Origin of the sequence: Corallococcus sicarius (genome assembly GCF_003611735.1) — a bacterium.
GTDB classification, from domain to species: domain Bacteria; phylum Myxococcota; class Myxococcia; order Myxococcales; family Myxococcaceae; genus Corallococcus; species Corallococcus sicarius.
The window spans coordinates 1-53,676 of the sequence record NZ_RAWG01000022.1 but is presented as its reverse complement, the minus strand read 5'-3'; the positions used below and the strand labels follow the sequence as shown (position 1 = coordinate 53,676).

45 protein-coding genes and 1 pseudogene are annotated in these 53,676 nt (G+C 70.6%); 16 read left to right on the top strand and 30 right to left on the bottom strand.

Going from position 1 to position 53,676, the window contains the following annotated elements:
• On the top strand, positions 1-1,607 hold a 1,607-nt coding region (locus D7X12_RS05360; protein WP_120624194.1), incomplete at its 5' end, for a dihydroxyacetone kinase family protein.
• Positions 1,608-1,722: 115 nt separating this feature from the next.
• On the opposite strand, the gene D7X12_RS05355 is transcribed toward D7X12_RS05360, so the two are convergent.
• From D7X12_RS05355 to D7X12_RS05260, 20 genes and pseudogenes are all read right to left on the bottom strand, one after another.
• Entirely contained in the window at positions 1,723-2,118 is a 396-nt protein-coding gene (locus D7X12_RS05355) for a hypothetical protein (RefSeq protein ID WP_120624189.1), read from the bottom strand.
• Between the two features lie 40 nt (positions 2,119-2,158).
• Positions 2,159-2,635: a hypothetical protein gene (locus D7X12_RS05350; protein WP_120624188.1), complete on the bottom strand. Its 477-nt coding sequence runs from the start codon at positions 2,633-2,635 to the stop codon at positions 2,159-2,161.
• Positions 2,636-2,996: 361 nt separating this feature from the next.
• Positions 2,997-4,523: a PH domain-containing protein gene (locus D7X12_RS05345; protein ID WP_120624187.1), complete on the bottom strand. Its 1,527-nt coding sequence runs from the start codon at positions 4,521-4,523 to the stop codon at positions 2,997-2,999.
• On the bottom strand, positions 4,513-4,998 hold the full coding sequence (locus D7X12_RS05340) for a PH domain-containing protein (RefSeq protein ID WP_120624186.1): 486 nt from the start codon (positions 4,996-4,998) through the stop codon (positions 4,513-4,515). The genes D7X12_RS05345 and D7X12_RS05340 overlap by 11 nt, the downstream gene beginning before the upstream one ends.
• Before the next feature lie 88 nt (positions 4,999-5,086).
• The gene (locus D7X12_RS05335) at positions 5,087-5,389 is read right to left on the bottom strand and encodes a PRC-barrel domain-containing protein (RefSeq protein WP_120624185.1); all 303 of its coding nucleotides are present in this window, start codon (positions 5,387-5,389) and stop codon (positions 5,087-5,089) included.
• A gap of 101 nt (positions 5,390-5,490) precedes the next feature.
• Positions 5,491-7,143, bottom strand: a complete 1,653-nt coding sequence (locus D7X12_RS44935) for a sensor histidine kinase (RefSeq protein ID WP_120624184.1) — start codon at positions 7,141-7,143, stop codon at positions 5,491-5,493.
• 157 nt (positions 7,144-7,300) lie between these two features.
• Positions 7,301-8,779 (bottom strand): multicopper oxidase family protein, encoded by a 1,479-nt coding sequence (locus tag D7X12_RS05325; RefSeq protein ID WP_120624183.1) that lies wholly within the window; start codon positions 8,777-8,779, stop codon positions 7,301-7,303.
• A complete protein-coding gene (locus D7X12_RS05320) occupies positions 8,760-10,190 on the bottom strand; it encodes a TolC family protein (RefSeq protein WP_244224361.1) in 1,431 nt (476 codons plus the stop codon). Before D7X12_RS05320 ends, D7X12_RS05325 begins: the two co-directional genes overlap by 20 nt.
• Before the next feature lie 22 nt (positions 10,191-10,212).
• On the bottom strand, positions 10,213-10,827 hold the full coding sequence (locus tag D7X12_RS05315) for a methyltransferase family protein (protein ID WP_120624182.1): 615 nt from the start codon (positions 10,825-10,827) through the stop codon (positions 10,213-10,215).
• A gap of 87 nt (positions 10,828-10,914) precedes the next feature.
• Positions 10,915-11,460, bottom strand: a complete 546-nt coding sequence (locus D7X12_RS05310; RefSeq protein WP_120624181.1) for an RNA polymerase sigma factor — start codon at positions 11,458-11,460, stop codon at positions 10,915-10,917.
• Positions 11,457-14,585 (bottom strand): efflux RND transporter permease subunit, encoded by a 3,129-nt coding sequence (locus D7X12_RS05305; RefSeq protein WP_120624180.1) that lies wholly within the window; start codon positions 14,583-14,585, stop codon positions 11,457-11,459. The genes D7X12_RS05310 and D7X12_RS05305 overlap by 4 nt, the downstream gene beginning before the upstream one ends.
• Positions 14,575-15,777: an efflux RND transporter periplasmic adaptor subunit gene (locus D7X12_RS05300; RefSeq protein ID WP_120624179.1), complete on the bottom strand. Its 1,203-nt coding sequence runs from the start codon at positions 15,775-15,777 to the stop codon at positions 14,575-14,577. The genes D7X12_RS05305 and D7X12_RS05300 overlap by 11 nt, the downstream gene beginning before the upstream one ends.
• Positions 15,774-17,042, bottom strand: coding sequence for a TolC family protein (locus tag D7X12_RS05295; protein WP_120624178.1), 1,269 nt, complete (start codon positions 17,040-17,042; stop codon positions 15,774-15,776). The genes D7X12_RS05300 and D7X12_RS05295 overlap by 4 nt, the downstream gene beginning before the upstream one ends.
• A gap of 102 nt (positions 17,043-17,144) precedes the next feature.
• A complete protein-coding gene (locus D7X12_RS05290; RefSeq protein WP_120624177.1) occupies positions 17,145-17,459 on the bottom strand; it encodes a hypothetical protein in 315 nt (104 codons plus the stop codon).
• A 60-nt stretch (positions 17,460-17,519) separates the two neighbouring features.
• Positions 17,520-18,353: a peptidoglycan recognition protein family protein gene (locus tag D7X12_RS05285; protein WP_120624176.1), complete on the bottom strand. Its 834-nt coding sequence runs from the start codon at positions 18,351-18,353 to the stop codon at positions 17,520-17,522.
• A 144-nt stretch (positions 18,354-18,497) separates the two neighbouring features.
• Positions 18,498-18,806 (bottom strand): hypothetical protein, encoded by a 309-nt coding sequence (locus D7X12_RS05280; protein WP_120624175.1) that lies wholly within the window; start codon positions 18,804-18,806, stop codon positions 18,498-18,500.
• Between the two features lie 4 nt (positions 18,807-18,810).
• Positions 18,811-20,327 (bottom strand): annotated as a pseudogene (locus D7X12_RS05275) (DUF4331 domain-containing protein).
• Positions 20,328-20,483: 156 nt separating this feature from the next.
• Positions 20,484-21,611 carry a HupE/UreJ family protein gene (locus D7X12_RS05270; RefSeq protein ID WP_120624174.1) on the bottom strand — a complete coding sequence of 376 codons (1,128 nt, stop codon included), beginning with the start codon at positions 21,609-21,611 and terminating at the stop codon, positions 20,484-20,486.
• Positions 21,608-22,834 (bottom strand): tetratricopeptide repeat protein, encoded by a 1,227-nt coding sequence (locus D7X12_RS05265; protein WP_120624173.1) that lies wholly within the window; start codon positions 22,832-22,834, stop codon positions 21,608-21,610. Before D7X12_RS05265 ends, D7X12_RS05270 begins: the two co-directional genes overlap by 4 nt.
• 83 nt (positions 22,835-22,917) lie before the next feature.
• Positions 22,918-24,021, bottom strand: coding sequence for an ornithine cyclodeaminase family protein (locus tag D7X12_RS05260; RefSeq protein WP_120624172.1), 1,104 nt, complete (start codon positions 24,019-24,021; stop codon positions 22,918-22,920).
• Between the two features lie 242 nt (positions 24,022-24,263).
• On the opposite strand from D7X12_RS05260, the gene D7X12_RS05255 reads away from it, so the two are divergent.
• The 3 genes from D7X12_RS05255 to D7X12_RS05245 all read left to right on the top strand — a co-directional run bounded on the left by D7X12_RS05255 (position 24,264) and on the right by D7X12_RS05245 (position 28,680).
• A complete protein-coding gene (locus D7X12_RS05255; protein WP_244224360.1) occupies positions 24,264-25,517 on the top strand; it encodes a hybrid sensor histidine kinase/response regulator in 1,254 nt (417 codons plus the stop codon).
• Positions 25,518-25,777: 260 nt separating this feature from the next.
• A complete protein-coding gene (locus D7X12_RS05250; RefSeq protein ID WP_244224359.1) occupies positions 25,778-26,917 on the top strand; it encodes an alpha/beta fold hydrolase in 1,140 nt (379 codons plus the stop codon).
• A 230-nt stretch (positions 26,918-27,147) separates the two neighbouring features.
• Complete coding sequence (locus D7X12_RS05245; RefSeq protein WP_120624169.1) at positions 27,148-28,680, top strand: methyl-accepting chemotaxis protein; 1,533 nt, start codon at positions 27,148-27,150, stop codon at positions 28,678-28,680.
• A 27-nt stretch (positions 28,681-28,707) separates the two neighbouring features.
• Here the strand turns inward: D7X12_RS05245 and D7X12_RS05240 are convergent, their stop codons facing one another.
• Positions 28,708-30,201: an MFS transporter gene (locus D7X12_RS05240; RefSeq protein WP_120624168.1), complete on the bottom strand. Its 1,494-nt coding sequence runs from the start codon at positions 30,199-30,201 to the stop codon at positions 28,708-28,710.
• A gap of 214 nt (positions 30,202-30,415) precedes the next feature.
• On the opposite strand from D7X12_RS05240, the gene D7X12_RS05235 reads away from it, so the two are divergent.
• The 3 genes from D7X12_RS05235 to D7X12_RS05225 are packed head-to-tail and all read left to right on the top strand — an operon-like array spanning position 30,416 to position 32,556.
• On the top strand, positions 30,416-31,414 hold the full coding sequence (locus D7X12_RS05235) for a polyprenyl synthetase family protein (RefSeq protein ID WP_120624167.1): 999 nt from the start codon (positions 30,416-30,418) through the stop codon (positions 31,412-31,414).
• Complete coding sequence (locus tag D7X12_RS05230; protein WP_120624166.1) at positions 31,411-32,007, top strand: GbsR/MarR family transcriptional regulator; 597 nt, start codon at positions 31,411-31,413, stop codon at positions 32,005-32,007. Before D7X12_RS05235 ends, D7X12_RS05230 begins: the two co-directional genes overlap by 4 nt.
• A gap of 21 nt (positions 32,008-32,028) precedes the next feature.
• Positions 32,029-32,556, top strand: a complete 528-nt coding sequence (locus tag D7X12_RS05225) for a gamma-glutamylcyclotransferase family protein (protein ID WP_120624165.1) — start codon at positions 32,029-32,031, stop codon at positions 32,554-32,556.
• 42 nt (positions 32,557-32,598) lie between these two features.
• Here the strand turns inward: D7X12_RS05225 and D7X12_RS05220 are convergent, their stop codons facing one another.
• Entirely contained in the window at positions 32,599-33,189 is a 591-nt protein-coding gene (locus D7X12_RS05220) for a PQQ-dependent sugar dehydrogenase family protein (protein WP_158619967.1), read from the bottom strand.
• Positions 33,190-33,954: 765 nt separating this feature from the next.
• Between D7X12_RS05220 and D7X12_RS05215 the strand changes: the two genes are divergently transcribed.
• From D7X12_RS05215 to D7X12_RS05205, 3 genes are all read left to right on the top strand, one after another.
• The gene (locus D7X12_RS05215) at positions 33,955-34,152 is read left to right on the top strand and encodes a hypothetical protein (protein WP_147443532.1); all 198 of its coding nucleotides are present in this window, start codon (positions 33,955-33,957) and stop codon (positions 34,150-34,152) included.
• Positions 34,149-34,922 (top strand): biliverdin-producing heme oxygenase, encoded by a 774-nt coding sequence (locus D7X12_RS05210; RefSeq protein WP_244224358.1) that lies wholly within the window; start codon positions 34,149-34,151, stop codon positions 34,920-34,922. Before D7X12_RS05215 ends, D7X12_RS05210 begins: the two co-directional genes overlap by 4 nt.
• 100 nt (positions 34,923-35,022) lie before the next feature.
• Positions 35,023-35,379, top strand: a complete 357-nt coding sequence (locus D7X12_RS05205) for a PilZ domain-containing protein (RefSeq protein ID WP_244224357.1) — start codon at positions 35,023-35,025, stop codon at positions 35,377-35,379.
• A gap of 53 nt (positions 35,380-35,432) precedes the next feature.
• Here the strand turns inward: D7X12_RS05205 and glgB are convergent, their stop codons facing one another.
• The 4 genes from glgB to D7X12_RS05185 are packed head-to-tail and all read right to left on the bottom strand — an operon-like array spanning position 35,433 to position 42,637.
• The gene (gene glgB, locus D7X12_RS05200) at positions 35,433-37,637 is read right to left on the bottom strand and encodes a 1,4-alpha-glucan branching protein GlgB (protein WP_120624162.1); all 2,205 of its coding nucleotides are present in this window, start codon (positions 37,635-37,637) and stop codon (positions 35,433-35,435) included.
• Positions 37,634-38,968 carry a phosphotransferase gene (locus D7X12_RS05195; RefSeq protein WP_120624161.1) on the bottom strand — a complete coding sequence of 445 codons (1,335 nt, stop codon included), beginning with the start codon at positions 38,966-38,968 and terminating at the stop codon, positions 37,634-37,636. Before D7X12_RS05195 ends, glgB begins: the two co-directional genes overlap by 4 nt.
• A 6-nt stretch (positions 38,969-38,974) precedes the next feature.
• Entirely contained in the window at positions 38,975-40,624 is a 1,650-nt protein-coding gene (treS, locus tag D7X12_RS05190; protein ID WP_120624160.1) for a maltose alpha-D-glucosyltransferase, read from the bottom strand.
• 18 nt (positions 40,625-40,642) lie between these two features.
• The gene (locus D7X12_RS05185) at positions 40,643-42,637 is read right to left on the bottom strand and encodes an alpha-1,4-glucan--maltose-1-phosphate maltosyltransferase (RefSeq protein WP_120624159.1); all 1,995 of its coding nucleotides are present in this window, start codon (positions 42,635-42,637) and stop codon (positions 40,643-40,645) included.
• 210 nt (positions 42,638-42,847) lie between these two features.
• Between D7X12_RS05185 and D7X12_RS05180 the strand changes: the two genes are divergently transcribed.
• The gene (locus D7X12_RS05180; protein ID WP_120624190.1) at positions 42,848-43,453 is read left to right on the top strand and encodes a sigma-70 family RNA polymerase sigma factor; all 606 of its coding nucleotides are present in this window, start codon (positions 42,848-42,850) and stop codon (positions 43,451-43,453) included.
• Between the two features lie 139 nt (positions 43,454-43,592).
• Positions 43,593-44,357: a hypothetical protein gene (locus D7X12_RS05175; protein ID WP_120624158.1), complete on the top strand. Its 765-nt coding sequence runs from the start codon at positions 43,593-43,595 to the stop codon at positions 44,355-44,357.
• Positions 44,358-44,603: 246 nt separating this feature from the next.
• On the opposite strand, the gene D7X12_RS05170 is transcribed toward D7X12_RS05175, so the two are convergent.
• The 4 genes from D7X12_RS05170 to D7X12_RS05155 form a co-directional block, all read right to left on the bottom strand.
• Positions 44,604-46,181, bottom strand: a complete 1,578-nt coding sequence (locus D7X12_RS05170; RefSeq protein WP_120624157.1) for a sensor histidine kinase — start codon at positions 46,179-46,181, stop codon at positions 44,604-44,606.
• A complete protein-coding gene (locus tag D7X12_RS05165; RefSeq protein ID WP_120624156.1) occupies positions 46,178-46,852 on the bottom strand; it encodes a response regulator transcription factor in 675 nt (224 codons plus the stop codon). Before D7X12_RS05165 ends, D7X12_RS05170 begins: the two co-directional genes overlap by 4 nt.
• A gap of 46 nt (positions 46,853-46,898) precedes the next feature.
• Positions 46,899-47,882 (bottom strand): dioxygenase family protein, encoded by a 984-nt coding sequence (locus tag D7X12_RS05160; RefSeq protein ID WP_120624155.1) that lies wholly within the window; start codon positions 47,880-47,882, stop codon positions 46,899-46,901.
• A 134-nt stretch (positions 47,883-48,016) separates the two neighbouring features.
• The gene (locus D7X12_RS05155) at positions 48,017-48,364 is read right to left on the bottom strand and encodes a hypothetical protein (RefSeq protein WP_120624154.1); all 348 of its coding nucleotides are present in this window, start codon (positions 48,362-48,364) and stop codon (positions 48,017-48,019) included.
• 236 nt (positions 48,365-48,600) lie between these two features.
• Between D7X12_RS05155 and D7X12_RS05150 the strand changes: the two genes are divergently transcribed.
• The 4 genes from D7X12_RS05150 to D7X12_RS05135 are packed head-to-tail and all read left to right on the top strand — an operon-like array spanning position 48,601 to position 53,520.
• Positions 48,601-49,236 carry a hypothetical protein gene (locus D7X12_RS05150; RefSeq protein ID WP_120624153.1) on the top strand — a complete coding sequence of 212 codons (636 nt, stop codon included), beginning with the start codon at positions 48,601-48,603 and terminating at the stop codon, positions 49,234-49,236.
• Positions 49,220-50,992: a GMC oxidoreductase gene (locus tag D7X12_RS05145; protein ID WP_120624152.1), complete on the top strand. Its 1,773-nt coding sequence runs from the start codon at positions 49,220-49,222 to the stop codon at positions 50,990-50,992. Before D7X12_RS05150 ends, D7X12_RS05145 begins: the two co-directional genes overlap by 17 nt.
• On the top strand, positions 50,968-52,797 hold the full coding sequence (locus D7X12_RS05140) for a hypothetical protein (protein WP_244224356.1): 1,830 nt from the start codon (positions 50,968-50,970) through the stop codon (positions 52,795-52,797). Before D7X12_RS05145 ends, D7X12_RS05140 begins: the two co-directional genes overlap by 25 nt.
• A gap of 33 nt (positions 52,798-52,830) precedes the next feature.
• Complete coding sequence (locus D7X12_RS05135) at positions 52,831-53,520, top strand: hypothetical protein (protein ID WP_120624150.1); 690 nt, start codon at positions 52,831-52,833, stop codon at positions 53,518-53,520.
• The last annotated feature ends 156 nt before the right edge of the window (positions 53,521-53,676 follow it).

The window sequence follows — 53,676 nt, the reverse complement described above, 5'->3', positions numbered from 1 at the left end:
GGGAGACGGTGGTGGTGCGCGCGGACGTGCCGGCGGCGCTGGGGGCTCGGCGGGTGGCGATTTTGTCCGGCGGAGGCAGCGGGCACGAGCCGGCGCCCGCGGGCTACGTGGGCGCGGGCATGTTGCACGCGGCGGTGGCGGGGGACGTGTTCACGTCACCCAGCGCGGACGCGGTGCTGGCGGCGATCCGCGCGGTGGCGGGCACGGCGGGTGCGCTGCTCATCGTGAAGAACTACACGGGAGACCGGCTCAACTTCGGGCTCGCGGCGGAGCTGGCGCGGGCGGAGGGCATCCCCACGGAGGTCGTCGTGGTGGCGGACGACGTGGCGCTGCACGACACGGTGGAGCCCGCGCGTCGGCGGGGCATCGCGGGCGTGGTGCTGGTGCACAAGGTGGCGGGCGCGGCGGCGGCGGCGGGTGCGTCGCTGGCGGAGGTGGCACGCGAGGCGACGGAGGCGGCCGAGGCGCTCGGCAGCATGGGCGTGGCGCTGGGGCCGTGTACGGTGCCCGCGGCGGGGCGGCCGGGCTTCACGTTGGGTGAGGACGAGGTGGAGCTGGGGCTGGGCATCCACGGCGAGCAGGGCGTGCGCCGGGTGGCGATGCAGCCGGCGGACGCGTTGGTGGACACGTTGCTGTCGACCATCGTGGAGGACCGGAAGGTGGGCGCGGGCGAGCGCGTGGCGCTGATGGTCAACGGCCTGGGGGGCACGCCGCCCATGGAGCTGGCGATCGTCACGCGCCGGGCGCTGGCGTTCCTCTCGGGGCGCGGGGTGAAGGTAGAGCGCGCGTGGCAGGGCACGTTCCTGTCGGCGTTGGAGATGCCGGGGTGTTCGCTCACGCTCCTGAAGGTGGACGACGCGCGGCTGGCGCGGCTGGACGCGGCCACGGACGCACCGGCGTGGCCGGGCAAGGGGACGCTGGTGGTGCAGCGCCGGGTGGTGTCCGTGCGGGACGTGCTCCCCACCATCAAGGGACATCCCAAGGAGCATCCGGAGATGGTGCAGGTGCGGGCGGCGGCGTTGGCGGTGGCGGACGCGTGGGATGCGGCGGAGGCGCGGCTGACGGAGCTGGACAGCGCGGCGGGGGACGGGGACCTGGGCTTGAGCCTGGCGCGAGGCGCGGCGGCCATCCGTGCGTTGCCGGAGACCGCGTGGGCCACGCCGTCGGGGGCGCTGACGGAGCTGGGGCAGGCGCTGCGGCGGAACATCGCTGGCAGCTCCGGACCGTTCTATGCGACGGCGCTGCTGAGGGCCGCCCGGCACCTGGCGAACCGGGTTCCGGATGCGGCGGCCTGGGCGAAGGCATTCCAGGTGGCCGTGGGCGCGGTGTCGGAGCTGGGCGGCGCGAAGCCTGGAGACCGGACCATGGTGGATGCGCTGCACCCGGCGGCGGAGGTGTTGGTGCGCTCCGTGCGCGAGGGCAAGTCGCTGGGCGACGCGTGGAGGGATGCGACGCTCGCGGCGGAGCAGGGCGCGGAGGCGACCGCCAGCATGGCGCCGAGGCTGGGACGGGCCAGCTACCTGGGAGATCGCGCGAAGGGGATTCCCGACGCGGGCGCCGCGGCCGTCGTCATCTGGATGAAGGCGCTGGCGCAGCGCGCTGACTGACGGGCCGGGAGGGAGCGTTTCGGAACATGGCCGACCGAGGCTCACGGGATGTCTTACCAGGGCTCGGGTCCTGGCCACCGCCGCGCATCGGGCGGGCGCCACGGCCCGAAATCGCCTACTTGGTATCCTCTTCTGATTCTTCTGTCTTCACCTCTTCCCCTTCAAGCGGTGCGCTCATGAACGCAAATCGCCCAGGCAATTGAACAACCATGAAACCCTTGCCAGCGATTCTGACGCGCTCTGCGTCCTTGGCCTTCCCACGGGTGAGCCATTTATCTGCATCTTCCTGAGTTGCGAACTCATGGGAGACCGTGAGCTTGAATGAGGGGTCAAAAAAATCCCTATAGAACCTACGGAATTCATCCTCTCTTCTGACGTGGCGAGGATAGATCAATGCAATCTGCGCAAGCTCGGTTGCATCTCTTTCTGGCGAGCCCTCCGGGTACTTTTGGCCAATAGCTCCAAGGATGCTGAGAATTGCATCTGTGTCGAAGTCTGGAATGTAGGGCATGGCAACGCCGCGCCTTTCGCCTTCTAGTTGTGGTTTTGTATTAGATGGGGACGAGAACGAGCCCGCTACCAATTATGGCAATCACAAAGACCACTCCGGCCACAACGACGGTAGTTCCGGGCGGTGCCTCGGGTGTGTGCTCTTGGAGCCAGTCGCGCGCAGCGTCGATGTTTGGGAAAGTCAGTCTCTTGCTGAGTGAGTCTTGTCGCTCAATTTCCTCTTGCTTGTCGACGCACTTATTGAATTCTTCGCGGCACTTCTTGGTGCAGAATTCGCGGTGCATGGCGGAGTGTTTCTTGATGCTCCAAATGGGAGGCTTGCGCCCCCAGCAGTTGTCGTAGCACTGTATTTGAAGTTCGTTGCAGTAAGCCTCTGCGCCAGATCCGCCGATCCCGCGCGCATCTTCTTTGAAGTCGATGCTGCTTGCGTCAGCGGCGATTACGTACACCTTTCGCTCGGGTACTTGCGTGTGGGCGCATCCGAGGTTTGCCATCGCCACTGCCACGAGCAGCGCCATCAAACCTCATTAGGTCTGCCGGGTGCATTGCTTGTCCCTCGGTGCTTCGCTGCGTTGTCTGCCTGCCATCTCGTCGACGCTCGGCGGAGTGAACTGGATCGAAAACAGCAGGGCGCTTCTAGGTTCCGCCCAGCTCATCGAGCGCCGAGCTTGTGAGCATATTCCTTCACTTTCCGCGAAGTCCGCGAAGGAGGGCCTGGGTGTCCTGGCCCGGACGGTGTCGAAGCCGATGTCTCTCTTATCTCCCCGCAGGCGACTTTCAATCTCAAGTTGTGGGAGGAGACGGGCCTGCGCGCCGTGACGCTGGGCAATGTGACGTTCCCTCCTGGATGGGATTGATGCGCTCCTCGCGGAAGCGGAGCTACCCCGGCAGCCGCGCGCCTCGGGACGGACGTCGGCCCGGGAGCTGGTCGATGAGCGACTGGGCCTCCTCCCAACCCACGCTGGGCAGCACGACCTGCGAGCCCGCCACGTCGATGCGCACGTGGCCAATGCCATAGCCGCGCTCCAGCGGCCCCTGTCGCGCGCGGACGGACTGGATGCGCGCTCGCTGCACCACCGTCGTGCGCCTCCGCCAGAAGCCCTGACGCACCACCACCAGCGTGTCGGTGACGAGCCATCCCTGGAAGCGCCAGTCGAACCACGCGCTCAGCAGCTGCACCGGCACCAGCCCCCACGCCAGCGCGCCCCAGGCTCCCCAGAACCACGTCGCGGGCGCGGCCACCAGCACGCTCAGGACCACGGCTCGGATCCTCGCCCGCAGGAGCGCCTTCAGGTGCGCGGGCCGCAAGGGCAGGGCGTCGATGTCGGCGGGCAGGTCCGGCACGAACTCGCGCAGCAGCTCGGGCATCCGGGTGGTGGGCACCACGGGCACCAGCAGCTCGGCTCGCTCCGAGGACTCCTTGCCCGTGCGGACACCCGCGGTCTCCACCTCCACCGAACCGAAGCCCAGCATGCGGCGCAGGAACGGTTCATCCAGCACCACCTGCTGGATGCGCGCCCGCCGCACCGTCACCTGCCGACGCGTGATGAGCCCACCCACCGCGCGCAGGTGCGTGCCGGTGTCCACCAGCCGGAAGCCATGGAAGCGCAGCACCGCGCGGGCGCCACTCACCAGCCACAGGCCGAACAGCCCCGCGAGCGCCGCCACCGTCGCCGCCAGCCACCCCATGCCCGGGGCCGCCATCAGCTCCCAGTGCTTCTCCATCCACGGCAGCAGCAGCTTGTGGAACGTCTCGGTGATCTCATGCAGGGCGCTCAACACCACCGCGAGGACACCCACGCCCAGCGCCGTCGCGCCGTAGAGCAGCAGGTCTCCCAGCCGCGCTTCGGAGAGCACCCGCTCGTCCGCGGAGGACTCTCCCGGCAGGAGCACCCTGGAAGCTTCGCCGCGCACCGCCTGGAGCGCCTGGATCAACGCCTGGGCGTCCTCCGGCGTCAGCCCCTGCAGGTGGCCGTCCGCCTTGCCGCCGGACGCCGTCTCCACCTTCACCTCCACGAGCCCGAGCAGCTTCGACACGAAGGGCTGGAGCACCTCCGTGTTCTGCACCCGCGCCGCCTCGATGAAGCGCGACGAGCGCGTGAGCACGCCGGAGCGGATCTCCAGCTGCGCGCCCACCACGCGGTAGCTCAACGTGGCCACCTCATAGAGCCCGGCCGCGAGCATCACCAGCGCGATGACCGAGACGATGATCCACAGGATGACGGGCAGGCCGCGCTCCCCCGCGAAGTACGTGGGCAGCAGCGCGGTGAGCAGCATGCGTCCGATTACCGTGGAGATGGGCACCAGCGCCGCGACGGGCGCCTTCGCGCTCAACCGCTTCCAGGGGACCTCTTCCGTGGACGACAGCGCCTGTCCGGAGACAGCGGGCTGCCCCTCAGACGACATCGTCGGCCTCGCGCCGCACCAACCGCTCACGCAGCGCGTCCGCCGTCTGCCGGGTGAGGCCCGGAATCTCTCCGTCCGCGCCGCGGCCCGACGCGGTGAAGATCTGCAGGCGCGCCAGCCCCAGCGCCCGCTCGATGGGGCCCTGGTGGACGTCCACGTGCTGGATGCGTCCCGCCGGGATGGACACCACCTGATGCAGCAGCACGCCGTGGGAGATGACCAGGTCGTGCTCGCGCAGCGCCCATCCCCACCGCTCGTGCGCGCGCTGCGGATACCACGCCGTCAGCACGCTCAGCCCCAGCACCACCGCGCACGGCACCAGGAAGGGCCAGTGCTCCACCCCCGCGAACGACAACGCCAGCGCCACGCCGAACGACAGCGCTCCGTACAGGCCCATGCGGATCAGCGCCAGGATGCGGAACAGCGTGAGCGCTCCGCGAGGAAGTCGTTCCAGCGTCGGCAGAGGGTGGGTCATGGGCAGGGCCTCCGGGAGTTCCCCGAATGTACCTGTATCCGCAGCCTCCTGCCGCTCCTGGGGTGTGCCGGCATGGGACCGCCGCGCGTCAGGGCGCGGGGGCGGACTCGGAATCGGAGGCGAGCACCTGTCGCAGCTCGTCCATGGTGGCGGACAGGAGCACCGTGTCACTCACCGAGTGCACGAGGCGGATGGGCAATTCAATCCGGCCCGCGTGGAAGTAGTTCCAGTATTTGCCCAGCTTCTCCGCGGTCTCCGAGTTCAACTTCACCTGGAGGGCCTCGACCCTCCAGCTCGCACCGTCGATGACCAGGGTCTCCACGGTCCCGAGCTCCTGCCCCCCGTCCGCGACGACCGTGCGGCCCTTCAGGACGCCTTCTGAAAATCGCATGTGCCTGCTCCTTCCCACTCCCAAGGATGCGGATGCCGCGAGCGCTGCGCCGCTGTTCTCGCGAAAGAATGAACGGCGGTCGTCCGTGTGCTCGCTCGGGCCTATTCCGCGACGGGCTGGAACGGCCGGGCATCCCAGGGCAGCTCCAGGGTGAAGGTCGTCCCCGTGTCGGCCTCGCTCGTGAGGATGACCGCTCCGCCGTGGGCCTGGGCGCAGCCCCACACCAACGTCAGTCCCAACCCCCAGCCCTTCGAAGGGCCCGCCTGCGCGGAGCGCGACCGGGAGAAGGGCCGGAAGATGTTCCCCTGTTCGACGTGGGGAATCATGGGCCCCTCGTTGTGCACGGAAGCCCGGGCCAGCGTGTCGGTCCGCGTGACCGTGAAGGTGATGCGCTGTTCGGTCGCGCCGTACTTGAGCGCATTGCTTCCCAGGTTCCACAAGGCCCGGCGCAGCTCCTCGGCGCTCCAGTGGCCCTGGACACGGTCGCTCGTCTTGAGGACGAACCGGTTTCCGTGCAGCGAGGTCAGCTCCTCCACGACCTCGTGGGCGATGTCGCCCAGGTCGCATTGGGTGAGTCGAAGCGGGAGCCGCTCGCCCGCGCGGATGCGGTTGGCGTCGAGCAGGTCCCGGACCATCTGGTCCGTGCGGTCGATGTTCCGGTCGATCTTCATCGCCAGGTCGCGCCGCTCGTCCAGCTTCTCCGGGGAGCGCATGAGCAGCTGGGCGCTCATCTTCGCAGCCGCCAGGGGGCCGCGCAGGTCATGGGCCAGGACGGAGACGAACCGCTCACGAAGGTCCCGTTCGGTCTGGAGCGCTTCGATCTTCTCCTGCAGGTCGGCGTACAGGCGGGAGGTCTCCAGGTGGATGCTCAGGTTCTGTCCCAGCGCCTGGAGTCGCGTCTTCTCCCGGAGGGTGAAGTCCCGGACCTCGGAGATGCCCACGTACACGACGCCCACCAGCGACTGGTGGGGTGGAAGTCGGACCCCGAGCACGGAGTGGATGCCGCTGCGGCGGAGCGTATCGCTCACCTTGCTCGTCGTGGTCTTGGCATCCCAGAGCGAGCTGGTCTCCTCGCCCGCGGCCGCGATCTGTCCCGCGAAGGACGACAGGTCCAGCGAAGCCGCGTACTGCCCCAGCTGCTCCTCCGCCTCTCCCACGGCGGCCGTCGCCACGAGCTTCTGGCGCTTCGGGTCGTACAGAAGCAGCGCGGCGCTCTGGGCTCCCATGGCTTCGCAGATCAGCCCGAGGACCTCCTTCATCCGGTTCCCCAGGGTCGACTCGTCCGCCAGCGCCTCGCTCGCCACCTTCTGGAGCAGCCGCAGGTAGCGCTTCTCCGTCTGCTCGTCCTCCAGCAGGTGCCGGGTGAAGAGCTCCGTCACGGACGTCGTGGCGGCATGCAGCTCCGTGAAGAGCCACTCGACGTCGTGGGCATCGGGCTGGCCTACCGGGGGAACGGCGGCCCACATCCGGGTGATGCACCGTCCCAGGATGGCGAACTCCTCCACGACCTCCGCCACATGGAATCCCTGGCGGAGCCGCGCGGACACGTGGCTCTCGACGTGCTTCTGCTGCACGCTGGCGCCTGTACCCGTGGGCTCCCGCTTGTCCGCGAGGGAGGTCAGGTAGGTCGGCATGATGTTCCTGAACTCAGGCGCGTTCAGCCCCCGGGCCGACGCGGCCCGCGTCGCCTCCTCTGTCCACAGGCGCATGATCTCGCCGTGATGACTCCGGATGATTTCCGCGACGCTGACCATGGTGCTTTCTCCGGCCTCAGACGGGCCAGAGCCGGACTAGCACCCGTGGTACCGGAGGGCGAGCAACACGGCCAAGGAAGGTCTGGTTTGAACAGACTCCTCCAAAATTGGCTGTCACCCACGGTTTGCGCAAGGGATGGCGGGGGCTGGCAAAGCTTCAGCCGCGCCGTGGGCTGCCCGGGTCCGCGCCGGGAGGGGCATTCACGTCGATGCCGTCGCGGCGCAGCTCGTCCGCCAAAGCCAGCTGTGCCAGCGTCCCGGGCGGAGGCGTGTACCAGCCGGGGTCTCCTTCGCCTTCCAGCCGCTGGCGCACCTTGAGGATGGTGAACATGCCGCCCATCGTGATCTCGTCGTAGGGCCCCTTGCCCCCCACCATGGCGATGGAGTTGTCGGGTACCGGCATGTGGTGCATGCCGCCCATGTCCCCCATGCCCGTCTGTCCCATGGTCATGTAGCCGGGCAGCAGCGGGCGCACCTTCGCGTCCAGGTTCCCCGGCTTCATGCCGACGACATTGGGCAGGTCGTGGCCCATCTGGTTCATCACGTGGTGGGTCATGTGACAGTGCATGGCCCAGTCACCGGGTTCATCCGCCACGAACTCGATGGTGCGCGTGCTGCCGGTGGGGACGAGCACCGTCGTCTCCGGCCACTGCGCGCTTTCCGGGATGCGGCCCCCGTCCGTCTCCGTGATGAGGAACTGGTAGCCGTGCAGGTGGATGGGGTGGTGGTCCATCGCGCTCAGGTTGCCGAAGCGGATGCGCACCCGCTCTCCCTGCCGGACGACGAGCGGCTCCGTGCCCGGGAACGCCCGCGCGTTCATCGTCAGGATGTTGAAGTCCGTCATCTCATTGGGATCCGGGCGCTTCGTGCCCGGGTCGATGCGCCACTCGTGCAACATGATGGCGAAGTCGCGGTCGATGCGGGGGCCCACCGGCTTGCGCGGATGGATGATGAACATCCCCACCATGCCCAGGGCCATCTGCGTCATCTCGTCGTGGTGCGAGTGATACATGCCCGTGCCCGACTGCCGCACCGTGAACTCGTAGCGGTACGTCTCCCCCGGCGCGATGGACTTCTGGCTGAGCCCGCCCACGCCGTCCATGCCGCTGGGCAGCAGGATGCCGTGCCAGTGCACCGTGGTGTTCGCGGGCAGCCGGTTGGTGACGTAGAAGCGGACGCGGTCGCCCTCCACCACCTCGATGGTGGGCCCGTGCACGTGGCCGTTGTAGCCCCAGCACGTGGCCTTGAGGCCCGGAGCGAATTCGTGCTCCACCTCCTGCGCCACCATGTGGAACACCTTCACGCCGTTCACGTCCTTCCACGGCAGCTTCGAGCCGTTGGGCACCACGACGGGCCGGTAGTCGCGCCCGGCCCTGCCCGGCGGCAGGTGTGTCTGCCGGGCGACGGGGCCGCCCGTGTCCGCGGCGGAGCCCTGCCGGGGACGCTTCGCGCCGGGCACGTCCGACTGTGCCTGGGCGGCGCCGCTCTTCATCAGCAGGGCGCCCGTCGCCAGTGAAGCGCCGGTGCGCGCCAGCATGCTGCGGCGGGTGAGGCCGGGGGCTTCCGGCGGGTTCGTGGTCTCGGCTTCCGTGTCCTCGGGCGCCGTGCGCGGGTCGTCAGTGCGGTGCGTGCTCATGGGGAGTTTCCGGAGAAGGAGGAGGGGGGGAGGGAGGAGGCGGGGCCGCGGGAGTCGCGCCGGCCGGCAGGCGGCCTCCCACGAGGCGTTCCAGGTCGGCCCGCGCCATCCAGTAGTCGCGGACGGCCTCCAGATAGGCCCGCCACGCCTCCACCTGTTCACGGCGGGCGACGAGGAGCGCGGGGAGGCCGATCTGCATCGCGTTGTACTGGCGCTGGGACTCTTCAAGGATGGTGGTGCGCAGGGGGAGCACGACCTTCTGATAACGGTCCGCCATGTTCCGCAGCGTCATCAGCCGCGCCCTCATGGCCCGCACGTCCGAGCGGGCGTTGACGGACAGCTCCGTCAACCGGTTCTCGCCCTGGCGGTACTGCGCCTCCAGCCTCGCGATGAGCCCCTGGCGCTGATCGAAGATGGGCAGCTCCAGCGACAGCGTGGGGCCGAACAGGCGGGGTCCGTTCGCGTCGCGGTGCGTGTGCACGCCCACCTCCACGCGGCCGAAGAAGCGCGTGCTGCGCGCCAGCTCCAGCGCATTCCACAACAGCGACGTCTGCTTCCGCGCCGCGTCGATGTCCAGCCGCTGCCGGATGGCGAGCGTCTCCAGGTGCTCCAGCGACGACTCGGCCGCGGGCACCTCCGGCAGCTTCTGCGACAGCGTCCACTGCACCCGCGCGCCGTAGAGGCCCATCAGCCGGTTGAGGTGCTCGCGGGACTCGAACAGCGCCAGCTCGTCCTGGGCCAGCTCCAGCCGGGCCTGCTCCAGGGACGCCTGCTCGGTCGCGAGCGCCAGGACCGTCACGTTGCCCGCGGCGCGCTGCCGGGTCGCGAGCTCCGCGGCGGCGTCCGCGGCCACGAGGACTTCGCGGCGCAGTGCGACGAGCTGCTGGTGGGCCTGCACCTCCGCGTACGTCTGGCGGACCTCCGCCGCGGTGGCCAGCGCCTCATGCGCGACGCGCAGCGTGTCCGCGATGAACTGCTCGTTCGCCACCCGCTTGCGCAGGGGCAGCGTGAAGAGGTCCACGAAGCTCTGGACGATGGAGAACTCGTGCTCGGTGTCGCCGGAGGAGGAGAGCGGGAAGCCGATGCTCCCGTCGAAGGTCGGGTTGGTCAGCAGGCCGGCCTGCACCATGTCCGCCTGGGACACGCCCAGCTCCTCGTACGTCCCCTGGAGGGCCGGGTTGTTGAGCAGCGCCACCTCCACCGCGTGGTCCGACGTGAGGTCCCCGCGCAGCAGGGCATCCAGGTGCTGCTGCACCTGCGCGTCCTCCGGGGTCCCCTGGTTCCAGCGGGTCTTCAGGCCCGTGCGCTCCTCCACGAGCGCGGCCACTTCCATGTGTCCTCGCTCCTTCTGGACGGAGGCACAGCCCCCCAGGAGGAAGGCGGCGAAGAGGGAGGGGTATTTCCAGTTCACTCGAGACCTCGAACGCTGTTGGTTATCGCAATCCCACGCCCGGGATGAAGCGGCCCACCCGCGCCGCATAGCGCTGGTAGGCGCTCCCGTGCAGCCCCTGCAGGTGGTCCTCTTCCAGCCTCACCTGCAGCGAGACCAGCAGCACGTAGTCGAGCCAGCCCATGACGGTCCATGCGCTCGGGGTCGCGAGTGTCACGCCCGTCACCACGGCGAGCATGCCGCTGAAGATGGGATTGCGAACGACGTTGAAGAGGCCGCCCGTCACCAGCTCCGTCCGTTCGGAGTCGATGCCGATGCGCCACGACGCGCCCATCTCCAGCTGCGCGCGGACCGTGACGACGAAGCCCGCGACGACCAGCGCCCAGCCGCTCCACCGGACGGATCCGGGCACCGCCCAGACCCCCAGCGCCGCCTCCCCCAACGCGAGGAGCGCCGCGCTCCAGAGCACGATGGCCCCCATGAACAGGGCCATGCCCACGCCAATCACCCGCTGGAGCGGCGGCCCTGAGCGGTGCAGCACCAGCGCGGGACGGCCCGTGCGCCGGCTCAGCCGGACTGACGGCAGCACCATGGCGAAGAGGAGGAAGGCGAGGGTGGCGAGGGGCAGGGCCAGCCGGGTGAAGGTGGTGACGTCCATGGGCGACTCGAAAGGAGGGGGACGGCTCCACCGTCCCTGTTTCCCCCTGCTGACGCTCGGGCCCGCGCGCTCTTACACCTGACATTTTCATGGGCGCGCGCAAGTGCAGTCCACGCACCCCTCCGCACAGCAGCGGCCGCACAGCTCCAGCAGCCTTCGTCCCAGGGCCTGCCGGGCCCGGTGCAGCCGGACGGCGGCGTTGTTGGGGGAGATGCCCGCCTCCTGGGCGAACGAGGCGACGCCCACGCCCTCCAGGTCCACGCGCCGCACCGCCTGGGCGTACTCGGGCTTGAGGGTGTCCGCGAGCCCCACCACGCAGCCGCACACCGTCGTCTCCAGCGCCGAGGCGTCCTCCGTGGACAGGGGTTGTTCGCGGGCCAGGGACTCCCGCGCGCTGTCTTCGCGGCGGGCGCGGCGGTGCGCGTCCACCAGCGCGTTGCGCAAGAGCCGGTAGAACCAGGCCACCGCGCTCTGCTCCTCGCGCAGCGCCCCTCCCGCTTCCAGGCCCTTCACGAAGGCGGCCTGCAACACCTCACGGGCCGCCTCCGGGCCTCCCACGCGCGGGGTGAGGAACGCGAGGAACGCCTGGCGATGGCGCAGCAGGGCTTCGAGCGCTTCGGGCGACAGGCTCATGTCGTCGCCTTCCGCGCCGCCCTGCGGGCCGCGAAGCGCTCCTGGTAGCCGTGCACCAGCGCGTAGAACGTGGGCAGGGCCAGCAGCGTGAAGAGGGTGGACGTGACGAGCCCGCCCACCATCACCACCGCCAGCGGTCGCTCGATCTCCGTGCCATGCAGCGGCAGCACCAGCAGGGGCAGCAGGCCGAGGATGGCGGTGGCCGCCGTCATCAGCTTGGGGCGCACCCGGCCGAGGCTCGCCTCGCGCACGGCCTCATTGAAGGGCCTGCCCCGGGCGATGAGCTCCTTCGTCTGCGACACGAGCACCAGGCCGTTCTGCACCGCGATGCCGAACAGGCCGATGAGCCCCACGAGGCTGGACACGTTCCAGGTCTCGCCCGCGAGGAGCAGCGCGAGGATGCCGCCCACGAACGCGTCCGGCAGTGTGGCCAGGATGACCAGTGCCTCCGCCACCGAGTCCAGTGCGAGGTACAGGAGGATGAACACCGCCAGCAGCGCCAGCGCGATGGCCGCCGTCAACGACTGCGCGGCGCGCTCCTGGCTCTCCACCTTGCCGCCCACGTCGACGAAGTAGCCCGTGGGCAGCTTCAGCTGCGCATCCAGCACCTCGCGCAGCTCCGCCGCCGTGCTGCCCAGGTCCCGGCCCGTCACGCCCGCCTCGACGGCAATGCGCCGGCTGCCCGCCTCCCGCCGCACGCTGCCCGCGCCGAAGGTCTCTTCAATCGTCGCGAGCTGGCTCAAGGGGATGCGCGTGCCGTCGTGCCCGTCCACCAGCAGGTTGCGCAGGGCGTTCACGTCACCCCGGCGGTGATCCGCCAGCCGCAGCACCAGGTCATACCGGCGCTGGCCCTTCCAGATCTGCGCGGCCTCCTCGCCCACGAGCCCCACGCGCACGGCGCGGATGACGTCCCCGGGGGTCAGCCCCACGCGCGCCACCGCGGCGCGGTTCACCTGGATGCGCAGCTGCGGCAGGCCGCTCAGCTTCTCCACCCGCAGGTCCTCCACGCCCTCCACCTTGGCCATCAACGCCTGCGTGCGCTCCGCGAGCGACGCGAGCGTGTCCAGGTCCGGCCCGAAGATGCGCACGGACAGGTCCGCCGGACTGCCGCCCAGCCCCTCGTCGATGCGCATCCCCAGCGGCGTGGTGAAGAGCGCGGACACGCCGGGCACCTTCTCCACCGCCTCGCGCATCCGTGACTCCAGCGCCTCGCGGTCCCCGGTGACGTCCTTCTTGAGGACCACCAGCACGTCGGACAGGGTGTGGGGCATCGGGTCCTCGGTGCGCTCGGCGCGGCCGGTGCGCCGCACCACGTCCTCCACCTCCGGGAACTCGCGCAGCACGTCCTCCACGCGGTGGTTGAGCCGGTCCACCTCGTCCAGCGACGCCTCCGGGGGCAGCACCGTCTGGAGCAGGAAGGCGCCTTCATCCAGCCGGGGCATGAAGTCGCTGCCCACCAGCGTGGCCAGCCCCAGCGCGGGCACGGTGATGGCCAGCGCCACCACGCGCACCCGTCCCGCGTGACGCATGCACGTGTCCAGCAGGGGCGCGTACACCGCCTTCGCCTTGCGGATGAGCCACACGTCTTCCGGCGCGCCCTCGCGCGGGGCCCGCAGCAGGAGCCCGGACACCACCGGCACCAGCGTGAGCGCCAGGCCCAGCGACGCGGCCAGACACGCCACCACCGCCGCCGCGAGCGGCTGGTACATGCGGCCCTCGATGCCCGTCATCGCGAACAGCGGGATGAACACCGACACGACGATGAGCGTGGCGAACGCGATGGGGCGGCCCACCTCCATGGCCGCGGCCAGCGCCTCCTCGCGCACCGAGCGGCGGCCCCGGCCTTCGCGCAGGTCGTGGATGACGTTCTCCACGACGATGATGGCCGCGTCCACCAGCAGGCCCACCGCGATGGCCAGGCCTCCCAGCGTCATCGTGTTCAACCCGATGCCCGCCGCCTTCAGCAGCAGCCCCGCCAGCGCCAGCGACAGGGGCAGGGTGAGCGTGACGATGAGCGCGGCCCGCCAGTCTCCCAGGAGCAGGAAGAGCACCAGCACCACCAGGAACGCGCCCAGCAGGATGGCCCGGCCCACGCCGCCCAGCGCGGAGCCCACCAGCTCTGATTGGTCATAGACGACGCGCAGCTCCACCCCCGGGGGCAGCGAGCGGCGCAGCTCTTCCAGGGCCGCGCGCACCCCTTGCGTCACCTGCACCGTGTCCGCGCCGAACTGCTTGCTCACGCGGCAGCTCACCACCTCGCCCTTGAGCCGGTGCGCCAGGCCCCGCCGCAGCGCCGGTGCCTCGCGCACGTCCGCCACGTCCCCCAGCAGCACCGGGGTGCCGTCGCGCAGCGCGACCACGGTGTTGCTCAGGTCCTCCACCGTCTCCGCGCGCCCCACCGCGCGCACGGCCCACTCCATGGGGCCCTGCACGACGAAGCCTCCGGACGCGTTGACGCTGGCGCCCTCCAGGCCGTGCTGCACTTCGTTGAGGGTGACGCCTCGCGCGACGAGCTGATCCGGATCCAGCAGCACCTGGAACTGGCGCAGGTAGCCGCCCAGCCGCTCCACGCCGGAGACGCCGGGCACCGCGAGCAGCCGGTTCTTGAAGTCGAACTCCGCCAGGTCCCGGAGCGCCATCAGGTCCGCGCTGCCGGGCTCCGCCTCCAGCGTGAACTCGAACACCTCGTTGAGGCGGCCGGTGAGGCTGGACACGAGCGGCGCGTCGGTGCCGGGGGGCAATTCGCCCTGGGCCTGGCCCACGCGCTCCGCGACGTACTGGCGGCTGCGGAAGTAGTCCGCGTCCGGTTCGAACTCCACGGTGACCTGCGTGACGCCCAGCTGCGAGGTGGAGCGGATGCGGCGCACCTGCGGCAGGCCCGCCAGCGCCACCTCCATGGGGATGGCCACCGCCGTCTCCAGCTCCTCGGCGCCCATGGCCGCGTTCTGCACGATGATGTTGAAGATGGGCGCGGACAGGTCCGGGAAGACGTCCTGGCGCAGGTTCTTGAGCGCCACCGCGCCGAACGCCGCCAGCGCCAGGACGAGCACCACCGTCAGGCCGGGCCGGGCGAAGGAGGTCGCCAGGATGCGTCCCGGCAGGGACGTGCGTGGATCAGTGGCCATGCTCGTCGCCCCCGCCCTTTGATTTCTCCACCTCGGCCTTGAGGAGGAACGCGCCGTCCACCACCACCTGCTCCCCGACGGCGAGCCCCGACAGCACCTCCACCTGCGCGCCCACGCTGCGGCCCCGGCCCACCTCGCGCTGCTCGAAGACGCCCGCCTCCGGCGTCGGCACGAAGGCCACCCAGCCGTTCTCCAGGCGCTGGAGCGCGGCGGCCGGCACCGCGGTGAGCGTGGTGCCCGGGTCGCCCAGGGGCACGGACGCCGTCGCGGACATGCCCGGCCGCAGCAGCCCCTTGTCGTTGGACAGCTCCAGCCGCACGGGGATGGTCCGGCTGGACGGGTCCACGCGCTGCCCCACGTGGCCCACCTTCGCGGCGAACTCCTGGCCCGGGAACGCCGCGAACGTCACGCGCGCCTCGGCGCCGGGCTTCAGCCGCACCGCGTCCCGCTCGAAGGCGTGCACGATGAGCCACAGCGACGACAGATCGCCAATGCGGAAGAGCGGCTGCGCCGGATCCGCCATCTGCCCCAGCCGCGCCGCGCGTTCGATGATGGTGCCAGCGATGGGGGCCGTGAGCGCGAAGCCCGGCGTCCCGTCCGTCGCGGTGCTGCTCGCGCCCAGGGAATTCAACGAGGCCTTCGCGGCGGCGACCTCCGCGTCCGCCGCGGTGGCCTCCGCTTCGGCGGACTGCACGTCCTTGCGCGCGACGATGTGCTCCGCGGCCAGCGAGCGCTTGCGGTCCGCGGCCTGACGCGCGGCGGTGGCGCGGGCCTGCGCGGCCTGAAGCTCCGCGCGGGCGCGGCCCAGCTCCGGACTCTGGAGCTCCGCCAGCCGCTGGCCCTGCTTCACCGCCTGCCCCGTGGTGACGAGGACGGCGGCCACGCGCGCGGGCACGGGCGTGGCCACCTCCGCGTAGGCGTCCTCGCTGAAGGTCAGCTCCCCCAGCGCGGTGACGCTCTCCCCACCGGGGCGCGCCTCCACCTTCGCCGTGGTGACGCGCAGGTCCCGGAGCATCTCCTGGGGGACGTGCACGTGGATCTCCTTGCCGTCCTCGACGTGGGCCTTCCCGGACGAGGCCTCGTCATGCCCGTGCTCTTCGCGCTCGCCATGCGCGTCGTCGTGGCCGGCCTTCGAGGGCTTGCAGGCGGTGAGGCCCAGCAGGGCGGTCAACAGCAGGAGGGCGGACTTCATGGCGAGACTCCCATTTCCACGGCGTAGCGCACGCGAGCGAGCCCTGCCTGGAGGAGGCTGTCGAGCCACGCGGCCCGCGTCTCCATCACGTCGCGGCGGATGAGCATGAACCCGGCGAGATCCAGCTCCCCGGCGTCGTAGGAGCGCCGGGCGAGCGCTTCGTTGTCGGTGAGCAGCAGCAGCCCTCCTTCCTGCTCGAACACATCCAGGGCCTCCACACGCGCGTTGAAGCGAATCCTCGCGGCGTTCATCTGGTTCGACACGGCCTGGCGCGCGGCCTTCAGGGCCTTCTGGGCACCCACCACCTGCGCCTCCGCGGAGATGCGCGCCTCCTGCCCCCGGGCGAAGAGGGGCAGCGGCACGCTGAGCGTTCCCAACAGCACCGTCTCATTCGCCTCGCGCTGGTAGCGAACGCCCAGGGACACGTCCGGCAGCGCTTCGCGTCGGCCCAGGGTGGCGGTGGCCTGGGCCTGGGCCTCCTGCTCCTCCAGCGCCGTGAGGTCCGAGCGCTCCAGCTTCTTGTCCCCCCCGGGGCCGCGAAGCGGCGCCAGGGCCAGGGCACGCAGGTCGCCCTGGATGCTGGCGGCCTCCGTGAAGCTCACGCCCAGCAGCGCACGCAGCTCGTCCTGCAGCGCGTTCACCTCACCTTCGGCGTTCGTGGCTTCCACCCGGATCCGGGCCCGGGCTGCCCGGGCCACGTTGAAGTCCAGGATGGGCACGTCTCCGGCATCGAAGCGGTGTCCGGTGGCGAGCACGGTGTCGCTCGCTGCTTGCAGGGCGGCGTTCGCCAGCTTCAGCCGCTCCTGGGCGTGCAGCACGCGCAGGAAGGCGCTGGCCACCTCGCCCACGACGAGCCGTTCGGCGTCGCGCAACAGGGCCTCCTCGCGGGCGAGCCCGGCCCGCGCGGCCTCGCGGCGCAGGCCCTGCTGGCCCCCCAGCTCGAAGGGCTGCGAGACCCCCGCGGCGACATCCATCGTCCGTGCTCCGGTGACGAGCCGGCGCGGGCCGGCCTGGACGTCGACCTGGGGATTGCCATGCAGCAGGGGGGCGGCGCCCGCCACGGCACCCCGGGCGGCCTGGACGCGTGCGCGGGCCTCCACCAGGGCCGGCGCACGCTCACGGGCCAGCGCGAGGACGGCTTCGAGCGTCAGGTTCTCGGTGTGGACGACGGCCCGCAAGTACGTGTGCGGCGCCGCGCCAACGGGGTTCGAACAGAGCAGGGCGGCGGCCAGCCCGAAGGCGGCCGTCGCGGAACGGATGGGCACGGAGGTGGACCTCTCGGAGGACGTGCGCGTGACGCCAGCGTTCCCGGACAAGAGCCGGGCACACCGGTGGCGGAGCGCGTGCGAACGACGACGGACGCAGGCCTAAGCGAGAGGGACTATGGGGACGTGCAGGATGTCATCCGCGTCGGCGGACGACGGCTCGGCGTCCTCGAGCGTGATGCGCGGAGTCCGGAGCAGGGGGCTCACGAAGCCCGGCAGGGGGACGGCGACCGCCAGGGGCTTCACGTGGCTGCAACAGGCGCAGTCCACGCAGGTGGGCGCGCACTCGCCCTGGGCGTCGTCATCCTCGCAGCCCATGGCGCAGGCCTCCGCCGGCCCCGGTCCGAAGGCATGCGCGAGGCCGCCTCCCACCGGAGCGAGCAGCAACAGCCAGATGAAGAGCCAGAGGCGGAGCACCGGGGCGGACTTCTAGCACGCCCCGTCGCATGGACGCACGCAGGCAGGCGGTGGAACGCTTCAGCCGCCAATGCCCTTGCGCAGCCGGTTCCAGTCGAAGTTGGCCGCCGGGTCGTCCTTGCGGCCCTTGGGCACCGCGACGTCCTTGTGCCCGAGGATGTTGGCCGCGGGCACCTTGTGCTCCTGCTTCAGGTAGCCCACCAGCTGCGTCAGCGCCTTGTACTGCGCGTCGGTGAAGGGCGTCTTGCCGCTGCCGTCGTTGACGATTTCAATGCCGATGGAGCGCGCGTTCACGTCCGTGGGCACGCCGTGCAGCTCCGACTTGCCCGCGTGCCAGGAGCGCTTCTCATCCCCGACGAGCTGGTAGATCTTCCCGTCCGTGTCGAGCATGTAGTTCGCCGACACCTTGCTGTCCGGGTTGCGCATCCACGCCAGGTCGCCCTTGCCGTTGTTGGTGCCCGTGTGGTGCAGGACGATGGCGTCGATGTCCGTGCCGTTGCGGGAGTCCGCGTTGGGCGACGGCGCGCTGATGACCGGCGGCTTGGTGAACTTCCCCGGCTGCGTGGGCGGGTTCTGCACCGGCGGCTTGCCGAGCGCCTTCTTCAGCGCCGCCGCCGTCTGCTCCCCGTAGAAGCCGGTGGCGGGCAGCTTGTGGGCGGTCTGGAACTTCTTCACCGCCCCCTCGGTCAGGGACCCGAACGTGCCCGGCCCCGTGGCCGCCTGCGCCTTCGTCAGGTAGCCCAGCTTCACCAGCCCATCCTGGAGCTGCTTCACCTTCGGGCCCGAGTCGCCCTTGCGCAGCCCCGCGGGAGGCGCCGTGATGGCCGTGGCCGGGGCGGCCACCCGCGTGGAGGCGGCGGTCGTGACGCGGGAGGAGGGAGGGCGGATGCTCATGGCGGAAAATCCCAGGAAGGTTGGACAAAAGTGGCGCTGTCGCGATTATCGCCGCGTCCGGCCAGGAGTTGTCACATCTCCCTCATGCAACAGCCCCGACACCCGGGTTTGCGGGTCTCGGGGCTGCGAGTGGCCGACTTCACCCTACGGCTCGAAGAAGCTGGGCGGGAACGCGTCCGCAGGCTCGTTGTCGACGAAGGTCTTGTCGTCGAGGGTCACGGGCGTGCCCGTCTCGTTGGTCTGGTTCAGGATGAGTTCACGGACGAAGGTCGTGAATTCGATGTTCGTGGGGCCGGCGTCCGGGGTGCCCGCGTCCGGGGTGCCGGAATCGGGCGTGCCGGAGTCGGGCGGGGTGCCGCCATCCGGCTTCGGATCATCGTCGTCGCTGCATCCCGTGTAGGCCAGGGTGGCGCCCAGCGTCAGGAGGCAGGCCATGGCTCTCAGGCTGCGCATGGCATCACGTCCCGTCGCCGTTGGCGCCCGCGTTGGGCACCGTCAGATAGGGGAACACGGCGTCGAACTGCGAGGAGTCCTGCAGCACGGCGTCGTGGAACGGGACGTTGCGCGAGGGGGCCTGGACGTCGTCGGCCAGCAGGTAGCCCATGGCCACGCGCAGCTCGATGTCCACCACGTCGTCGCCGGGGCGCCGTCCGTTGGGGAAGCCCACTGGGTCGCAGCCCGGGAGGCTGGTGTCGAGCACGCCGTTGAGGAAACAGCCGGTGGCGCCCAGGTTGTTCTGGGCCCCCCGGGGCTTGGGCGGCAGCGCCGTGTTCAGGCGCTGCATCTCCGCCGTGGAGCCGTTGGCGTTGACGCCAGGGACGCCGGTGAGGAACGCCGCCACCAGGTCCGCGCGCGGGAAGACGGTGGGCGCCTTGGTGCCGAAGAGCGTCTCCAGCAGGGCGGGGTGGGGTTCGTCACGTAGGTGGCGAACTGGGCGTCGTCCTTGGGCTGGCTGGCGTTGAACCTGTCCTTGTCCGGCAGGCCGACGACGACCTCGTTCACCAGCGGCATGCCCAGGCGGCTGATCTGCTGCCACGCGCCACCGTCCCGCGAGGGCTTCGCGAACGTGGGCGACGGGTTGATGGCGCGCGCCTGGCGCACGCTCGAGCTCGTCCAGCCACCGAGGATGTCCTGGGTGCCGGCCTTGAGGCAGGCGATGGGGACCTCCAGGGCGAGCGTGGTGATGTTGTTGCTCGCCAGCGGGTTGGCCACCGCGCCGCGCTTGGTGGGGTCGGTGATGATGGCGGCGGGCGCGTTCACCAGGTCGAAGATGGGCCCCAGGTTGACCGCGAAGGACTCCTTGCGCTGTCCGACGAACACCCGGCCTGGCGTGGCGCAGTCCGGGATGTTCACCGAAAAGATGTGCTCCCGCGCATACGCCTCGTAGACGGGCGGCAGGCCCAGTGACTTCGTGCCGATGTAGTCCGTGGGCTTGCGGAAGGTGGCCGAGCCGCCCACCGCGTTCGTCACGTCCTTGGCGACGCCGGTGCGGCGGTTGCCGCGGATCACCTTGAGCGTGTAGGACTCCTGCACGTTCAGGGCGGCCTGGTTCGCCGTGGTGATGGCACCCACGTTGAAGAGCGGCACGGCGACCGTCTTCGCCTGCGCGCCGGTGCCGATGGTCAGCGTCAGGCCGTTGTTCGCGTTGGCCAGCGTGTTGGTGAAGCGGAACTGGAAGGTGATGTCCTCCTGCGCGTTCCCATCGTTGTCGATGTGGATCTCGTACAGCGCTTCCGGATCCATCGTGAAGAAGTTCGGACCGCCGTACGCCTCCTGGAAGGGGATGTAGTTGGCGATCAGCGTCACGAAGTCCGCGCGGTCCGCCTCATAGCTGCGGAACATGTAGAAGTCGGTCGAGTCGACCTTGGGTGCCTTCGTGATGAAGGGTGCTTCGCGGTGGCTTGACGCAATGGCGCCCGTCGCGCCCAGCGTGGTCGCGACGGTAAGGACCGCCGCGATTGTCCTGGCTCTCATCGACTCCTCCTCCTGCTTCGGTGATTCGGAACGCGGAAATGCCCGGGATGTCGTGCGAAGGCAGGACATATCTCCAGGCGAAAGCCTCACGCGTTTCCGAATGGCCCTGATTGCTCCTGACAACGAAACCCTGCCCCGCGGGGAGGGGTGGGCCCGTCAGGTGAAGGACACGCCCACGCCGAACGCGCGCTCCACGAACCACGCACACGCCACCAGGGCGATCAGCGCGGAGCCGCCCACGAGCAGTGCACGGCGGTAGACGGGCGTGGCGCGCAGCAGGTACGCCACGGGCAGGAAGACAGCGACGCACGCGAGCTGTCCCAGCTCCACGCCCACGTTGAAGCCGAGCAGCGTCACCGCGAGGCTGCCCGCGGGCAGCTCCAGGTCCGCCAGCACCGACGCGAAGCCAAAGCCGTGCAGGAGCCCCAGCGCGAACGCCGCCAGCCAGCGGGTGCGGTCCATCCACGGGAAGACGTTGTTGAGCGCGGCGACGATGACGCTGGCCGCGATGGCGGACTCCACCCACCGCGACGGCAGCGACACCCAGCCCAGCGATGCGGCGCTCAGCGTCAGCGAGTGCGCCAGCGTGAAGGCGGACACCACCTTCACCACGTCCCGCACCGCCGCGCCGAAGTCCGCCACCGGCACCAGGCGGCCCGTCTCCCGGTCGCGCCGCAGCACGGACGGCAGGAGCAGCGCGAGCAGGAAGAGCAGGTGATCCACTCCGTCCCAGATGTGCTCGACGCCGGAGTGCACCATCTGCCCGAAGCGCCGCCATGGGGACAGTCCCTCCAGCGACACGCGGGCGGTGTGGCGCGTGGCGGAGAGGACCAGGGGCTCACCGGCGCCGTCGCTGCCCACCCGCACGATGCCCCGGTGCTGCGGGTCTCGGTCGAAGAGCAGCGCGTAGTCCACGTCCAGCGCGCGGGGCACGGCCGCGCACGCCGCGGTGAAGTCGACGACGGCATAGGCCCCGTCGGAGTGGCGCACCACGCGCAACGCGGCGGCGGAAGTCAGGGGGCACGGGGCGCCGTCGGAGGACAGCTTCAGCCGGGCGAGCGCGTAGCCCGCGACGTCCGCCTGACGCGCGCGCACCTCGCCCCAGGTGATGGCACCGTCTCCGTCCGCGTCCAGGACCAGCACCTCCTCCAGGTCGCGCAGGGCCACGTCCCAGCGGCCGGTGAAGCCGGTGCCGGCGCGGTCCAGGTGCAGGTAGCTGTCGCTCGGCTTGTGGGCGAGCGCGGCCAGCGGGAGGAGCAGCAGCGCGAGCGCGAGGGCCTTCATCGGGAGGCCTTTCGCACGCGCTCGGCGAGTGCCAGCGGGCCGGGGTCGTCCGCGCCGCTCGCTTCCAGGAAGCGCAGCACGGGGGCGGCGGCGTCGGGGGTGCGGTGCGCGAGCGCGGCCTCCAGCAGGATGCGCGCGTCCCATGGCTCGTGCTGCACCTCCCAGTTCGCCTGGGCCAGCCTCAGCGCCTTCGCGGTGTCCTTCTCGACGTGGAGCGCGAAGCGGGCCTCCTCTCGCGCGTGCAGGGCGTCGCCGCGCAGGTGGCTGGCCGCGTAGCGCGACGCCAGCTCCGCGACCAGCGCGGGCGCCTCCGGTGAACCCAGCGCCACCTCCGCGAGCACGCGGCGCAAGAGCTGGTTGTCGTCCTCGCCGTGGTCCTTCACCAGAGCGATGACGTCGCGCGGGCGGTCCAGCTCCAGCAGCAGATCCGCGTAGGCGGCGCGGGTGTAGGCGTCACCCGGATCCATCGCCAGCACGCGGGCGTAGAGCTTCGCGGCGCGCTCCGTGTCGCCCGAGCGCGCGGCGGCCTCCGCCAGCGTGGACAGCGCCCACGCCTCTTCACCCCGCCCGTGCGCCCCCCGCGCCATCGCGGCGGAGAGCCGCGCGTACGCGTCCCGGGAGCGGCCCGCGAGGCTCAGCACCTGGGCCTGACACACGGCCCCGGCCAGCGACCCCGCCAGGGGCGCGAGCGCCGCGCAGCTCCTCGTCGCCTCCGCGTGCTCGCCGCGCACGCCCAGCACGACGGCGCGCGTGAGCCACGCCTGCGCGTCCTCGGGGGACTCGCGCACCAGGGCGTCCAGGTCCGCCAGGGCGGCGGGGAACTCATGGCGGCCCTGGAGGATGGTGGCGCGCAGCAGGCGCACGCCCGGGGGCGGGGTGGCCGCGTCCCACCAGGGCGCGAGCGCCGCCTGCGCGTGGCCCAGGGAGCGCGGGTCCCCGGAGGCCCGGCCCTCCTCGATGTCCAGCCGCGCCAGCCGCAGCGCCAGGTCCAGTTGATCCGCGCGGGCGCCGAGGGCCCTCCGGAGCGCCGCACGCTCGCGGGCCTTCGCATCCGTCGCGGTCGCCGGCACCTGGGCGAGCACCGCGTCATCGGTGGCCGGGGTGAAGGGCACGCGCTCCGCCGCGGGAGACTGGCCACAGCCGCCAAGGACCAGCGACACCGCCAGGGTCAACCCGAGCGTGGCGCGCGAGACACCGCGAGACGGCAGGAAGGATGAGCGCATGGGGGTGGGACTCTACGGAGCCCACGCGCGCACGGGTGCCGGGAGGGGGGATGATTGTCCCCCGGAGGGTTGTCCGGCGGACGTCAGGAGCCGGCGGCGCGGCGCGGCGCCTCGGTACGTCCGGGCGCGTCACCCCGCATCAGCGCGTACGGGTCGAGCGGATCCCCGCCCAGCCCCTCCACCGACACATAGGTGCCCAGCTGCATGCGCCGCGCGTGCTCGAGCAGCATCCGGGTGACGACCTGATCCTCCAGCGCGTGGCCGGTGGAGTCGAACACCGTGTTGCGCAGCCGCCAGCCCTGGAACTCCTCCGGCTGCTGCACGACGGTGGCCAGGTCGGGGCCAATCTGATCCGGGTGCAGCTGCTGGCACTCGCCCTCCACGCGCGCCTGGCTGGGGAAGTCCGGGCACACGAGGCTGCGGCGCAAGAGGGCCAGCGGCAGCTCCGTCTTGCCCGGCAGGTCGGAGCCCACCGCGTTGATGTGCGCGTGCGGCTGGAGCGCATGGCCGGAGATGACCGGACCCGCGCCCACACCCACCGTCGTCGCGGTGCAGAGGATGTCCGCCCGCGCCTCCAGGTCCGACAGCAGCGTGGGCCGCACGTCCAGGCCCAGGAAGGCCACGCGCCGCACGAACGAGCGCGCCGCCTCCGGGTTCACGTCGTGCACCAGCACCTGCTCCAGCCGGAACACGCGGCTGAGCGCGTGCAACTGCGTGACGGCCTGCGCCCCGCAGCCCACCAGCCCCAGCACCCGGCTGTCCGGCGCCGCGAGGCACCGGCTGGCCACCGCCGACGCGGCCCCGGTGCGCAGCGCGGTGGCGAACACGCCGTCCATCAGCGCCAACAGGTGGCCCGTGCGCGCGTCGTAGACGCTGTTGGTCGCGATGATGGTGGGCAGCCCCGCATCCGCGGCGTTCGCGGGCGCGTAGCCCACCACCTTCATCGTCATGGTCTCGCCCCGCCGCAGGACGGGCATCCATTCGAGCGCTCCCGGGGGCCGCAGCTCGTTCTTCAGGGCGAAGCCCTCCCGCTTGTGCACCTCCGTGACGGACGCATCCAGCTCCCGCAGCGCCGTCGTCAGCGTCTGGATGAGCTCGTCCATCAAGGCGTGGAGTCCCACGCCGTCCACGATGGCGCGCAAGTCGGCGGGACTGAGCAGGAGCGTGCGAGGGACCGGGGGCGTCATGTGTTCAGAGTTTACGTCCCTGACAGGATTTGCAACCTGACAGTTTTGAGCGCGAATTCCTCCGGTGCTGTGTCTTTCAAGTGCAGGTGCAGGGAACAAGGGGGAGCGGGGAGTCTGTTGGTGGGAAGCGCTCGATATCGCCGTGGACCTCCGTGCCGAGCCACCCTGACTGCCACCCGAGCCGCTCCCACCCCTACGCCCGAGTGACGACCATCTTGATGCCTCCCGGTTCCAGGACACCCGTGCTCAGCGCCGTGTCCGACGAGCATTCCTCCCGACCCACCAATGTCATGGTGCCCGGGTCGCGCCCCGCGCGCGTGCTCCTGGTCGACGATGTGCCGTCGAACCTGTTCGCCCTGGAAGCCATCCTGGAGCCGCTCGGAGCGCACCTCGTGTCGGTGCGCTCGGGCGACGAGGCGCTCAAGGCGCTGCTGCTGGACGAGTACGCCTGCGTGCTGATGGACGTGCAGATGCCGGGGCTGGACGGGCTGGAGACGGCGCGGCTCGTGCGCGCCCGCGAGCGCACGAAGCACCTGCCCATCCTCTTCATCACCGCGCTCAGCCGCGAGACGGCGTACATCACCCGGGGCTACGAATACGGCGCGGTGGACTACCTGCTCAAGCCGGTGGACCCGGACATCCTGCGCGCGAAGGTGTCGGTGTTCGTGGAGCTGTACCAGCGCGGTGAGCAGCTGCGGCAGCAGGCGCTGGAGCTGGCGGAGCGGCGGCGCGTGGAGGAGGAACTGCAGCGCGCGACGGAGCTGGAGCAGCAGATTGTAGGCATCGTGGGACACGACATCCGCTCCCCCCTGGCCGCCATCCTCACCACCGCGAGCCTGCAGCTCGCGCGCGACACGATGCCGGACGGCCAGCGCAAGGCCTTCGAGCGGGTGGCCCGGGCCGGTGAGCGCATCCAGCGCATCGTGGATCAGCTCCTGGACTTCACGCGCGCGCGCCTGGGCGGAGGCATCCCGGTGGTGCCGGGCGCCGGCGACCTGAACGAGCTGTGCTGCAAGGTGACGGATGAGCTGCGCGCGGCGCAGCCGGACCGCACCGTCCTCTGCGAGTTCACCCGCGAGAGCCTGCCGGGGACGTGGGACCTGGACCGGCTGGCGCAGGCGCTGGCCAACCTCCTGGACAACGCGCTGAAGTACAGCCCGACGGACACCCCCGTGCGCATCCGCACCTCTGAACAGGGCGCGGACACCGTCCACGTGGAGGTGCACAACAGCGGCGCCCCCATCCCCACGCACCTGCGCGACACGCTGTTCCAGCCCTTCCGCCGCGGCGTCGACACCGACCGCCGGGAGAGCCTGGGCCTGGGGCTCTACATCGCGCACAGCATCGTGCAGGCCCACGGTGGCACGCTGAGGGTCGAGTCCACCCACGAGTCGGGGACCACCTTCTTCCTCTGCCTGCCGCGTCAGGCATTGGGGTCCGGGCGACACCTCTCCGCGTGCGCGAAGGTCGCCCCGTCCGAGTCGCTCATCGCCTGAGCCTGAGCCTGAGCCTGAGGTGAAGTCCCGCCGCGTCATGCGGGCGGTGCGTTGCAGTGCCGGCTGATTCCTCCAGTCAAAGGCATACAACTATCCGCCCGCATCAAAAACTCTCACATGCTGAGCGGACGTCCCGCAGCCCTGCTACAATGGCAGACGTCCGGGAGGCGACGTGCCCGGACGAACTGTGTCCGCTATGGGGAGGGTGCGCGACAATGACTGACAACTCGATGTGGATTCCTGTGGACGGGAGCGACCCGATGAGGGCGTGGGTCCGTCGGCCCGAGTCAGGCAGTGGTCCGGCGTTGCTGGTGCTGATGGTGGAGGCCTTCGAGGGCAATACCCACCTGCGGCACATGGCGGAGCTCTTCGCCGAAGAGGGCTACGTGGTGGTGGTGCCGGACCTCGCGTCGCGGGGGGAGCCGGAGGAAGCGGAGCTCAAGTCGGTGGTGGCGTACGCGCGGGGCCTGCCGGAGGTGACGGGCCTCAGGGGCAAGAAGCAGCTGGGCGCGGTGGGCTTCGGCCTGGGCGGCACGCTGGCCGCGCAGCTCGCGGTGCACGGCCAGGTGGACTGCGCGGTGGCGTACTGCGCGCCCGGCATGGAGGACGTGCTCGCGGAGGCCCGGCCGGACGCGGCCCCGCTGGTGCTCAACTTCGCGGAGTGGGACGGCTTCGTGCCCCCGTCCGCGGTGGCCCGGGTGCGCGAGCATGTCACGCCCGACGTGGAGCTGTACGTGTACCCGGGGGTGCGGCACGGCTTCTTCCGCGAGGGTTCGCCGGCGTACCACCGGCCCTCGCAGATGATGGCCCACACGCGCACCATGGCGCTGCTGCGGCGGGTGATGGGCCCCCGCTACGATCTGGCCGCGCTGTGGGACAAGCACACGGAGCTGGAGTTCGCCGCCCGGGACGCCGACGCGACGATGGCCACCATGGTGGCGCACCCGTACGTCAACAGCGTCCCGGTGATGACGGGGGGCGTGGGCGCGGAGTACCTCCGGCGCTTCTACGCGAACCACTTCGTCCACGCGAACCCCAAGGACACGAAGATGATCCCGCTGTCGCGCACCGTGGGTGCCGACCGCGTGGTGGACGAGTTCATCTTCTGCTTCACGCACGACATCGAGATGGACTGGATGCTCCCGGGCATCGCGCCCACCGGGAAGTACGTGGAGGTGCCGCTGGTCGCCGTGGTGAACTTCCGCGGCGACAAGCTCTACCACGAGCACATCTACTGGGATCAGGCGACGGTGCTGGTGCAGCTCGGCCTGCTGGACCCCAAGGGACTGCCCGTCACCGGCGCCGAGTCCGCCCGCAAGCTGCTGGACGAAACGCTCCCGTCCAACACGCTGATGGAGAAGTGGGACGAAAGCGCCCCTCCCAAGCGCCAGGCGGGCTGAAGCCCGGCCTCCCGGAAGAGATGACCCACGCCCGGGGTGACCTCTACCCAGGGCGTGGTGTCTGACTTTCATGCGGGAACCCGCGCGGGGCCATTGCGCAGCTCCGCAGGGGTGTTCACAATGTGGCACCTCACTGGATAGTCCAGGGGGGCTTCGTTTCCCAGATTTCCCTCTGGAGTGGACCCCGCGCGCTGGCGACAGCGTGGAAGGGGGCCGCCGCCGACGCCCGGATGCGACTTTCCCTGTCCCAGAAGCTCTCGTTGGCGCCGCTCCTGGTGGCGCTGTTCTTCACGGTCCTGTTCTTCGGGTACCTCATCCCTCGCCTTTCGTCCGCCTTCGAGGATCAGGGGCGGGAGGTGGGTGTGGCACTGCCCGTGGCGCTCGCCTCCACGTTGTCGGGGGTGATGGCCAGCGGCCAGACGGAGTCGCTCCAGCCGCTGCTGGAGCCGGTGACCCGCAGCGGGAAGGTGGCCTACGTGGCCGTCTTCGACGGTTCGGGACAGCTGCGCGCGGTGGCGGGCGAGTACGGCCCGGCCATGCGCGAGCTGCGCGACCGGCTGAGCCGGGCGCAGGGCGACGCCACGTTCTACGTCCGCGACGCGGAGCTGCTGGACCTGAGCTCCCGGATGGCGAACGGCGCGGGCAGCGTGCACGTGGGCCTCAACCGCTCCGCGGCGCGGGCCCAGGTGAAGGCCATCACCACGGGCGTGAGCGTGGTGGTGCTGCTGGCGCTGGTGGCGTTCGTGGTGGCGGGCGTCGTGCTGGCGCGCCGGGTGGCGATGCCGCTCGTGCAGCTCACGGAGGCCGCGCAGCGCATCGCGGAGCACGGCGACCTGCGGGAGATGGTCCGCATCGAGTCCACCGACGAGGTGGGGCAGCTCGCGGGCGCCTTCACGCTGATGGTGAGCAAGGTCAAGGATCTGCTCCAGCAGCTTCAGCAGTCGTCGGACATGCTCAAGGGGTCGGTGGAGCACCTGAACGACTCCGCGGGCCGGCAGAACGAGATGGTGTCGCGCCACGCCGCCGCGCTCCAGGAGACGCAGGTGACGGCGCAGGAGATCCGCCAGACGTCGGTGGTGGCTTCGCGCGCCGCGGAGGCGGTCATCGACGTGGCGGAGCGCGCGGAGGCCCTGGGCAAGACGGGCGAGGGCGCCATCACGGACAGCATCGACGGCCTGGTGGACCTGCGCTCGCAGGTGGAGCAGATCGCCGAGCGCATCATGGCGCTGGGCGAGCGCACCGAGCAGATCTCCGGCATCACGGAGACGGTGAAGGACCTGGCGGACCAGTCGCACCTGCTCGCGGTGAACGCGGCCATTGAAGCGGCGCGCTCCGGGGAGCACGGCAAGGGCTTCGCGGTGGTGGCCCGGGAGATCCGCGGGCTCGCGGACCAGTCCATCCGCGCCACCAATCAGGTGCGCGGCATCCTCGCGGACATCAGCACCGCCATCTTCGCCACGGTGGAGATCACCGCGGCGGGCACGCAGCGCATGGAGTCCGCGCTCGCGCAGGTGCGCACGTCCGGGGACACGCTGCGCCAGCTGTCCTCCATCGTGCGCGACAGCGTGGTGTCCGCCCGGCAGATCTCCCAGACGGTCAATCAGCAGGCCACGGGCATCGAGCAGATCTTCACCGCCGTGAACGAGCTCAACGCGGTGATGGGCGACACGGTGAAGCGCATCTCCACCACCAGCGAGTCCGCCGTGTCGCTCAAGATGCTCTCCGAGCGGGTCGCCGGGATGGTGAAGGACTACCGGCTGTAGCCCGGCCGAAACCCGGCTGGGAGCCGCCTACGGCCGGACGTCCGGCGCCCGGGCCTCGCGCAGCGCGGGGCGCAGGCGGGGCAAGAGCCGCTCCACCACCTGTCCCACGGTGCGCGCGGTGGCGGCGCCGGGTTCGTTCACCCGGGCCGCGAGGAAGGCCGCGCCCAGGCGCGCCACCGACGACACGACGAAGAGCACGTGCAGGTTCGCCCACACGTGGCCGCCCAGCATGAACTGCTGGGGCAGGCGCGCCGCCAGCGCTCCACCCAGGGCCGCCGCCCCCGCGTACGCGAGGCCGCCCGCGGTGGCGAACGCCGCCAGGTAGAAGGGCCGGCCCCGGCGCGGCGCCACCGTGAGGGGCAGCGCGAAGATGGCCAGGCCGTGGCCGCTCCAGAGCGAGCCCGCCAGCAGCACGTCGAAGAGCAGCGGCCACAGCGTCCCCGCGGTGGGCAGGAGCCACAGGAGCGGGATGACGCTGATCCCCAGCGAGCACGCCATCAGCACCGGCTGCGCGCCCAACCTGTCGATGGCGCGGCCCCACATGGACGCCGTCAGCACGCGCACGCCCGCCACCGCCGCCCCGTGCAGGGCCATGATGACGAAGGTCATCTTGAGGTTCTGCAGCGAGTGCAGCGCGAAGAAGGGCGCGGACACGCCCACCGCCGCGTTCCACGCCACCTGGTACACGAGCACCCGCCGGGCGCCGTCGTCCTTCCAGGGCAGCAGCGCCGCCTTCAGCTCCAGCCGGGGCGACGAGCCCGGGGGCGCGGGATCATGCTGCGCGGCCATCATCAGGGTGGTGACGATGCCCATCGCGCACGCCGCCAGCGCCAGGAGCGGCAGCGCCATCCCCACGCCGTCCAGCATGCGCAGCCGGTCCATCAGCAGGCCCGCGCACAGTGACGCGCCGGTGCCCATCAGCGTGGTGAGCGCGGTGCGCTTGCCGAAGAAGCGGCCCCGCACGGCGCGCGGCACCAGTTCCCCCATCCACGCAACCCACGCGTTGTTGCCCACCACGCCCAGGAGCGCGGACAGCCCGGCCACGGTGAGCAGCAGGTGCTGCTGTTCCTGGAGGGACAGGTTGAGCCACGGCAGCAGCGCCAGGGGCAGCATCACGAGCCGCGACAGGCAGACGGCGGTGAGCGCCACGCGCCGGTGCCCGAAGCAGAGGGTGAGCCAGGCGGCGGGGAACTGCACGAACTGGGCGAAGAACGGCAGCGCCGTCATCACGCCCACGAGCAAGGGCCCCAGCTTCAGCGCGATGGCCCACGCCGTGAGCACCGTGGCGCCCGCGCACGCGGTGAACACCTCCGCGAACATGCCCTCCACGATGGACATGCGCAGCGAACCGCGAAGGCCCCTCTGAAGAGGCGGGCCCCGGTGGTCGTCGGGCGGCGGCGGCGCACCCAACAGCGGCGCGGACGAGCCGGGCAGGGAGGTGCCCGGCCGGAAGAGGGGGACGCCGTTGGCGAGGGAAGCGAAGCTCTGGAGGAGGTGGCGGCGGAAGGCAGCGGGGGACACGCGAACCCTTGCGTCAGGAAAGGCCTCCTTCCTGTCGCACGGCGTCGCATTCCCCCTCAACCGGACGCCCGGTGTACCCCCCGCGCACGGCCGACCACCAAGCGACCTTATTCCCGGCTTTCGATGCTCTGTCCGCATGCCCGGAGGGCAGGAGGGATTCAGGTGCAGTTCACGCGGTCTTGAACTATATGAACGGGCGAAGGAGACCGCGTACATGGATGTCGCTCACGAGCTGACGGAGTTTCTGGGGCAGGTGGAGCAGCGGTTGGTGACCCTGCTCGCGGACGGGGACGTCGGGCCGGACGTGAAGGGTGACACGCTGATGGACGCGGCCCGGCACCTCTGCCTGGGCGCCGGTGGCAAGCGTGCTCGGCCCATGCTCGTCCGGCTGTTCGGTGGGGCCGTGGGAGTGCCCGCGTCACGGCTGGTGGATGTGGGCGTGGCGGCGGAGATGATCCACTCGGCCAGCCTGCTGCACGACGACGTGGTGGACGCGGGCATGTTCCGGCGGGGCCGCCCAACGGTGAACGCGCGCTGGGGCAACATCGTCGCGGTGATGAGCGGCGACCTCATCCTGTCCACGGCGCTCTCGCAGCTGTCGCTGCTGGACGCGCGCCTGGTGCAGAGCGGGCTGGCCGTCGTCTCGGAGATGACCCGCGCGGCCATCGCGGAGGTGGAGGCGCGCGGCGACATGGACCTGCCGCTGACGCGGCTGCGCTACATCGCCGAGGGCAAGACGGGCTCGCTGTTCGGCTGGTGCGGCAAGGCGGCCGCGACGCTGGCGGACCTGCCGGAGGCGGTGGAGCGCTTCGACGCGTTCGGCCGGCACCTGGGCGTGGCGTTCCAGATCGCCGACGACATCCGGGACATCCTGGGCACGGACGTGGGCAAGCCCCGGTACGCGGACGTGCACTCGCGCACGCCGTCGCTGCCCATCCTGCTGGCGGTGTCGCGCGACGAGTCGCTGCGCCGCAAGCTCAAGGACGCGTGGGCCTTCTCCGTCATCACCCCGGAGCGCACGCGGGAGATTGGCAGCGCCATTGAGGCCACCGGCGCGGTGGAGGCCTCCATGCAGCGGATGAACGTGGAGATCGAAGCGGCGCTCGACAAGCTGGGGCCCTACACCCACGGCGCGGCGGGCGCGGAGCTGGCGGGCTGGGCGCGCAAGCTGTCCGAGGGCATCGCGGATCAAGTGAAGGGACGCGCTGCGTGAAGGGCTACCTGTGGACGGGGGGGGATCCCGGGAGCCAGAGCACGGTACCGCCGCCGGACAACGGCCGGCTGGCTCCGTATGAAGCCATCGCCGTGGAGGCGGTGGGCAACGTCATCGAGTTCTGGGGCTTCAAGCGCAACCAGGGCCGCGTGTGGGGGCTGCTGTACCTGCGCGGCGAGCCGCTGACGGCGGGTGAGATCGAGCGCGAGTTGGATCTGTCGAAGGGCGGCGTCTCCATGCTGCTGCGCGACCTGGAGCGCTGGGGCGTCATCCAGCGCGTGCGCGTGCCGCAGGACACCGTGTGGCGGTACGCCGCGGAGACGGACCTGGTGCGGATGGTGACGCACGTGGTGGAGGAGCGCGAGGCGGCCTTCGTCACCCGCATCCGGGCGGACCTGTCCGAAGCGCGCCGGCTGGCGGAGGCCGCGGGCGGCGTTCCCCCGGAGCGGCTGCGGAAGCTGGAGCGCATGGCGACGCTGGCCGAGCACGTGGAGCGCGCGCTGCGCCTGTTCATCAAGACATCCCGGCTGGACGTGGCGGGCGTGCTGGGCGCGTTCCGCGACGGCGCGCTGGGCCGCAAGGGCGACCGGTAGCCGGTAGGAGGAACCACACGCATGGATTCGCACTACGATCAGGTGATGAAGGCGCGCGCACAGGCGGACGCGGACGCGCCCCGGCTCTACTTCGCCTACTCCACCATCCTGGACCGGGCCGCCTTCGACGAGTGGAAGGGGCAGCACAGCTACGGCTTCTTCGAGCTGCCGGAAGGGCAGCTCGCCGAGGCGCTGGACGTGGACCTCGTCTACGACTTCCCCTCGCGCTGGTGGGGCGGCCGGGTGGCGGGCCTCACCGACGCGCCGGGCGCCCGGGTGTACGGCCGGCTCTTCCGCATCGCCGGCAAGGACTGGCCCATCGTCCAGCACAAGGAGGGCGTGGTGACGAGCATGTGCGTGGAGCGCACCGTGCGCGTGCGCGTGGACGGCCAGGAGGTGGAGGCCACCGCGTTCGTGACCAACCCCCGCCGCGCGTCCATGGACGGCCCGGTGAGCCCGCGCTTCGTGGAGGCCCTGGTGCGCGGCGCGACGAGCGCCGGGCTGCCCGCGGACTACGTGGCCCGGCTGGGCCGCGGCGAGACGCGCTGAGCCCGCGTCGTCTCTGAGCTCCGGCCGGGCTCGGCTGGAGCTTCAGGGCAGGCGGAGGGGCTCCACCAGGTAGATGGCCCCGGCGAAGTCGTCGCTGATGAAGAAGCCGCCCCGGGGGTTCAGCGCCACGTCCACCGGCCGGCCCCACACGCTCAGGTCCGGGTTCTTGAACCCGGTGACGAGGTCCACCTCGCCCGTGGGCTGGTTCGTCGCCAGGTCCCACGGGAAGACGGTGACCTTGTAGCCGGTCCGCTCCGTGCGGTTCCATGAGCCGTGGTAGGCGACGAGCGCGCCGCGCTTCCAGGCCGGCGTGAGCTCCGCGTTGTCGAAGAAGGTCAGGCCCAGCGGCGCCGAGTGCGCCTGGATGCCCTGGTCCGTCTTGTCCAGGCTGGCGCAGTCCGCGCGCGAGCCGTCCCGGTTCATGTCGTAGTCGCGGTCCAGGGGCATGTGCTTCAGGCCGCCAGGCGAGTCCGGGTTGGAGTTGCAGAACGGCCAGCCGTAGTGCCCCCCGGCGCGCACGGAGGTGAGGGCCTCCGGCGGGTGGTTGTCCACGTACTCGGGGACCACCTTGCCGTACCGGCCGGTGCCGTCATCGAACGGGTAGGGCACGTTGTCGCGGTTGTTGACCGCCACCCAAAGGGTGTCCGTGCCCGGCACCCACGCGAGTCCCTCCGCGTTGCGCAGGCCCCGGGCGAACAGCTCCCGTGAGCCGCCGTCCCAGCCCGGAGACCACCGTCTGCACCGCGCCGCGCGTCGTCTCGCCCGCCGTCCAGCGCGAGCGCGTGACGCGGTTCTTCTCCGACAGGAACACCCAGACCTGGCCTTCACGCTGGTGGAAGACGATGTCGTGGGGCCGGCCCAGGCCGGAGGCCCACTGCGTCACCTCCGGCGACTGGCCGGCTGCGGATCATCGGAACGGCAGCCGGGCTGCAAGGACGCAAGCCCCAGGAAGGTCGTCAGCACGAGGGAGATCCGCATGGTCCCCTTTCCTACGCCCGGGATGTCCAGGGCCAGATGGACTGAACGGCACCTGAACAAACCTTCAGCCATTTTCCAGGGGCCCGATCACGGCCCGATCAGGGCACTGAATGAACCTGAACAAACCTTCAGCCAGTTTCGCGCGCCCCAAACCCCCATGCCTACATGAACAAATGAGCATCCATTTCCAGAGGAGCCTGGGAGTCCGTCTGTGATTGTTGTTATCTGTCATTAAAATGGCGATCATTGTCATTTATTGCGGATGTTTCAATTGTATCATGTCTGTCTTTGTGGGTGGCGGGACCGGAAAACGTGCGAACCGGGCTTGACCCCGGCGGGGCGTTGTGGCTTCATGAATTTGATTTCGATAATCAAAATCAATTGGAGATCGCGATGCTCGGTCAGGGATGCTGCAGGGCGGTGTTGGCGCAAAGCCCGTGCGCTGAAGTGACGCGGTGCAGTTGTGGGCACATCCACCTGGCGGTGGGGCCGGTGACGCTCCGCCTGGAGGAGGATGTCCTGCGCGCGCTGGGGCACACGCTGCTGGAGGCCATCCAGCAGCTGGAGGCACCCGCCCCCCACGCCCACGGGGCGTCCGACGACAGGTGGAAGCAGTGAGCCTCCAGGGAACGCTCCGGTGGGGCGGCATGGTGCGCTCCGCGAGGGAGCGGCGGCTGTCGCCCGCGTCCACGTCCACGTCCCCCATGCCCGCGTCGTCCCAGCCGCTGTCGCGGCGCCTGGAGGAGGGGACGGGGATGGCGCGGCGCCAGGCTGAACAGTCCACCTTCCTGGAGGCGCTCTTCCAGGGCTCGTGGAACAGCGGCGTCTACGGCCAGTTCGTGCGGGCCCGCCACTACGTGAACCACCTGCGCCAGCTGCACGTCCTCTACGAGGCCTTCGAGGCCGTGCTGCCGGGCGTGGAGGAGGGCGCCGTCGCACGGATGCTGCGGCTGCCGGAGCTGCGACGGGCCTCGGCGCTGCTGGCGGATCTGGAGTGGTTCTGCGGCGACACGCGCACGCACCCGTTCGCCTGCGCGGAGACGCGGCTGCACGCCGAGCGCATCCACGAGGTCGCCGAGGAGGCGCCGCACCTGTTGATCGCGCACGCCTACGCCCGCTGCGTGCAGGACCTGTACACCTCCCCCCAGCGCTCGCTGCTCATCACCCAGGCCTTCGAGCTGGACGGCGGGCAGGGCACGGCCTTCTACAACGCGGTGGCCCCGGGAGAGCTGCAGGCGTTCCAGGCCCGGCTCTCCGCCCGGTTGGATGAGGTGGCGCTCGGCGAGCAGGAGGCCCAGGAGGTGGTCCAGGAGGCGCGGCTCGCCTTCCGCATCCAGGGGCTTATCTGTGACGAGCTGGCACGGGATGCCCCCGGGCTCAGCGGGTGATGCCCCACCCGGGGTTGGGACGCGTCCCACCCCTTGGGTAGCCTCTTCAGACAGGGGGGCGATATGCCGTTTCGTGACAGGCGCGCTAGGATGGCCAATCGTGACGACCCAGACGACCTCCCACATCGATCGCCGAGCCTTCCCCCGGCTGCACGCTCCGCTCTATTCGCGCCCCGCGCGGATGAAGCTGGGCGAGAAGAAGCAGGTGCTCGATGTCAGCCTTGGGGGCGCCCGCATCTACTCCGACGATGCGCAGGAGGTGGGCAGCCGCCTGGACCTGGAGTTGTTCATGCCCGACGGCAGCTCGCTGGAGTGCACGGCGCGCATCGTCTGGCTCATCAAGCTCCCCAAGGACGCGGTCGCGCGCTTCGAGGTGGGGCTGTCCTTCATCGACGTGCCGGAGGCGATCCTGGCGCGGTTGAAGACCGTGCTCGTCCCGGATGAAGCAGAGCGCTGAGACGTCCCCGGGCGCCTGACACCGCGGGGACGTCTGCGGTCCAGCGTGAAGCCTCAGCCCGGCGTGAACCACACCACCGACAGCGGGGGCAGGGTGAGGGCCGCCGACGCGGGCTGCCCGTCCCAGCCGGTGGGCTCGGTGTGCACCTGGCCCTGGTTGCCCAGGCCGCTGCCGCCGTACTCACTGGCGTCGCTGTTGACCAACTCCACGTAGCGGCCCTGGAGCGGGAAGCCCACGCGGTAGTTCTCGCGCGGCACCGGTGACAGGTTGGCCACGCAGACCACGTGACGCCCCGGCGTGCGGGAGCGGCGCACGAAGGCCAGCACGTTCGCCGCGGAGGCGTCCGGCTGGAGCCACTGGAAGCCCACCGGCTCGCTGTCCGAGTCGTACAGCGCGGGCAGCTCGCGGTAGACGCGGTTCAAGTCCGACATGAGCTTCTGGATGCCCTTGTGGCCCGCGTCATGGAGCAGGTGCCAGTCCAGGCTGCGGTCGTGGTTCCACTCCGCCGGCTGGCCGAACTCGCCGCCCATGAAGATGAGCTTCTTGCCCGGGTGGGCCCACATCCACGCGAAGAGCGCGCGCAGGTTGGCGCGCTTCTGCCACGGGTCTCCCGGCATGCGGCCGTAGAGGCTGCCCTTGCCGTGCACTACCTCGTCGTGGCTCAGCGGCAGCATGAAGTGCTCGCTGAACGCGTACAGCAGGCCGAAGGTGAGCTGGTTGTGGTGGTACTGCCGGTGGATGGGATCCTTGCCGAAGTACGACAGCGTGTCGTGCATCCACCCCATGTTCCACTTGAAGTGGAAGCCCAGGCCTCCCTCGCTCGTGGGCTGGCTCACCTTGGGCCACGCGGTGGACTCCTCCGCGATGACGACGACGCCCGGGTGCTTGCGGCGGATGGTGTCGTTGAGCTCGCGCAGGAACTGGATGGCCTCCTCGTTCTCGCGCCCGCCCCAGCGGTTGGGGATCCACTCGCCGTGCTTCCGGCTGTAGTCCAGGTAGAGCATGGAGGCCACCGCGTCCACGCGCAGCCCGTCGATGTGGTACTCCTCCAGCCAGAACAACGCGTTGGCGATGAGGAAGTTGCGCACCTCGTTGCGGCCGAAGTTGAAGACGAGCGTGCCCCAGTCCGGCTGCGCGCCCTTGCGCGGGTCGGCGTGCTCGTAGAGGGACGTGCCGTCGAAGTTGCCCAGCGCGTGCGTGTCACGCGGGAAGTGGCCCGGCACCCAGTCCACGATGATGCCGATGCCCTCCTGGTGCAGGTAGTCCACCAGGTAGCGGAAGTCGTCCGGGTGGCCGAAGCGCGACGTGGGCGCGTAGTAGCCACCGACCTGGTAGCCCCAGGAGCCGCCGTAGGGGTGCTCCGACACGGGCAGCATCTCCACGTGGGTGAAGCCCAATTCCTTCACGTAGCGCGACAGCTCCGGCGCCAGCTCGCGGTACGTCATGGGCCGGTCGCCGTCCTCCACCACGCGGCGCCAGCTGCCCAGGTGCACCTCGTAGACGCTCCAGGGCTGGTGCGCGGCGTCCTTGTGCTGGCCGCGCGCCTCCAGCCACGCGGTGTCACCCCACGCGTAGCGGTCCAGGTCATGCACCACCGACGCGGTGGCCGGCGGCGTCTCCGTGCGGAAGGCGAAGGGGTCCGACTTGAGCAGCCGCCCTTCACCATGGCCGGGCCGGATCTCGAACTTGTAGCGGGTGCCCTCGCCGACCTCCGGGATGAACAGCTCCCAGATGCCCGAGGAGCCCATGCGCCGCATGCTGTGCAGGCGCCCGTCCCAGCCGTTGAAGTCGCCCACCACCGACACGCTGGCCGCCGTGGGCGCCCAGACGGCGAAGGACACGCCCTTCACCCCGTTGTGGTGGATGAGGTGCGCGCCCATGCGCTCCCAGAGCCGCTCGTGGCGCCCCTCGCCCGCGAAGTAGAGATCCAACTCCCCCAGCGTGGGCAGGAAGCTGTACGGGTCGCGCAGGGTGAAGACCTTCTTGCCCGGGTACTCCACCTCCAGCAGGTAGCCGAAGGGCTCCGTGCGGCCGTTGATGCGCGCCTCGAAGACGCCGCCGGTGCGGTGCACCATGGGCACCTTGCCGCCGAACTCCGGCAGCACGTTGATGGAGACGGCCTCTGGCCGGTAGGCCCGGACCACCATGCCATCCCCGTCCGGGTGCACGCCCAGGACCGAGTGCGGCTCCGGATGGCGCAGCTCCACCACGCGTTGCAGCTCCGCCTCCACCTGGGCTCTGTCCGCCGGCTTCCTCACTGGGCATCCTCCATCCGCAACAGGGCCTCGACGGGGATGCGCACCCAGTCGGGCCGGTTCGCCAGCTCGTAGCGCACCTCGTACAACAGCTTCTCCAGCTCGAAGGCGCGCAGCATCACGTCAAAGGCCTCGTCGTTGTCCGGCAGGAAGGGCGCCCCGCGCGTCGCGGTGCGGTAGCCCTCCAGGAACGCTTCGCGGGTGGGGCCCACGCGCCCGCGCGGCTGGCCGCCCTCCAGCGCGACGGTGGCCTCCGCGTAGTCGAAGGAGCGCAGCATCCCCGCCACGTCGCGCAGCGCGCTGTACTTCTCCCGGCGCGCGGTGAAGGAACGGGACGGCTCGCCCTCGAAGTCGAAGAAGAGCCACTGGTTGTCCGAGCGCAGCACCTGGCCCAGGTGCAGGTCGCCGTGGATGCGGATCTTCAGGCCGGAGGGCGCCACGTGCGCCAGCTTCTTCGCGTACGCGATGAGCCCCTCGCGCCGGCCCTCCAGATCCGCGTGCAGCCGCCCCGCGTCCGCCAGCGTCACGCCCAGCTCGCCCACGATGGACGCGCTCCAGCGCTGCAGGTCCTCCAGCAGGAGCGGCTCCGGGGAGAAGGCCAGGTCGTCCGGCCCCGCGGAGGCGAACGCCTTGTGCAGCTCTCCCAGCTTCGCGCCCAGCTCCCGCATGTCCTGCGTGAAGCCGTCGCCAGGGGCCTTCTGCTGGCGCAGCCTGTCCAGCGTGTACTTCCAGCCGTCCACGGCGTCCGGCACGAAGCGGTGCGCCAGGGCCAGCGTCGCGCCCGCGGGCCCCTCCAGGTTGAGCGCGCCCAACAGCTGCGGCGTCGCGCGGAAGGACGTCTTCGTCGCGAGGAAGCGGCCCACCTCGTACTCGGGGTTCACGCCCGCTTCGAGCTTGCGGATGATCTTGATGATGACCCGCTCGCCCAGCACCAGCGACGTGTTGCTCTGCTCCACGTTGAGCCGGCGCACCGGCAGCGGATCCGGCAGGGCGACGCCGCTGTCGGTGGAGGAAATCCATTCGCCCACGAGCCGGCCGGAGCCGGAGGGCAGCTGCTTGCCCTCGCGCGCCAGGTTGAAGACGGCGCGCACGCAGTCGTCATCCTCCAGCGCGCTGTGGAGGCCGTCCGGGCCCATCCTCGCCTGGAGCTGGTAGCGCTCCGGGTGGCCCAGCTCGTACACCACCTCCACGATGGCGAGGGTGAAGGAGCACGTGCCCAGGTTCATGGAGACGTGGTCCGCCACGCTGACGCTCTTGATGGGCCACGCCTTGCCGGCGAACCAGCGCTGGGCCTTGAGGAAGTCAGGCAGCTTTGTCAGGTCCAAGGTCGTCACGCGCGTTTACTCCTTCCCCGGCATTGGCTTGTCCAACCGGAACCAGAGGAACATGTAGGGCCCCATCGACAGCTGGTAGGGCAGGTCGCTGATGCGGGGGAACGCCGTCTCGCCAATCAGCTCCACGGGCACCGCGCCCGAAAGCTCGCGCAGGTCCAGCACGGCCGGCTGCGCGAAGCGCGACAGGTTGCAGATGACCAGCACGGACTGGCCCTGCCATTCCCGCACGAAGGCCAGCACCTTGCGGTTCTCCGTGGTGAGGAACTTCAGCGTCCCCATGGCGAAGACGGGGTAGCGCTGGCGGATGCGGATCATCCGCTTCACCCACTGGAGCAGGCTGGACTTCTGCCGGTCCTGCGCCTCCACGTTGATGGACTGGTAGCCGTAGACGGGATCCGCGATGACGGGCGCGAACAGGCGCGCATAGTCCGCGCGGCTGAAGCCCGCGTTGCGGTCGCCCGTCCACTGCATGGGCGTGCGCACGCCGTTGCGGTCGCCCAGGTAGATGTTGTCGCCCATGCCAATCTCGTCCCCGTAGTAGAGGACCGGCGTGCCGGGCAGGGTGAACAGCAGGCTGTGCATCAGCTCGATGCGCCGGCGGCCGTTGTCCATCAGCGGCGCGAGCCGGCGGCGGATGCCCAGGTTGATGCGCATGCGCGGGTCGGTGGCGTACTCCCGGTACATGTAGTCCCGGTCCTCGTCCGTCACCATCTCCAGCGTCAGCTCATCGTGGTTGCGCAGGAAGATGGCCCACTGGCAGTTGTCCGGGATGTCCGGCGTCTGCTGCATGATTTCCACGATGGGCGTGCGGTCCTCGCGGCGCACCGCCATGAACAGGCGGGGCATCACCGGGAAGTGGAAGCCCATGTGGAACTCGTCGCCCTCGCCAAAGTACACGCGCACGTCGGCGGGCCACTGGTTCGCCTCCGCGAGCAGCACCTTGCCCTGGTACTCGGAGTCGATTGTTTTACGCAGGCGCTTCAAGAACGCGTGCGTCTCCGGGAGGTTCTCGCAGTTGGTGCCCTCGCGCTCGAAGAGGTAGGGCACGGCGTCGCAGCGGAACCCGTCCACGCCCATGTTGAGCCAGAAGCGCATGACGTCCAGCATGGCTTCCTGCACTTCGGGGTTGTCGTAGTTGAGGTCCGGCTGGTGGCTGAAGAAGCGGTGCCAGAAGTACTGCTTGGCCACCGGATCCCACGTCCAGTTGGAGCGCTCCGTGTCGGTGAAGATGATGCGCGCGCCCTTGTACTGTTCGTCGGTGTCGCTCCAGACGTACCAGTTGCGCTTGGGGCTCTTGGGGTCACGCCGCGCCTCCTGGAACCAGGGGTGCTGGTCGCTGGTGTGGTTCACCACCAGCTCCGTGAGGATGCGCAGGCCGCGCTTGTGGGCCTCCTCCACCAGCCGCTGGAAGTCCGCCAGCGTGCCGTAGTCCGGGTGGATGCCGTAGAAGTCCGCGATGTCGTAGCCGTCATCGCGCAGCGGGGAAGGGTAGTGCGGCAGCAGCCAGATGCAGTCCACGCCCAGGTCCTGCAGGTACGGCAGCTTCTCAATCAGGCCCGGGATGTCCCCGTGGCCGTCCCCGTTCGAGTCATGGAATGCGCGGATGTGCAGCTCGTAGATGAGCGCCTTTTTGTACCAGAGCGGATCCAGGTCCATACGCCTCTCAAAAGGGTGTCACTCGAAGTAGTCGAACGCGTGCTCGGTGCGGCGGAAGCGGTACACGGCGTAGAGGGCTGCGGGCTGCTCGGGCGTCAGGCGCACCTGCACGTCTGGCCCCTGCCACAGCGAGCGCTGGTCGGCCATCAATTCATGCACCTGATACGTCTCCTCCGGCTTCACGCCCAACCACTCCATGGGCACGTGCAGGAGGGCCTCCTGCGGCGCGTAGGGATCCAGGCTCACCGCGACCAGCACCGTGCTGGTGCCGTCCGGGGTGCGCTTGCCGTAGAAGAGGACGCGCTCGTTGTCGGACTCGAAGAAGCGCAGGCCCGTGTACTGCTGGAGCGCGGGGTGCTGCTTGCGCGCGGCGTTGAGCCTGCCAATCCAGTCGGAGATGTTGCCCGGCCTGTCCCAGTCCCAGGCGACGAGCTGGTACTTCTCCGAGTCCAGGTACTCCTCCTTGCCCGGCACCGGCCGGCCCTCGCACAGCTCGTAGCCGGAGTACATGCCCCACACCGACGACAGCGTGGAGGCCAGCGCCACGCGCAGGCGGAAGGCGCCCGGGCCCGCGTTCTGGAGGTTTTCCGGCAGGATGTCCGGCGTGTTGGGCCAGAGGTTGCCGCGGAAGTAGTCCGCCACCGGGGGCTGGGTGATCTCCTCCAGGTACGTGCGCAGCTCGTCCTTGAAGAGGCGCCAGGTGAAGTACGTGTACGACTGGGTGAAGCCCACCTTGCCCAGGGCCTTCATCACCTTGGGGCGGGTGAACGCTTCGGACAGGAAGAGCACGTCCGGGTGCAGGTCCTGCACCTCGCGGATGAGCCAGTGCCAGAACTGCATCGGCTTGGTGTGCGGGTTGTCCACGCGGAAGGTGCGCACGCCGTGGTCCACCCAGAACAGGACGACGGACTTCAGCTCCTTCCAGAGGGCGTCCCGCGCGGGGCCCATCCAGTCGAAGTTGACGATGTCCTCGTAGCGCTTGGGCGGGTTCTCCGCCGTCTTGATGGTGCCGTCCGGGCGGTGCTGGAACCACTCCGGGTGGTCCTTCACGTAGGGGTGGTCCGGCGCGCACTGGAACGCCAGGTCCAACGCCACTTCGATGCCGTGCGCCTGCGCCGCGTCCACGAACGCGCGGAAGTCCGCGAACGTGCCCAGCTCCGGGTGGATGGCCTTGTGGCCCCCTTCCGCGGCGCCAATGGCCCACGGGCTGCCCACGTCACCGGGCAGCGCGCGCAGGGTGTTGTTCTTGCCCTTGCGCGCGGTGCGGCCAATGGGGTGGATGGGCGGGAGGTAGACGGTGTCGAAGCCCAGCTTCTGGATGTACGGCAGCCACGCCTCCGCGTCCTTGAACGTGCCGTGCGTCTTGCCGTCGCGCTTCGCGGAGCGCGGGAAGAATTCGTACCAGGCGGCGTTGCGAGCCTTCTCCCGGTCCGCGAAGACCTCCAGCACCTGGTCGTAGCGGCGCGCGAGCGTGCGGTCCGGGTGGCGTGACGCCACGTCCGCCAGCTCCGGCGACAGCGCGGCGAGGAGGTGCTCCGGAGCGGGCGGCGTGCGCAGGCGGGCCCCCACCTCGGCGAGCATGCGGCTGTCCTCGGCGGAGACATCCTTCGCGCGCGCCGCGGCGCCTTCCAGCAGGGCGGCCCCTTCGAGCAGCTCGCTCTTCACGTCGCGGCCCGCATCCACCTTGCGCTTCAGCTCGTGCGCCCAGGTGCGGAAGAGATCCGGCCACGCTTCAATCGTGTATTCGTAGCGGCCGTTCCGGGCCAGGGGGATGACTCCCTCCCAGGCGTCGTTGCTCTTGTGGGTGAGGGGCACCTCGGCCCAGTCCGTCTTCTGGGCGGCGGGGGTGACCTGGCGCCAGCGCGCGACGGCCACGAGGACGTCGTGGCCTTCCTTGAAGATGTCCGCGCGGACGGTCAGGCTCTCCCCGGCGATGCGCTTGATGGCGTAGCGCCCTGCGTCCAGCTCCGGCTGGACGTTCTCGATGAACACGCTTCCGAGTCTGTCGGTCATATCGGCTGACGGTGGCTTATAGGACTGTGAGTGGGTGGCTCCAGGCGGCAATTTGCGGGTGTTGTTGATTGAAGAGGCGACCGCCTGGTCGCGTTGGCCTGTCAACGTTAGGGATGGAGGGGACAGGCGACTACCCTGCGAGGCTGGGTGGAGAACTCTCGATGGTTGAAGCTGGGATCCGCCCCTCCGGTTGCGGTATCCGGGATGAACATGGCGCCTACCGACTCCTCCGCTCAGCAAGCGAGTGACCTGTCGGCCGACCGCGATCTGCTCCGGCAGGTTGCACTCGGCAGCGCGGATGCCATGCGCGATGTGTACGCGCGGTGTTCGGCGCGGGCCTTCGCCATCGCGGTGCGGCTGCTGCCCACGCGCGCGGACGCGGAGGAGGTCCTCCAGGAGATCTTCCTGGACGTGTGGCGCCGCGCGCGTGAGTTCGACCCCGCGCGCGGAGGGTTGGAGACGTGGGTGACGACCATCGCCCGGACGCGCTCCATCGACCGGTTGCGTTCGCTGGGTACGGTGTCGCGGATGGTGGAGGGCGTCAGCCAGCAGGCGCCGCCGACGAGCGCCATGCCGGTGGCACCGGATGTCTCCGTGGCCGCGAGTCAGGACCAGGCGCGGGTGCGCGTGGCGCTGGCGCAGCTGCCGCCGGAGCAGCGGGAGGTGGTGATGCTCGCGTACTTCGAGGGGCTGTCCCAGAGTGAGATTGCCCAGAAGACGGGGCAGCCGTTGGGCACGGTGAAGACGCGCGCGCGGCTGGCGCTGGAGAAGCTGTCGGTGCTGCTGGACGCGCGGCCCGCGTCCGTGTCGCGCTGAGCTTCCTGATCTCCGGAGGACACAGGGCCATATCCGCGGGGATGGGCGGTGAAGCAGGCTCGCGCGGATGCTGCCTTGCGGTGCGGGGCAGGGCCACCACACCTTGCGACTGTTTCGCGAACCCCAGGGAGGGGCGGACATGCGCAAGGTGATGGATGCAGGTGCGGCGTTGATGAGTGAGCGGGAGCGGCAGGTGATGATGGCCAGTGTCCCGCGGAACCTGATGGAGCTGTCGCGGCGCGAGCTTGAGCGGATGGTGAAGCGGGCGCGCGACATCATGGAACGGTACGCGCAGCGCTCGGTGCCGGTGGAGCGCGTGGCCCCGGGACGGCGCATCCCCCTGCGGAGCCGCAAGGTGGAAGGGACGACGATGCACACCCGGCGCAAGGCGGCGATGTTCCGCACGGCGCTGGCGCGCTTCGAGCTGCGGCTGGGCCGCATGGCGAAGGCGGCACTGCCCAAGGCGCGGCCCGCGTTGCGCAAGCCGAGGGTGGGGAAGTCAACGCGTGCCCTGCCTTCGCGCACGAAGACGGTGAAGGCGACGCGGCGGGCCCGTGTGACGACTGCGCGCACGAAGACCGGGAAGGCGACGCGGCGGGCCCGTGTGACGACTCCGCGCACGAAGGCGACGCGGATGACCAGGGCCACGCCCACGAGGACGACCGCGATGGCCCGCGCCACGCCGCCTCGCAGGAAGACCCCGAAGGCGACGCGGAGGGCCGGTGCGATGCCCATGCGTCCGAAGACCGCGATGACGACGCGACGGACGGCCCGCGCCACGCCTCCGCTGAAGACGCTGGCAACGCCGACGGTCCGGCCCGTGGGCTACACGCGCCGGACGCAGGCGAAGGGCGGGGTGCGCAAGGTGCAACGGGTCCCGGTCATGAATCCGCGGGAGCTCTAGGCCACCGGCAGGCGGGGCGGACAGGGTGGCTGCGTGCCCTGCGGGAGGCTGTCGCCGGAAGGCCCCAGCCCGTTGCCCGGTGAAGCGGTAGGGGGGGCCTGCCGGGCGCGCTTGTCGCCAACCTGTCCGACAGTCGGACAGGTTCATCCGCCTGGATGCGACCGGGTGGTACTAGAAGACGGACCATGCGGAATCGATCGATCCTCATCGGCACGGTGTTGGGGTTGGTCCTCGTCGTCGGGTCCGTCAGTCCGTGGGTGTCATCAGCGGGCCGGTGAAGCCGACCTCCAGTCCTCCGTACTCGGACGGAGCCAGGGTCAACGTCCAGCCGTGCAGCTCCACGACGTTGTTCACGATGTGCAGGCCCAGACCCTGGCCCTGCGGGGCCCGCGTGCGGGCCGCGTTGCCCCGGAAGCGGCGCTCCAACAGTCGCGAGCGTTCCTCCTCCGGGATGCCCGGCCCATCGTCGATGACGCGCAGGTGGAAGGTCTGCTGGCGCGTCGTCTCCAGCACCACCGCCACGTGGCCGTCCTCGCGCCCATGGCGGATGCCGTTGAGCACCACGTTGCTCACCGCCTGCTCCAGGAGCGTCTCGTCTCCCATCACCCAGGTGGGCGTCGCCGGCACGCCGCTCTCCAGTGCGATGCGACGCGGACGGGCGATGGGCTGGTGCCGGCCCAGCACGCGCGACACCAGCGCGTTCAGGTCCACCGGCGCGTGCTGCACCTGGGGCGCTCCGGCCTCCAGCCGCGCCGCGGCTCCCAGGTTGTGCACCAGCGAGGCCATGTAGTGCGCCTCGCCCATCGCGGAGTTCATCAGGTCCGGCTCCAGCGCGTCACCTGTCCTGAGCCGCTGCTGCATCGCGGCCAGGTGGCCCTGCAGCACCGTGAGCGGCGTCATCACGTCGTGCGTGGTGTTGGCCAGGAAGTCGCGCAGCGTCTGCTCGCGGGCCTCCTGGTGCGCCATCTGCGCCTGGATCTCCTCGCGGGCCTCCTGGAAGGCCCGGGCCAGCTCCGCGATCTCGTCGTGGCCCCGCACCGTCACCGGCTGCCGGTAGTGACTTCCCGAGGACGCGCGCACCTCCTCGGTGAGCCGGCGCAGCCGCTGCACCACCGGGCCCAGGGCCACCACCATCGCCGACAGCAGGATGAGCGTGGGCACCCCCCAGATGCTCAGCGGAGGCAGCCCCACCTCCGGCGAGTCCGCGGGCTCCACGCGCCGGGCCAGCACGTACTCGCACGGCCCGCCTTCCCAGGGCATGCGCAGCAGCAGGTCCTGCACGAGCGCGCCGTCCTCCTTGGAGTAGCGGCGCACGCCCACGCCGCTCGCTCGCACCCCTTCGCGCAGGTCGTCGTCCAGCGCGGGTGCCTGCGCGTTGCGCGACACGAACTGGCCGTCGAACGGGAACAGCTGCACGGGCGGCATCCGCCTGCCGAAGGGCCCCTGGTCGCGAGCGCCTCTCTGGGGCGGCCCGTCGTTGCCCGGCCCCCGGGCCCCCGTCTCCGAGCCCATCTCCGAGCCCGTACCGGGCGGCGGCCCACCGGGGGATGGGGCGCCTGGAGGAGGACCGCCCACGCCGTCGGGGCCCGGACCGCCTCCCTCGCGCTCCCACGGAGGACGCGGTGAACGCGTGCGGACCATCCAGGTGTCGGGCGCGGACTCGCAGCGCTCGCGACCGCCGGACTGCATCTGCGCCAGCGTGGACCCGGCGATGACCTCGTCCGTCGTGCGCCGGCGCACCGAGTGCTCCACCTGCACCAGCGCGAACGCCGTGGGCACCGTCACCGCCACCGCCGTGAGCGCCAGCCGCAGTCGCAGCTTCACGCGTCCTCCCCAGGCACCAGCCGGTAGCCCACGCCCCACACCGTCTCCACACACTTCGCCGGGCCCAGCTTGCGCCGCAGCCGCGAGACGTGGACGTCCAGCGTGCGCTCCGTGCCCTCACGCTCCGGATCCAGCACGTGGTCCACCAGCCACTGCCGCGTCACGGCCTCCTGCGGCCTGCGCGCCAGGGCCGCGAGCAGCCCGAACTCCACCCGCGTCAGCTCCACCGGCCGCCCGCGCACCTGCACGGCGTGCCCCTGGAGGTCGATGCGCAGCGGGCCCACCTCCACCACCGACGGCTCCTTCTGGAGGGTGGGGCGGCGCAGGCGCGCGCGCACGCGTTCGATGAGCTCCTCCGGCCAGAAGGGCTTCGTCATGTAGTCGTCCGCGCCCAGCTTCAGGGCGCGGACCTTGTCGAGCGTGTCGTTGCGCGCGCTCAGGATGAGCACCGGGACCTCCGAGAAGGCCCGCAGCGCCTTGAGCATGTCCAGCCCGTAGGTGCCGGGCAGCATCAGGTCCAACACCACGAGGCTCACGTCCGGAAGCTCGCCGGCCACCAGCAGCCGGCCCTCGCGCCACCAGACGGCGTCAAAGCCCGCGCCCCGGAGGTGCCCGAGGATCTGCGAACCGAGCGGCTCATCGTCCTCCACCAGCAGGATGCGATCCCCCATGCGTCAGGCCTCCTTCAAGCCCCGGAGCTGTCCGGGGAAGTCTGGCTCAGGGCATGCCAGCGTCGAAACCCGGAGGCGGACCGCCCAGGCCGCCGTCGCGACCGGGCGGCGGGCCCATGCCGCCGTCACCGCCCGGAGGCGGACCACCACCACCGCCGCCACCGCCGCCCGGGATGGAGCACTGCGCGTTGGCGAGCGAGGAGCGGATGACGAGCGTCTTGGCCGCCAGCATCGCGCCGTCCGCCAGGCGCTGCGTGGTGAACAGGTAGTTGCCCACGCTCTCCGCGGAGACGACGTTGTCGTTGGCGTTGGTCGTGTCGCGCGCGCCCCGCGCGTTGTACAGCGGCTGGTGGTTGATGATGTCGTCGTTGAGCGTGTCGTCGAAGAAGAGCTGCGAGGTGACGAACTCGCTGCCGTTGATGCGCACGGTGAAGTGGATGTGGACGGTGCGGCTGCTGTACCAACCGGGGAAGCAGGTGTCGAAGTCCGCCCGCCCGTTCGCGTCCGTGGTCTGCACGCCGCGGAACCACCGCCCCGCGCGCGCCACCGCGTCGCCGGAGGTGCAGAAGTCGCTGGCGTCCTCGCCGGAGTACAGGCCTTCCGGTGCGGCGTGCCAGATGTCCACCGTGGCGCCCGGGATGGGCTTGCACGTCTCGTCGACGACGAGGAAGGCCAGGCGCACCGGCAGGCCGTCGTGGCCTTCGCTGATGTCCTTGCGCTCCACCGTGGTCGCGTAGCAGGGGCCCAGCGTGGACTCGCAGGTGAGGTTGCACACCGTGCCGATGCCGGCGGCGAACGGGTCCGGGTAGCTGGCGGCGGCCGTCATCGCCGCGGTGCCGCCGGTGGCCCACACGCCTGGCTCCGTCGTGCCCGCGTCGGTGTCACCTGGCACGCCGTCCGTCTCGCCGCCACCGCAGGCGATGAGCAGCCGGCCCAGCGGAATCGCGGCCAGCGACAGGCCGAGGCCACGCAGGATGCCTCGACGCGTGATGACCTGGGGGAGCAGGTCCTGAGGGGTCTCGCTCTTCATCCGGGGTTCCTCCGGGAGACGGTGAACCGGGAGCGGCGGGCTGCCACTCGCGGGACCCTCCGGCACGGGGCCAGACGGCGAACCGGGTTATCGCGGGAGAACCTTAAGCAACCCTTACGCGCGAGCGGCGGACCTCAGGAGAAGCGCACGACGAAGTCTGCGAGCAGCGGGCCCGCCGCCTGTCCGTCCGCTGTCGAACGCGGACCGCCCTCGGAGAGCTTCGCGCCCAGCTCCTCCAGCGCGGGCTTCATCGCCTCGAAGGCGCGGGTCGCCTCTTCGGCCGTGTAGAAGAAGCGCGGGTGCCGCAGCCACCCGGCGATGCCGCAGGTGATGGAGTGGAAGGAGCGCGCCTCGTCTGCTTCGTAGGTGAGGCGCAGGTTGCCGCGGTAGCCCTCGTCGCGCACCACGATGCCGCCCTGGCTGCCCTCGCCCCCGAGCGTCGCGCCCGCCTCGTAGTCGCTCCAACCCGTGTCCTGGTCCATGTCTTCACCCTTAGCACCGCGCGCACGTCCTGGGCTGCGTGTCAGGGGGGCGCCACGCCGTTCCGCGAGGCCCCGGTCAGGAGTGGCGAGGGGCCGCGCGGCAGGGACTGCATGGCGGTTGTCGCCTTTCACGCACCGCACCACGTTTGCGATGGGGGGACGTCATGTCCGCGCGAGCAACTGCCTCCGCATGGCGGCCGCCCGCGAACTCCCCCCTCACTTCGGAGATCACCCAGATGACCCGACCCGCTCCCGACCTGACCTTCCGCGAGACCATGTCCGGTCCGCTGGCCCTGGGCTCCACCAACCCCGAGGCCGGAGCCCACGAGGGCCGCTCCACGCCCTTCACCATGCACTGCACCATCACCATCGACGACATGGACGACTTCGTCCGCGACGCGTCCCACGCCGCCCGGCTGGTGGCCCACGTGCAGTACCCGCCCCTGGGCGACGACCTGCCCGTGCGCGACGGCAGCTTCAACCTCTTCAAGTCCACCGACGACCCGGGGACGAAGATCATGAGCTACGGCCTGCGCTTCCAGGCCCACGACCAGGACTACTACCTGGAGGGCACGAAGACGCTGCACGACGACGCGGGGCCCGACCTCTGGCGCGACACCACGCGCCTGTACTGCCAGCTCCACGAAGGCACCGACGCGCGCGGCCGCGTGGTGGGCGCCGGCATCCTGGTGCTGGGCATGCGCGAATTGCTGCGGCTGGTGACGAGCATGCGCTCCTCCCGCGAGGGGACGGAGGGCCTGGAGCAGGTGGCCCGCTTCGGCAAGCTGTTCCTGGGCGCGCTCTGGGACCTCTACGCGCCCCGCGCGCGGAGCGAGGCGGAAGGGGAGGTGACGCATGGGCACGAGCGCTGAGCACTTCGACGTCGTCATCGTCGGCTCGGGCTTCGGCGGTTCGGTGATGGCGTGGCGCCTGGCGGACGCCGGCCTGCGGGTGTGCGTGCTGGAGCGCGGCAAGGCCTACCCGCCCTGGTCGTTTCCCCGCAGTCCGTACGACATGCGCCGCAACTTCTGGGATCCGAGCAAGGGCCTGCACGGCCTCTTCAACCTGTGGTCGTTCCAGGGGCTGGGCGGCGTGGTGTCCGCGGGCCTGGGCGGCGGGTCGCTCATCTACGCCAACGTGCTCTTGCGCAAGGAGGAGGAGACCTTCATCCACGAGGATCCGCGCGACGGCAGCTACGAGGACTGGCCCGTCACCCGCGCGGACCTGGAGGCGCACTACGACGCGGTGGAGAAGATGATGGGCGTGCAGCGCTACCCGCTGGAGCACGAGCCCTACAAGTCCACCGCGAAGACGCAGGCCATGAAGCTCGCCGCCCAGCGCCTGGGGCGCGCCGCCGACTGGCAGCTCCCCCCGCTGGCGGTGACGTTCGGCAACCCCGGCGAGGTGCCCGTGCCGGGCGAGCCCATCCGCGAGCAGCAGCCCAACCTCCACGGCCGCGCGCGCACCACCTGTCACCTCTGCGGCGAGTGCGACATCGGCTGCAACTCCGGCAGCAAGAACACGCTCGACTACACGTACCTGTCCGCGGCGAAGCGCGCCGGGGCGCAGCTGCGCACGCGCGCGGAGGTGACGGAGTTTTGGCCCGCCGACGGTGGAGGCTACGTCGTGCAGTACCTGGACCACCGCCACGCGGAAGGCACGCCGCGCGAAGGCCCCCAGTCGATGCTGCCCCGCACCACCGTGACGGCGGACCGGCTGGTGATGGCGGCGGGCACGTTCGGCACCACGTACCTGCTGCTGAAGAACCGGCGGCACTTCCCGGCGCTGAGCCACCAGCTGGGCTCGCGCTTCTGCGGCAACGGGGACCTGCTGGGCTTCCTGCGGGAGTGCCGCGACACGAGCACTGGCAAGAAGCTGCCGCGCGTCCTGGAGGGCGGGCGCGGCCCGGTCATCACCAGCGCGCTCCACTTCCGGGGCCAGGAGGAGGGCGGTACGGGCCGGGGTTACTACATCGAGGACGCGGGCCACCCGGAGTTCGTCAACTGGCTCCAGGAGGGCGCGCACCAGGTGCCCCTGCTGAAGCGCGGCCTGCGCCTGGGATGGCGGCTCGTGCGCGGCTGGACGGGCCTCACGCGGGACTCGGACGTGAGCGAGGAGATCGCCGAGCTGCTGGGCGAGGCCCTGGGCTCCGCGACGTCGCTGCCGCTGCTGGGCATGGGGCGCGACATCCCGGATGGGCACATGCGGCTGACCTCGGACGGGATGCTGGACATCGACTGGAGGCTGAAGAGCTCACGCCAGTATTTCGAACGGCTGCGCCAGTCGATGGCGGACATCGCCCGCACGCTCGAGGGGACGCTGGTGGAGAACCCGCTCAGCTACCTGAGCCGGGTCATCACCGTGCACCCGTTGGGCGGCTGTCCCATGGGCCGCGCGCCCTCGACGGGCGTGGTGGACGCGTCGGGTGAGGCCTTCGGGCACCCCGGATTGTACGTGGCCGACGGCGCGATGATGCCGGGCCCCACCGGTCCCAACCCCAGCCTCACCATCGCCGCGCTGGCGGATCGCTTCGCGGACCACCTCATCGACGCCCACTCCCGCGCCGCGCCCGTCCGCAGGCCGAGCCAGGGCAAGGAGCAGCCATGGCAGTCCGCACCCCCGATGTGATCAGCGTTCCAGGCGTGGGTGAGAAGCCCGGGCCGCTGCCGGCCGAGCCACCGGGAAAGCCGATGGTGGCCTGGTACGACCCGGGCGTGCTCGCGAAGACGGGCCTGAAGACGCTGCTGTCGGGGACCATCGGGCGGCAGGCGGACCGGCGGCTGCTGGACGCGGTGGCCCGGCCCCAGCCGCTCGCGTTCGACTACTCGGAGGACGACGACGGCCACGCCCGCGAGGAGCTGTGGCTGGACTACGTGTCGGACCTGGGAGATGGCTGGGACTCCACCTACGCGGTGGCCTCCGCCGTGACGGCACCGACGCTGGACGTGAAGGATGCGTCCGGCAAGGTGCACCACACGGTGGGCGGGGAGGTGCTCGTGTTCGGCGGGGACGAGGTCTACCCGACCGCGAGCCTGCAGGAGTACCAGGCGCGCACCGTGGTGCCCTACGCCGATGCGTTGAACCGCCGCCGCCGCCGGCCGCACCTGTTCGCGGTGCCGGGCAACCACGACTGGTACGACGGGCTGGTGTCCTTCACGCGCCTGTTCTGCCAGGGCCGGCGCACCCAGGGCTGGCGCACGAAACAGCAGCGCAGCTACTTCGCGCTCAAGCTGCCGCACGGCTGGTGGCTGCTGGGCACGGACATGCAACTGGACTCCGACCTGGACGCGTCCCAGGTGGAGTTCTTCCAGAAGGTGGCCCGGGAGATCCCCGACACGGACCGCGTCATCCTCTGCAACGCGGAGCCGGCGTGGATCAAGCAGCAGGTGCAGCCCCGCGCGGGCCGCGGCTTCATGGATCACAACATCGACTTCCTGGAGCAGAAGGTGCTGGGCAAGAAGGTGAGCATGTTCCTCGCGGGGGACCTGCACCACTACCGCCGGCACGAGGACGCGGAAGGGCGGCAGAAGATCGTCGCGGGTGGGGGAGGGGCGTTCCTGCATCCCACGCACCTGCCGAAGGTGGACAAGCGACCGGGCGGCTATGAGTTGAAGGAATGCTATCCGTCCCAGGCGGCGTCCCGGCGCCTCACCTGGCGCAACCTGGCGTTCACCGGCCTCAACCCCTGGTTCGCCGCGTTCATGGGCGTCGTGTACATGCTGCTGGGCTGGGGCGTGGCCGCGAACCTCAACGAAGGCCCCGCCGCGGGCGTGCCGCCGTTCCGCGAGGTCCTCAACGCGGTGTTGCAGAGCACGGGCTCGATGGTGCTCGCGGCAGGGGTGTTGCTGGGCTGCGTCGCCTTCGCGGACGACCGGAGGGGCAAGCGCTGGCGGCAGGTGGCCGGCGGCCTGCACGGAGCGGCGCACCTCATCATCGCGCTGCTGCTCATCTGGGGCGTGGCCTCCATCGCCTCGCCCCTGGCGGGCGAGCTGCGCTGGAGCCTGCGGCGCGACCTGTTCAGCGGGCTGCTGCTCTTCGGCGGAGGCGCGCTGGTGGGGCCGCTGGTGGTGGGCGCGTACCTGCTGGTGTCGCTCAACGTGTTCGCCTGTCACCCCAACGAAGCGTTCTCGTCGCTCTCCATCCCGGACTGGAAGAACTTCCTCCGGCTCCACTTCGACGCGGATGGGCGACTCACCGTGTACCCCATCGGCATCCGCCGGGTGCCGCGACGCTGGAGGCGGAGCGGGCTCGTCCGCGATCCGGTATGGGTGCCCGACCCGAAGGACACCCGGGCCACGCCGCCCGCGCTCATCGAACCGCCCATCGTGCTGGGCCGCTCGAAGGCGCCGCCCGTGAAGGTGGGGGACGGTATCGGTCAGGACGTACCCGCCCCTGTGGTGTTGGAAGAACATCACCTGGACCGTCCGGTTTGAGCGGCGCGAGCCGACGGCCTACGCTCTGGCTCCATGAAGGCGATGCTCCTGCTGTCCCTGATGCTCCTCGGCGCCGCGCCGCCCGGCGCCGCGCCGTCGTCCCTGCCCCCCGAAGCGCTGGGCGCGCCCCCCCTGGTGGATGTGTCCCCCACGGCGTGGGCGTGCACCATCGACACGCTGCGCGCGGGCAAGGAGTGCGTCTTCGAGGCGGAGATGCCGCCCGCCGGCGCCCCCAGCTCCGACGTGGAGAAGGCCAACGTCAAGCTGCTGCAGGACGCGTCGCGCGCGCTCTGCACGGAGGCCGTCAGCAACGCCCGGGATGGCCAGCCGGACCCGAAGCTCGTCACCGTCTGCGAGCGCAAGTACGCCGCCGTCGTGGGCCGCTGCGGCCTCGAGGGTGGCACGTCGGTGGTGGACTCGAAGGGGCGCTTCTCGCCCGCGGCCCGCGCCTGCTACCGCGCGCTGTCCACCGTGCTGCAGGACGTGCAGCTGATGGCCACCGTGGCCTCCACCTGCTGTGAGTGCGCCGCGCGCAGCCAGTGCCCCGGCAACGGCGAGGCCTGCTACGCGGACGTGTCGCGCCAGCAGGCCGCGCCCGCCGCGCTCGCCTGCATGGACGAGCGCTGCCACGACGCGTGCTCCATGATGCTGCCGTCCTCCGCGTCCATTCCCCGCCCGGCGCCCGCGCGCGGGAGCCAGCGCACCGGCTCCGCGTCGCTGTAGCCCGTCTCGTCTCCAGGACCCCTGCGCCATGACCCGTCTCCCGATGCTGTCCCTGCTGGGCGCGCTCGTCACCGGCTGCGGTGCGTCGCACTCGCACGTCGCCCTGGAGGACCGCGCCCTCACGGACGCGCCGCCCCCGACGACGCAGCCCGCCCC

Excerpts from the sequence above, each read along its gene's own strand:
- D7X12_RS05335 (WP_120624185.1), bottom strand. The coding sequence starts at position 5,389 with ATGCGATTTTCAGAAGGCGTCCTGAAGGGCCGCACGGTCGTCGCGGAC.
- D7X12_RS05185 (WP_120624159.1), bottom strand. The coding sequence starts at position 42,637 with ATGACCGACAGACTCGGAAGCGTGTTCATCGAGAACGTCCAGCCGGAG.
- D7X12_RS05165 (WP_120624156.1), bottom strand. The coding sequence starts at position 46,852 with ATGGGGGATCGCATCCTGCTGGTGGAGGACGATGAGCCGCTCGGTTCG.
- D7X12_RS05250 (WP_244224359.1), top strand. The coding sequence starts at position 25,778 with ATGAGGGCGTGGGTCCGTCGGCCCGAGTCAGGCAGTGGTCCGGCGTTG.
- D7X12_RS05235 (WP_120624167.1), top strand. The coding sequence starts at position 30,416 with ATGGATGTCGCTCACGAGCTGACGGAGTTTCTGGGGCAGGTGGAGCAG.
- D7X12_RS05285 (WP_120624176.1), bottom strand. The coding sequence starts at position 18,353 with ATGAGCATCCGCCCTCCCTCCTCCCGCGTCACGACCGCCGCCTCCACG.
- D7X12_RS05325 (WP_120624183.1), bottom strand. The coding sequence starts at position 8,779 with ATGAGCACGCACCGCACTGACGACCCGCGCACGGCGCCCGAGGACACG.
- D7X12_RS05280 (WP_120624175.1), bottom strand. The coding sequence starts at position 18,806 with ATGCGCAGCCTGAGAGCCATGGCCTGCCTCCTGACGCTGGGCGCCACC.
- D7X12_RS05140 (WP_244224356.1), top strand. The coding sequence starts at position 50,968 with ATGGCAGTCCGCACCCCCGATGTGATCAGCGTTCCAGGCGTGGGTGAG.
- D7X12_RS05135 (WP_120624150.1), top strand. The coding sequence starts at position 52,831 with ATGAAGGCGATGCTCCTGCTGTCCCTGATGCTCCTCGGCGCCGCGCCG.
- D7X12_RS05265 (WP_120624173.1), bottom strand. The coding sequence starts at position 22,834 with ATGCGCTCATCCTTCCTGCCGTCTCGCGGTGTCTCGCGCGCCACGCTC.
- D7X12_RS05145 (WP_120624152.1), top strand. The coding sequence starts at position 49,220 with ATGGGCACGAGCGCTGAGCACTTCGACGTCGTCATCGTCGGCTCGGGC.
- D7X12_RS05225 (WP_120624165.1), top strand. The coding sequence starts at position 32,029 with ATGGATTCGCACTACGATCAGGTGATGAAGGCGCGCGCACAGGCGGAC.
- D7X12_RS05245 (WP_120624169.1), top strand. The coding sequence starts at position 27,148 with ATGCGACTTTCCCTGTCCCAGAAGCTCTCGTTGGCGCCGCTCCTGGTG.
- D7X12_RS05270 (WP_120624174.1), bottom strand. The coding sequence starts at position 21,611 with ATGAAGGCCCTCGCGCTCGCGCTGCTGCTCCTCCCGCTGGCCGCGCTC.
- D7X12_RS05350 (WP_120624188.1), bottom strand. The coding sequence starts at position 2,635 with ATGGCGCTGCTCGTGGCAGTGGCGATGGCAAACCTCGGATGCGCCCAC.
- D7X12_RS05155 (WP_120624154.1), bottom strand. The coding sequence starts at position 48,364 with ATGGACCAGGACACGGGTTGGAGCGACTACGAGGCGGGCGCGACGCTC.
- D7X12_RS05345 (WP_120624187.1), bottom strand. The coding sequence starts at position 4,523 with ATGTCGTCTGAGGGGCAGCCCGCTGTCTCCGGACAGGCGCTGTCGTCC.
- D7X12_RS05175 (WP_120624158.1), top strand. The coding sequence starts at position 43,593 with ATGCGCAAGGTGATGGATGCAGGTGCGGCGTTGATGAGTGAGCGGGAG.
- D7X12_RS05160 (WP_120624155.1), bottom strand. The coding sequence starts at position 47,882 with ATGAAGAGCGAGACCCCTCAGGACCTGCTCCCCCAGGTCATCACGCGT.
- D7X12_RS05340 (WP_120624186.1), bottom strand. The coding sequence starts at position 4,998 with ATGACCCACCCTCTGCCGACGCTGGAACGACTTCCTCGCGGAGCGCTC.
- D7X12_RS05300 (WP_120624179.1), bottom strand. The coding sequence starts at position 15,777 with ATGAAGTCCGCCCTCCTGCTGTTGACCGCCCTGCTGGGCCTCACCGCC.
- treS (WP_120624160.1), bottom strand. The coding sequence starts at position 40,624 with ATGGACCTGGATCCGCTCTGGTACAAAAAGGCGCTCATCTACGAGCTG.
- D7X12_RS05355 (WP_120624189.1), bottom strand. The coding sequence starts at position 2,118 with ATGCCCTACATTCCAGACTTCGACACAGATGCAATTCTCAGCATCCTT.
- D7X12_RS05260 (WP_120624172.1), bottom strand. The coding sequence starts at position 24,021 with ATGACGCCCCCGGTCCCTCGCACGCTCCTGCTCAGTCCCGCCGACTTG.
- D7X12_RS05315 (WP_120624182.1), bottom strand. The coding sequence starts at position 10,827 with ATGGACGTCACCACCTTCACCCGGCTGGCCCTGCCCCTCGCCACCCTC.
- D7X12_RS05310 (WP_120624181.1), bottom strand. The coding sequence starts at position 11,460 with ATGAGCCTGTCGCCCGAAGCGCTCGAAGCCCTGCTGCGCCATCGCCAG.
- D7X12_RS05150 (WP_120624153.1), top strand. The coding sequence starts at position 48,601 with ATGACCCGACCCGCTCCCGACCTGACCTTCCGCGAGACCATGTCCGGT.
- D7X12_RS44935 (WP_120624184.1), bottom strand. The coding sequence starts at position 7,143 with ATGGTCAGCGTCGCGGAAATCATCCGGAGTCATCACGGCGAGATCATG.
- D7X12_RS05180 (WP_120624190.1), top strand. The coding sequence starts at position 42,848 with ATGGCGCCTACCGACTCCTCCGCTCAGCAAGCGAGTGACCTGTCGGCC.
- D7X12_RS05305 (WP_120624180.1), bottom strand. The coding sequence starts at position 14,585 with ATGGCCACTGATCCACGCACGTCCCTGCCGGGACGCATCCTGGCGACC.